The 57,671-nt window shown below is 64.1% G+C and carries 46 protein-coding genes (1 of these 46 running past the window's edge); 29 read left to right on the top strand and 17 right to left on the bottom strand.

The window, feature by feature from the left end:
• The 3 genes from H6955_15195 to H6955_15185 form a co-directional block, all read left to right on the top strand.
• Nucleotides 1-2,385 carry the 3' portion of an ATP-binding protein gene (locus H6955_15195; protein ID MCP5314902.1) on the top strand. The gene continues 348 nt to the left of window position 1, outside the view, so only the last 2,385 of its 2,733 coding nucleotides appear in the window; the start codon falls outside the window, past its left edge; its stop codon occupies nt 2,383-2,385.
• Nucleotides 2,386-2,397: 12 nt separating this feature from the next.
• Nucleotides 2,398-3,429 (top strand): trypsin-like peptidase domain-containing protein, encoded by a 1,032-nt coding sequence (locus tag H6955_15190; GenBank protein ID MCP5314901.1) that lies wholly within the window; start codon nt 2,398-2,400, stop codon nt 3,427-3,429.
• A 911-nt stretch (nt 3,430-4,340) separates the two neighbouring features.
• Complete coding sequence (locus H6955_15185; protein ID MCP5314900.1) at nt 4,341-5,342, top strand: cytochrome-c peroxidase; 1,002 nt, start codon at nt 4,341-4,343, stop codon at nt 5,340-5,342.
• A gap of 47 nt (nt 5,343-5,389) precedes the next feature.
• Here H6955_15185 and H6955_15180 read toward each other — a convergent pair whose 3' ends face one another.
• Both H6955_15180 and H6955_15175 read right to left on the bottom strand, forming a co-directional pair.
• A complete protein-coding gene (locus H6955_15180) occupies nt 5,390-5,770 on the bottom strand; it encodes a cytochrome c, class I (GenBank protein MCP5314899.1) in 381 nt (126 codons plus the stop codon).
• 767 nt (nt 5,771-6,537) lie between these two features.
• Complete coding sequence (locus tag H6955_15175) at nt 6,538-9,036, bottom strand: methyl-accepting chemotaxis protein (protein ID MCP5314898.1); 2,499 nt, start codon at nt 9,034-9,036, stop codon at nt 6,538-6,540.
• 282 nt (nt 9,037-9,318) lie between these two features.
• On the opposite strand from H6955_15175, the gene H6955_15170 reads away from it, so the two are divergent.
• Nucleotides 9,319-10,458 (top strand): c-type cytochrome, encoded by a 1,140-nt coding sequence (locus H6955_15170; GenBank protein ID MCP5314897.1) that lies wholly within the window; start codon nt 9,319-9,321, stop codon nt 10,456-10,458.
• Nucleotides 10,459-10,648: 190 nt separating this feature from the next.
• On the opposite strand, the gene H6955_15165 is transcribed toward H6955_15170, so the two are convergent.
• Together H6955_15165 and H6955_15160 are read right to left on the bottom strand one after the other, a co-directional pair.
• Nucleotides 10,649-11,476: an SDR family oxidoreductase gene (locus tag H6955_15165; GenBank protein MCP5314896.1), complete on the bottom strand. Its 828-nt coding sequence runs from the start codon at nt 11,474-11,476 to the stop codon at nt 10,649-10,651.
• Nucleotides 11,454-12,482: an alpha/beta hydrolase gene (locus H6955_15160; protein ID MCP5314895.1), complete on the bottom strand. Its 1,029-nt coding sequence runs from the start codon at nt 12,480-12,482 to the stop codon at nt 11,454-11,456. Before H6955_15160 ends, H6955_15165 begins: the two co-directional genes overlap by 23 nt.
• A gap of 101 nt (nt 12,483-12,583) precedes the next feature.
• Between H6955_15160 and H6955_15155 the strand changes: the two genes are divergently transcribed.
• Complete coding sequence (locus H6955_15155; protein MCP5314894.1) at nt 12,584-12,949, top strand: helix-turn-helix transcriptional regulator; 366 nt, start codon at nt 12,584-12,586, stop codon at nt 12,947-12,949.
• A 182-nt stretch (nt 12,950-13,131) separates the two neighbouring features.
• Here the strand turns inward: H6955_15155 and H6955_15150 are convergent, their stop codons facing one another.
• Together H6955_15150 and H6955_15145 are read right to left on the bottom strand one after the other, a co-directional pair.
• A complete protein-coding gene (locus H6955_15150) occupies nt 13,132-15,285 on the bottom strand; it encodes an alkaline phosphatase family protein (GenBank protein ID MCP5314893.1) in 2,154 nt (717 codons plus the stop codon).
• A 21-nt stretch (nt 15,286-15,306) separates the two neighbouring features.
• Entirely contained in the window at nt 15,307-16,314 is a 1,008-nt protein-coding gene (locus H6955_15145) for a deoxyribonuclease II family protein (protein ID MCP5314892.1), read from the bottom strand.
• 349 nt (nt 16,315-16,663) lie between these two features.
• On the opposite strand from H6955_15145, the gene H6955_15140 reads away from it, so the two are divergent.
• Genes H6955_15140 through H6955_15125 form a run of 4 tightly spaced genes read left to right on the top strand, consistent with a single transcriptional unit; the run spans nt 16,664 to nt 25,044 of the window.
• A complete protein-coding gene (locus tag H6955_15140) occupies nt 16,664-17,452 on the top strand; it encodes a gamma-glutamylcyclotransferase (GenBank protein ID MCP5314891.1) in 789 nt (262 codons plus the stop codon).
• Between the two features lie 17 nt (nt 17,453-17,469).
• Entirely contained in the window at nt 17,470-18,183 is a 714-nt protein-coding gene (locus H6955_15135) for a hypothetical protein (GenBank protein MCP5314890.1), read from the top strand.
• A 27-nt stretch (nt 18,184-18,210) separates the two neighbouring features.
• On the top strand, nt 18,211-23,283 hold the full coding sequence (locus H6955_15130; GenBank protein MCP5314889.1) for a diguanylate cyclase: 5,073 nt from the start codon (nt 18,211-18,213) through the stop codon (nt 23,281-23,283).
• A 33-nt stretch (nt 23,284-23,316) separates the two neighbouring features.
• Nucleotides 23,317-25,044 (top strand): hypothetical protein, encoded by a 1,728-nt coding sequence (locus H6955_15125; protein MCP5314888.1) that lies wholly within the window; start codon nt 23,317-23,319, stop codon nt 25,042-25,044.
• A gap of 208 nt (nt 25,045-25,252) precedes the next feature.
• Here H6955_15125 and H6955_15120 read toward each other — a convergent pair whose 3' ends face one another.
• On the bottom strand, nt 25,253-25,930 hold the full coding sequence (locus tag H6955_15120) for a metalloregulator ArsR/SmtB family transcription factor (protein ID MCP5314887.1): 678 nt from the start codon (nt 25,928-25,930) through the stop codon (nt 25,253-25,255).
• A 140-nt stretch (nt 25,931-26,070) separates the two neighbouring features.
• Here H6955_15120 and H6955_15115 point away from each other — a divergent pair, with 140 nt between their 5' ends.
• Complete coding sequence (locus tag H6955_15115; GenBank protein ID MCP5314886.1) at nt 26,071-26,895, top strand: sterol desaturase family protein; 825 nt, start codon at nt 26,071-26,073, stop codon at nt 26,893-26,895.
• Nucleotides 26,888-27,862: a VTT domain-containing protein gene (locus H6955_15110; protein ID MCP5314885.1), complete on the top strand. Its 975-nt coding sequence runs from the start codon at nt 26,888-26,890 to the stop codon at nt 27,860-27,862. Before H6955_15115 ends, H6955_15110 begins: the two co-directional genes overlap by 8 nt.
• Nucleotides 27,863-28,077: 215 nt before the next feature.
• Here the strand turns inward: H6955_15110 and H6955_15105 are convergent, their stop codons facing one another.
• A complete protein-coding gene (locus tag H6955_15105; GenBank protein ID MCP5314884.1) occupies nt 28,078-28,467 on the bottom strand; it encodes a hypothetical protein in 390 nt (129 codons plus the stop codon).
• A 389-nt stretch (nt 28,468-28,856) separates the two neighbouring features.
• Here H6955_15105 and H6955_15100 point away from each other — a divergent pair, with 389 nt between their 5' ends.
• The 5 genes from H6955_15100 to H6955_15080 all read left to right on the top strand — a co-directional run bounded on the left by H6955_15100 (nt 28,857) and on the right by H6955_15080 (nt 35,265).
• Entirely contained in the window at nt 28,857-30,026 is a 1,170-nt protein-coding gene (locus H6955_15100) for a hypothetical protein (protein MCP5314883.1), read from the top strand.
• Nucleotides 30,027-30,128: 102 nt separating this feature from the next.
• Nucleotides 30,129-32,945, top strand: coding sequence for a hypothetical protein (locus H6955_15095; protein ID MCP5314882.1), 2,817 nt, complete (start codon nt 30,129-30,131; stop codon nt 32,943-32,945).
• A 25-nt stretch (nt 32,946-32,970) separates the two neighbouring features.
• Complete coding sequence (locus H6955_15090) at nt 32,971-33,567, top strand: DNA-3-methyladenine glycosylase I (GenBank protein MCP5314881.1); 597 nt, start codon at nt 32,971-32,973, stop codon at nt 33,565-33,567.
• Nucleotides 33,568-33,754: 187 nt separating this feature from the next.
• Nucleotides 33,755-34,075, top strand: a complete 321-nt coding sequence (locus tag H6955_15085) for a hypothetical protein (GenBank protein ID MCP5314880.1) — start codon at nt 33,755-33,757, stop codon at nt 34,073-34,075.
• Nucleotides 34,076-34,386: 311 nt separating this feature from the next.
• Nucleotides 34,387-35,265, top strand: coding sequence for an aldo/keto reductase (locus H6955_15080; GenBank protein ID MCP5314879.1), 879 nt, complete (start codon nt 34,387-34,389; stop codon nt 35,263-35,265).
• Between the two features lie 40 nt (nt 35,266-35,305).
• Here the strand turns inward: H6955_15080 and H6955_15075 are convergent, their stop codons facing one another.
• On the bottom strand, nt 35,306-35,608 hold the full coding sequence (locus H6955_15075) for a hypothetical protein (GenBank protein ID MCP5314878.1): 303 nt from the start codon (nt 35,606-35,608) through the stop codon (nt 35,306-35,308).
• Nucleotides 35,609-35,959: 351 nt separating this feature from the next.
• Here H6955_15075 and H6955_15070 point away from each other — a divergent pair, with 351 nt between their 5' ends.
• The gene (locus H6955_15070; GenBank protein ID MCP5314877.1) at nt 35,960-37,090 is read left to right on the top strand and encodes a hypothetical protein; all 1,131 of its coding nucleotides are present in this window, start codon (nt 35,960-35,962) and stop codon (nt 37,088-37,090) included.
• Nucleotides 37,091-37,181: 91 nt separating this feature from the next.
• Here H6955_15070 and H6955_15065 read toward each other — a convergent pair whose 3' ends face one another.
• Nucleotides 37,182-37,793, bottom strand: a complete 612-nt coding sequence (locus H6955_15065; GenBank protein MCP5314876.1) for a hypothetical protein — start codon at nt 37,791-37,793, stop codon at nt 37,182-37,184.
• A gap of 359 nt (nt 37,794-38,152) precedes the next feature.
• Between H6955_15065 and H6955_15060 the strand changes: the two genes are divergently transcribed.
• From H6955_15060 to hldE, 5 genes are read left to right on the top strand one after another with little or no spacing between them, the layout of a single operon-like run.
• Nucleotides 38,153-39,211, top strand: coding sequence for a glycosyltransferase family 9 protein (locus H6955_15060; GenBank protein MCP5314875.1), 1,059 nt, complete (start codon nt 38,153-38,155; stop codon nt 39,209-39,211).
• Complete coding sequence (locus H6955_15055) at nt 39,208-40,296, top strand: glycosyltransferase family 4 protein (protein MCP5314874.1); 1,089 nt, start codon at nt 39,208-39,210, stop codon at nt 40,294-40,296. The genes H6955_15060 and H6955_15055 overlap by 4 nt, the downstream gene beginning before the upstream one ends.
• The gene (locus H6955_15050) at nt 40,293-41,369 is read left to right on the top strand and encodes a glycosyltransferase (protein ID MCP5314873.1); all 1,077 of its coding nucleotides are present in this window, start codon (nt 40,293-40,295) and stop codon (nt 41,367-41,369) included. Before H6955_15055 ends, H6955_15050 begins: the two co-directional genes overlap by 4 nt.
• Nucleotides 41,370-41,389: 20 nt before the next feature.
• Nucleotides 41,390-42,124, top strand: a complete 735-nt coding sequence (locus H6955_15045) for a polysaccharide deacetylase family protein (GenBank protein ID MCP5314872.1) — start codon at nt 41,390-41,392, stop codon at nt 42,122-42,124.
• Nucleotides 42,121-43,545, top strand: coding sequence for a bifunctional D-glycero-beta-D-manno-heptose-7-phosphate kinase/D-glycero-beta-D-manno-heptose 1-phosphate adenylyltransferase HldE (gene hldE, locus H6955_15040; GenBank protein MCP5314871.1), 1,425 nt, complete (start codon nt 42,121-42,123; stop codon nt 43,543-43,545). The genes H6955_15045 and hldE overlap by 4 nt, the downstream gene beginning before the upstream one ends.
• A 3-nt stretch (nt 43,546-43,548) precedes the next feature.
• Here the strand turns inward: hldE and H6955_15035 are convergent, their stop codons facing one another.
• Together H6955_15035 and H6955_15030 are read right to left on the bottom strand one after the other, a co-directional pair.
• Nucleotides 43,549-44,892 carry an O-antigen ligase family protein gene (locus H6955_15035; protein MCP5314870.1) on the bottom strand — a complete coding sequence of 448 codons (1,344 nt, stop codon included), beginning with the start codon at nt 44,890-44,892 and terminating at the stop codon, nt 43,549-43,551.
• Nucleotides 44,889-45,860 carry a glycosyltransferase gene (locus H6955_15030; protein MCP5314869.1) on the bottom strand — a complete coding sequence of 324 codons (972 nt, stop codon included), beginning with the start codon at nt 45,858-45,860 and terminating at the stop codon, nt 44,889-44,891. Before H6955_15030 ends, H6955_15035 begins: the two co-directional genes overlap by 4 nt.
• Nucleotides 45,861-46,177: 317 nt before the next feature.
• Between H6955_15030 and H6955_15025 the strand changes: the two genes are divergently transcribed.
• From H6955_15025 to H6955_15005, 5 genes are all read left to right on the top strand, one after another.
• A complete protein-coding gene (locus H6955_15025; GenBank protein MCP5314868.1) occupies nt 46,178-47,239 on the top strand; it encodes a glycosyltransferase in 1,062 nt (353 codons plus the stop codon).
• Nucleotides 47,236-48,369, top strand: a complete 1,134-nt coding sequence (locus tag H6955_15020; GenBank protein MCP5314867.1) for a glycosyltransferase — start codon at nt 47,236-47,238, stop codon at nt 48,367-48,369. Before H6955_15025 ends, H6955_15020 begins: the two co-directional genes overlap by 4 nt.
• A complete protein-coding gene (locus H6955_15015) occupies nt 48,359-49,474 on the top strand; it encodes a glycosyltransferase (protein ID MCP5314866.1) in 1,116 nt (371 codons plus the stop codon). Before H6955_15020 ends, H6955_15015 begins: the two co-directional genes overlap by 11 nt.
• Nucleotides 49,475-49,546: 72 nt before the next feature.
• Entirely contained in the window at nt 49,547-50,236 is a 690-nt protein-coding gene (locus H6955_15010; GenBank protein ID MCP5314865.1) for a sulfotransferase family 2 domain-containing protein, read from the top strand.
• A complete protein-coding gene (locus H6955_15005; GenBank protein ID MCP5314864.1) occupies nt 50,233-51,342 on the top strand; it encodes a glycosyltransferase in 1,110 nt (369 codons plus the stop codon). The genes H6955_15010 and H6955_15005 overlap by 4 nt, the downstream gene beginning before the upstream one ends.
• 10 nt (nt 51,343-51,352) lie before the next feature.
• Here H6955_15005 and arsJ read toward each other — a convergent pair whose 3' ends face one another.
• The 3 genes from arsJ to H6955_14990 are packed head-to-tail and all read right to left on the bottom strand — an operon-like array spanning nt 51,353 to nt 54,011.
• Nucleotides 51,353-52,570: an organoarsenical effux MFS transporter ArsJ gene (gene arsJ / locus H6955_15000; protein MCP5314863.1), complete on the bottom strand. Its 1,218-nt coding sequence runs from the start codon at nt 52,568-52,570 to the stop codon at nt 51,353-51,355.
• A 49-nt stretch (nt 52,571-52,619) separates the two neighbouring features.
• Entirely contained in the window at nt 52,620-53,621 is a 1,002-nt protein-coding gene (locus H6955_14995; protein ID MCP5314862.1) for an ArsJ-associated glyceraldehyde-3-phosphate dehydrogenase, read from the bottom strand.
• 42 nt (nt 53,622-53,663) lie between these two features.
• Entirely contained in the window at nt 53,664-54,011 is a 348-nt protein-coding gene (locus tag H6955_14990) for a metalloregulator ArsR/SmtB family transcription factor (GenBank protein ID MCP5314861.1), read from the bottom strand.
• Nucleotides 54,012-54,181: 170 nt separating this feature from the next.
• Here H6955_14990 and H6955_14985 point away from each other — a divergent pair, with 170 nt between their 5' ends.
• Nucleotides 54,182-54,526, top strand: coding sequence for a hypothetical protein (locus tag H6955_14985; GenBank protein MCP5314860.1), 345 nt, complete (start codon nt 54,182-54,184; stop codon nt 54,524-54,526).
• Between the two features lie 540 nt (nt 54,527-55,066).
• Nucleotides 55,067-56,434, top strand: a complete 1,368-nt coding sequence (locus H6955_14980) for a DUF3466 family protein (protein ID MCP5314859.1) — start codon at nt 55,067-55,069, stop codon at nt 56,432-56,434.
• 71 nt (nt 56,435-56,505) lie between these two features.
• Here the strand turns inward: H6955_14980 and H6955_14975 are convergent, their stop codons facing one another.
• Complete coding sequence (locus H6955_14975) at nt 56,506-56,916, bottom strand: zinc ribbon domain-containing protein (protein ID MCP5314858.1); 411 nt, start codon at nt 56,914-56,916, stop codon at nt 56,506-56,508.
• A 53-nt stretch (nt 56,917-56,969) separates the two neighbouring features.
• Complete coding sequence (locus H6955_14970) at nt 56,970-57,668, bottom strand: toll/interleukin-1 receptor domain-containing protein (GenBank protein MCP5314857.1); 699 nt, start codon at nt 57,666-57,668, stop codon at nt 56,970-56,972.
• Nucleotides 57,669-57,671: the final 3 nt, after the last annotated feature.

Raw genomic sequence — 57,671 nt, 5'->3', positions numbered from 1 at the left:
GCTGGCCAGGTGCCCGACACCAGCGCGATGGGCCGGGTTGACCTGATGGCGTTGGCCAGTGCCGCCACTTGGATCAAAGATCTGGACGGTGCGCCACAGATTGATCCCAATTTCATCGCCAAGCGCATCTCCGATCAGGCATTCGTCGAACGCATCGGCGGTCCAGACATCGACAATTTCGTCGGTCGCGAGAATCTTCTGAGCGCGCTGCAGCGGCTGTGGAGGGTCAAGCCCCGCCCGACCGTGCTCATCGAAGGTCCTGGCGGCATTGGCAAATCGATCGCGGTGGCGCGGTTCTTTCAACAGCTTCTGACCGACGGCGATACGCAGACTCGGCCCGACGCAATCCTGCACCTCGATTTTGACCTTCCAAAGATGCAGCGCGCCACGGCGCTCGATATGGCCATTGAGATCGTGCGCCAGTTGGCCCTGCATTGGTCGTCCGAGACCAACAGTCGGCTTGCCACGATGTTGCGGGCGTTGGGACGCTCGGACAGCACCCGCTTCAAGGTGCAGTCCGTTTCCAGTCGCGACTACCGCATGCGCTCGACCCCACAAGAGATCCTTGACGAGGCACTTGACTTGTTCAGCGAAGGCCGCCCGCGACGGCTGCGATTGATCCTTTTTGCCGACAGTTTCGAACGCGCCGAAATGCTCGACGAGACAACGGCGACTAACGTCACGCGCGTCGTCGACGCTCTGCGCGATACTGGTGCTGATCTGATGGTGATTTATGCCGCACGCGCCTTCGGACAACCTAGCCGGTTGGCTGAAGGCGCGCGCCTAGCGCATCAGAGCGTTTCGCGATTTTCGCAGGCCGAGGCGGTGGACTACCTGACCACCAAAGCCCGCCAGCGCGGCGTCAGGCTGACCCGAAAAATGGCAGCCCGTGCCAATCGCTCTATCAAGGGCTGGCCACTCTATCTGCGCATTGCTGTGTCCATGCTGCGCAGCTCACACGACAACTTCGACCCGACCGACTGGCTGGAGCAAATCGAACGCGGCGGACGCTCGGCGCAGGCGACACTCTACGAACGCCTGTTGGACCGACTACAGGACAAGAACCTGCGCCGGCTCGCCAAGCCGGGCCTGCTGGTGCGTCGAATCACCCGCGATGTGATTGAGCGCGTGCTGGCCGGGCCTTGTGATCTGCCCCCAGAGGTCGATGTAGACCAGCTAATGCAAAAGGCCGAACACGAAGGCCAGTTGTTCTCGCGTGACAGCTCCGACCCCGGTGCGTTGTGGCACCGTCAGGACCTGCGCGAGATCATGTTACCGGTCATGCGCCTTGAGGTTTCTGCGAACGTCGCCCGGGAGATCCACGATGCTGCGGTCGCTTACTATGCCCACGGCGACGACGACATCGCCCGCGCAGAAGAGCTTTATCACCGCTTGTGTCGGGGCGACGAACGTGAAACGGTGGCTAACCGCTGGCGCGCATCGGCCGGACAGCGCCTGGTAGGTTCGCTCGCTGAAATGCCTCCCCCCGCGGCCGCATCACTGCGCCTGCTCCTGGGCGGCGGGCGCAGTGACGCAGTCGGCGGCGGCATTGACGAATTGCGCGCGGTCGCCAAAAACCGCCTGTCAGAAGGCGTGACCGACCTGTCCGACATCTTCGAGCAAGCCAGAGCCCCGCAAAGCCTGCAATCGCTGCTAGGTGACGTCCATGCCGAGTTGCTAATTCGGAAGGGCCATTTTGACGAACTGTTAGCAGAGGCCGAACTGATTCCCGGCGCCAACGACCTCCCAGGGTCGATCAGGGCTCGTATCGCGATCTCTGCGGCCAGCGTGGCCGAAGGGATGGCCGAGCTAGATCGCGCACTGAGGTTCTGGCGCCTCGCCTATCGCTTTTCCGATCATCTCGCCGCACTGGAGCGGCTGACATTGCGCATCGCGTTGGCTCGTCTACCGCGTAGGCTCGGCAGCGGTGCTCGGGCCCGCCATGCCCATGTGCTGGCCGCCTGTGATCTGCTTGTCGCCGAGTATCAGGAGGTGGCGTCACACCACGTCACCAAGCTCGAATCGGTGGCCGAGCTATCCGAAGTTCTTCAGCCAGTCCGAGACTGGCAAAAACGTGTAAACCCCGCAGTGCGCAGCCACCTTCTCAATCTATTCCGCGACCTTCGCCCAATGTTCCCAAGTGCGATGGAAAACCATGCCCGGCGCGAGGAACTGGCAGGCATGCTCGGGCTGCAGGCAACCGATGTGCATGGGCCGGCCGACCTCGACAGTCGGATGTCTAGCGCTTTCAATAGTGCCGACCGCGACCTGCACGACCGCGCACTGGCCGCTCTTCGGAGCGAAGTCGATGTCGCCTTTGCAATTGCAGTCGGCCGCGGCCCCTCGGGCACCAGAAGCGTTGCCCCTCATCTCCTGAGATATTGACGGCCCCGCCCAATGGCCAACCGCCGAAAACTGCTGCGTGATCTCCTGCTGACTCTGTTCCGAAGCAATGACGACCTCTACGCTGCTATCGACTCACTCGATTATGCCCAGATGCCGATGCTTTTGGCCGGCCTGCCGGGGGCGAATTCCAGCCGAATCGCATTCACCATCACCGCCGTCGAGCAGCTCGAGGCTCACGGGCTCGTGACGGCGCCGTTCTTCCAGGCCTTGACTGTCCGCTACCCGGCGCGAGCCGCGTTGATCGATTCGGTGCACCGCTCCTGGACGGGTGCTGGCGTGGCTGAAGAGGGCGATTTTGCCCCTGCACCCGACGCCGATGCCACGGAAGTGAGCGCCGCACATGTCGCCACCCACGAAAAAATAATGGGCGAGCGGCCCACCTTTCTCGATGTGGCTTATCTCAAGCACGGATACGAGACCGCCCGGAGCGTAGTCAAACTGCGCATGCGATTCGCCGGAGGCTGGTACTCCGGAACCGGCTTCTTGATCTCTTCCACCCAACTGTTGACCGTGCATCACAACTTCCAACAGCCCTCTGGCGAGACGGCACAAGAAATCACTGCCTTGTTCGACTACGAGAGAGCCATCGATGGGCCCGAGGCCGAGGGCACGCCGGTGCCCTGCAAACTTGACAGCATCCACGGCGAGGCGGCTGACGATTGGGCAGTGATCGAGCTGGCCGAACCGCGCCCAGACCGCCCGCCTGCCCATTTGTCTGACGAGCCTGTTAGAGCCGAGGACCGAGTAGCGATCATCCAACACCCCAACGGCATGGCAAAACAGGTGGCGATGCACAACAACCTGGTAACCTTTGCCGACGACAAACGCGTGCAGTATCTGACCGATACCCTCCCTGGCTCGTCCGGTGCTCCTGTGTTCGATATGCGTTGGCGCGTGGTGGCCCTACACCATGCCGGAGGCGACTTACTGCTGCCGGGCACCAAGCAATTAGTCTACCGCAACCAGGGCAGCGCGATCGCCCGAGTACGGGCACGCATGGCCGCACATGGCATCGTAGTTTGACAATCCGAGACCGAGTCTGTGTGTTGGCCATCGATAAATGTGTGCGCAAGGATCTCAAGCGCACTTTGCCGCGGGGCTGTTTGCGCATCGTAAATTCTCGGCGCGTCTCGTGACGGACTTTCCCTCGATACTGTAGTTGAGAAAAATCAGTGGCTTACATGTATGGTTCGTGACGGACTTTATTCCCTCACAACACCGGTTGTTCTGAGGGAACAAAGTCCGTCGGGGATCGCGCGTCCCGATGGAAAGTCCGTTGGGGTCGTTGGGGCCACTTTGCGACCGAAGCGGCAACTCAGCTTACGCTCGGTCACCGCTTGGTGTTCGACCGAGGCCGCCATTGATCACTCCACGCGGTTTCGACTGCAGTGGGCTGGGTACTGGTAGTTGAGCGGGGACAGCTAAAGGAAAGTCTGCTTTGCCATCGTGCAAACGGCGGCAACTCGACCTGAACAGACCCTAGGGTCAGACATTCGACAGACTGCTTTGGATAAGGACCGAATACTCAATCCCCACACGTGACGTGGCTCGCTTCCAGCGAGTACGGCCAACCCGGGCACCGATGCGCGCGGACGCGCGCAGTTTCGGCAGCAGCTCTAGGCTTACCGGCGATTGGGGTGCATCCATCTCCCCAGCGGTAAATACCCTGAAATCATCGACACGGTCGTCCGCGTACGAAGTCGATCCAGCTGACCTGCTTTCCCCTGCGGAACTCTCTCGCCGCCACGGTGCAAAAAGCCCCGACGAATTGACGTATGTCAGTGATTTAGATTTAGACTTAGGCTAAAAATAACCCTGCTTTACATCCAGGAAATCGGTCGCGGCTTGTGAGCAGCGTGCCGCATGGACAACCCGCTCACCCACGGCGGGGTTGTACAGGCCGGAATACATGTTTTTCTACTCGAGGGAACTCTATGAATCCGTTGAAGCGTGCAATCTCGATTAGCCTGATCGGCGCTGCGACCCTGGGCGGCGGCGCTGCCTTGGCCGAAGAACCGATTACCCCGATCCGCCCGGCACAGGAAATCAACCTGGCCCAAGCGGAGCTGGGCAAAAAACTGTACTTCGACCCGCGGTTATCCAAATCCGGCTTCATCTCCTGCAACTCCTGTCACAACCTGAGCATGGGCGGTACCGACAACCTCAAAACCTCGATCGGTGACCACTGGCAGCAGGGCCCCATCAATGCCCCCACCGTCCTCAACTCCAGTCTCAACGTGGCGCAGTTCTGGGACGGCCGTGCGGCTGACTTGAAAGCACAGGCCGGTGGACCCATTGCCAATCCCGGCGAGATGGCTTTCACTCACACCTTGGCGGTGCAGCTGTTGAAGTCGATCCCGGGTTACGTGAACGAGTTCAAGCTGGTCTTCGGCAGTGATGACGTAGATATCGATATGGTCACCGATGCCATCGCAGAATTCGAGAAGACGCTGGTGACCCCGAACTCTCCCTTCGACAAATGGTTGCTGGGTGACAAGGATGCGCTGACCGCCGATGAGCAGGCCGGCTACAAGCTGTTCAAGGACAGCGGCTGCACCGCCTGCCACAACGGTTCTGCGGCGGGTGGAAATACCTTCCAGAAGATGGGTATCGTCGAGCCGTACAAGAGCACCAGCCCAGCTGAAGGCCTGGTGGCTGTGACCGGTAAAGATGCAGACCGCTTCAAGTTCAAGGTACCGACCTTGCGCAACGTGGAAATGACCTACCCCTACTTCCACGACGGTGAGGCCGAGACACTCACCGAGGCTGTCGACATCATGGGCCGCCTGCAGCTCGGCAAGAAGTTCACCGACCAGGAGAATGCCCAGATCGTGGCCTTCCTCAAGTCCATGACGGGCGATCAGCCGAGTTTTGCACTGCCGATACTGCCGCCGTCTTCCGAGAAGACCCCACTGCCGAATCCGTGGGCGAAATAATCTACAGGCAGTGGTGAAACAGAAAGGCCGGTGAAAACCGGCCTTTCTCATTTGCCGTCCGACGTACCGCCCGGTAGTGGATTGCTTGCATAGAACTCAGCCAAGGCCAGCAGATCACCGTCAGAAAGCTTTTCCAATCGCTCCTGCATGATGGGCGGCCTCGGCAGATCTTTCGAAGATCCCCGGTAGTCGATCATCTGGTAGTAGAGGTAGCCCTTCGCCTGCCCCGCTATCGGTGGCGTATCCCTGTCCTGAAAATGGCCGTTCTGTTCGTGGCACTTCTCGCAATACTTGTCATGCAGCACCTTTCCCTGCTTCGCCAGTTCCTCGTCGAATGCGCCCTGCACCCCGGTCCAAGGCGTACTGCCGAAGTGCAGCGCCATGCGCTGCAGTTGGCCGCTTCTGTAACCCTTGGCAATCCGCCCCATGATTGTCGAGGGGCGCCGATCTTTTCTGAAGGCCTGCATGGCGGCGTAGAAATATGCGAAATTCAGGCCCCGTATGCTGGGCATGTGTGTCGACTGACTGTTCCCATCAGTGCCATGACAACCGGCGCAGGAGGAATACAGAGAATCTGAATGCGAAGTCCCGGGTAGCAGCAAACCGACGCTCAACAGGATTTGAAACGCCTGCCTGTGTATCGCTCCGAGCAACGTGATTCTCCCCGTCTGCTTGAATGGCTTGGTGGATCCGGGTCGGCCGCGGATTGACCCAAGAATACTCCTTTTGTCCTCTCGTCATTAGATCGCATCGGCGCGCGTGTTCTCCATGGAGGCGGTGGGCAGGCCATCCGTTGGCAACCTGTCCGGCGAAAGTCTTTGTGAAGAATCCACCAAGCAGATATCGAGTAGATGGACGACCTTGGCCCGCTTGCAGCGGCTGGGTGGCAGTTTCTATCGCTTGTAGTCCAGGTCCGCCTTCGCAAGGCGTTTGGAGTGAGTGCCGAGCGCTGAAGTGTCAGGCCCGATCATGGCAAGCCGCCCAGTCACGACTCGCGCGTACTGACGCCGGTATGAGGCTGTGTGCAACCGCTTTCTTGTCCGCTGCGTGACGCTGAATATCCAGGAAACCCGGGAGGTTCAGGGGCGGCCTGAGTTTGACAGGACACGCGGACCAATGTCTCCGTGATCCGTGGGTAGCGATGGTATCGAACCCAACATGTGCTGACGACCACCTCGGACCCGAGAATACCCGGTCAACTGCCGCCTCCGCCGTGGTACACAGGATGTTGGTTGAAGTACTCGAAGCATGCTTCGAGGCAGCCGCGTTGATCCGCGCCGATCGAAAGAAACTCGACACCGTAGTAAATACCTTCCAGATCGACCGTGCGGCGCCAGACGATGCGTCCCTCAATCGCAATCGGTTTACCGCAGACGCGCTGGTGCTGATCGTCGAGCGGCGTCATTATCCTCATCGTCATTAGATCGCCTTCGCGGTACTGGAGCGGGATCGGCACTCGCAAGCGTATCCCTGTCAGACTCATATCGGCCGTCAATGCCTCGCGTTGCACGCCGTGGTCATCGACATGCACCAGGAGGTGGTTCGGGTAGCGTGGCACATGCCGATGCTCGTTGAGCTCGGCCATCGAGATCTGCGACTTGTCGAAGTGGAAGTGGTGGAGCAGTTTGCGTAGCCGTTCCGTGACCTGATAGAGGTCGTTGCTGATCGCTCCGGTGGTGTGCACTTTGAGCGCGTTTTTCCGCAAGACCTCGATCAACTCACCAATGCTGTTGTGTAGCGCCTGCACCTTTTCCTTCTGTTCTTCGCTGACCACGGATATCTGATGAGCCGCACTGGTATTTGCATCGATCACCCTGCCGATGTTGTCGATTGCGATACTGCTGTCCTGCGCACGTTCCACGCTTGCACGCGTTCGTTCCCCGACGCGTTGCATGGCGTGAATATTCTCCGCGACGAGGTTGTTCAGGTCTTCGATTATTCCCGATATTTCATTGGTCGCTGCAGCCGCGTGTGTCGCCAACTTGCGCACCTCGTCGGCGACAACGGCGAAGCCGCGGCCGGACTCACCGGCCCGTGCGGCCTCGATCGCAGCGTTGAGTGCCAGCATGCTGGTCTTGCCGGTGATCTCGGAAATCGTCTTGACGATGGCTTGAATCTGTTTATTGGCCAAGTCCAACTTGCCGATCTTCTCTTCCGCGACAACCACGTCTGCGAGCACAGTCTGCAACTCGGCAATATTGTTTTGCACAGCAGTGGTGCCTACTTTCGCCGTTTCATGGGCCTCGTCGGCACGCGTACGGACATTGTTGGATATTTCCTGTACCAGTTGCATCGTACTAGCGAGCGCCGACATGGCTTCGGCGACCACTTCGGAGTGCTGCTTCTCATGCTCCGAGACCTCGACGATCTCCTTTGATATGTCGCGGATCTGGTAGGACGACTGCGCGATCTGCTTGCTCTCGAATTCGATTGCCCGCATGTGCCCGGAGAGGTCATCGACCATCGCCTGCATGCTTCCCAAGACGCTCGACGGGGGATACCCGGAGCCGATGTCAAAATTGAGATCACCGCTACTCACGGCCTGAACGACCTTGGAAACCTGTTCGGTGCCTCCCCCGAGCCGGGTCCGTATCCGATTGAGGAGCGTCGATGCGACTGCCGCTGCGATCAGCGATGCGACGACGACGATGACGAGTATGAGGAATGTCAGGTCATGCTCGGCAAGCGCTTCAGTGATCATCGCATCTGGCAGGTAGTAGGTAAGCTCCCAGGGTGCATCGCTGGGGACTTCGACCCGAACCCGGAACACATTGCGGCCCTCGACGCCCTGCGCGATCAGATCGCGAAGATCTGTGTGCCGCCGATCGAATATCTCAATCCCATAATGCTCGTTGCTGAGGACGAAGCGAGCAGGTGCGGGCAACTGCCAGTCGGCCTTTCGCTGTTCCGCCAGGTCCTGTTGCGTGATCGGCACGAACGGGACACCCATCAACAGCGCCTCGAACACGTTGCCGCGCACTATCGCCGAGATCACTCCCCGAAATGCGCCGCCCTGGTCGTAGAAGGGTACTGAGTACAGGATGCCGTAACTGTCCTTGACGTTATCCCTGGACTCCGACCGGTACTGCGAATTGTCACAGGTGCGCATAAGTGGCGAGGCGAAGGCCGGTATGTCGTCGATCGCTTCAAAATCGAACCGCGGGTGGGCGGCACGGATCGCCGCGGTCTGACGTGGAAAGTAGTCGTATTCTTCCTCCTCCGCTTCCTCGGGAAAATCAGCGGGCTTGGGTGCTTCCGCCTCGTCGGAGACACCATCGCCGAAGACCAGGGTGTCGATCATGAAGAACGGAGTCTCGCCTTTGCTTGCATCGAGTCCGTCGATCACTGCATAGACCTCGGAAACATTTACTCGCGCGGCGAGGTTATTGTAGATCTGCTGCACAGTGGCCATCGCGTCGACGCTGAATCGGCCGCTGGCGATGATGTCCTCCTCTTCCCCTTGCCGGTTGCCTCCCGGGATCGCTTTGACGCTGGGTAGCAGCGTGACGGTTCGCAGGTTCTCGTAGACGCTGGTCAGAGCGGTCTCGACCCCTTCGCGCTTTTCGTTGACGACCACGAGCTGGTCATCGATGAAGCGTTGAGTGAGGGCCTCCCGCTCATGAACATGCCAATGCAGCAGATACGAAAACACGATACCGAACCCGGCGACGATGAGAAGCAGTTCTTTGTTCACTAGATTGCGCATCCAAGACATGGTTTGGTCTCACAGAAGTGTGTAGGGCGCGTGTTTGCTGCTGTGGGCGCCGGCCGCATGCACCTGCTTCATCGGCATGCATCCGATAGACCTAAGCTTTTGGGCGGGTTTGCGGTAGGGCGCCTCAAGCGGGCGCCGGACGTTGCAGTTTGCAGCCAGACGTGAGCCATCTTTTCTCAATATTGAGAATGCGTGCTGCCCTGGTTGCCAGTACCGAACGTCTACACTCGTCGAACACGACAATAACAAAGGAGCCACACCATGCGCCTTCCAGGTATGCCTTCGGTCGAGATCGTGTTTGCCGCACTACTGCTCTCTTCCGCGTCTATCGCTGCATCCGCGGCCAACCTCGCCAACGGTGAACGTATCAACGGTGTCTGTGCCTTCTGCCACGGCATGTTCGGACAGGGTACGCCCAGCATGCTGGCGCCCCGGTTGGCAGACCTGCCTGAATGGTATCTGCGTAAAGCAATTGGCGATTTCAAGAATCACGTTCGAATGGATCCGTTGATGATGCGCACCACCGGCATGGACAAGATGAGTGAGAGCGATATCGAAGACATCTCTGCGTACCTGTCAACGATAGGACTGAGCCAGGACCCGGCGTTCAACATCGAGATGCGAACGGGTTCCGTGGAGGCCGGTGAGGACCTCTTCATGGACGACTGCAAGACCTGTCACGGCAAGGACGGCTTTGGAATAGAGCGTAAGGACGCCCCTCCTCTGGCTGGCCAGCAACATGAATACCTTCAGTCGACGATCGAGCTTTTCAAGGAGAGAAAGCGTCATCACGACAATGATCCCGAAGATGAAACCTTCGACGACTACTCGCCGCAGGATCTGACGGATATCCTCGCCTTCGTCGCAACACTGGATAATCAGCGCTTCAAGCCCGGCTTCCGCTTTGAACCTGCGGTGGCGCGGAAAAAGCCCACTCCGGAAGCGGATCGCCCCACAGCGTTCGACAATTCGGTGATGCAGATCGTCGATATCCGCCAGACGATGGCGAAGATGCCGATCTCGTCAACCGTCACCGTCGACGAAGCAATCAGTGCCATGAGGTCTCGCGCTTACGATCTCAACCTGCGCGTTGTCGGGGAACAGCACATTTCCAGTGAGCAGCGGTCACGCGGAATCAACGCCCGTTACCTGACCGTGCTGCAGTTCTGCTCCCCTTCGGATTCGCATACGCTGATCAATGCGAACCCGATCTTTGCAGGATACATGCCGTGCCGCATCGCGATCGTCGAGGACGCCCAGAGCAAGCTGTGGCTGGTGATGTTCAATCTCGACATCATGGTCGACAGCTCGCTGCTACCACCGGACGTGGTCGAGACCGCAGTCAGAATCAACCGAAGCATGCTGTCTATCATGGCGTCCGGTGCCACAGGCGAGTTCTGACGATAACGCTTGAGGCCGGAGAGAGAAGGGAACAGAGACAGCGCCGGCATCGACACCAATCCAGATGGTGTCGGTTGCCTCGTTCGATCGACTTTGCAGGGTTCCGCCGTACGTGGAGAGCATCCGGACTCTGGCCATCACATCGAGCCATGCGATGGCTTGTTCTTGTATCAACCGGAGACGTCTCAGATCATCGGACAAGACTGGAACCGCGAGTCTTTTTCCTCGACAGAAACGCGAATACCTCGAAAGCAATGTGGCGAGGATGCAGTTCGCCAAGAAACGCCAGCAATCGGTTGAACATGCCCGGGATAGCCGATGCTTTTCCGCCCTGGCATGCCCGATAGGCCACTTCGGCAATCTGCTTGACGGACGGACCTTTGGAAGCCTGATAGGCCCGCATATCGGCGGTGTCTGCCGTTTGTACAAAATCCGTTGCCGTAGCGCCGGGCGAGACGACAGTCGCAGCAACTCCGGAACCCTTCAGTTCATGCGACAAACCTTTACTGAATGAACGCACAAAGTGTTTGCTGGCCACATAGGCCGACCAGTTGGGGGCACCGGCGAAATAGGCCACGATCGAGCCAATGTTCAGGATGCGTCCGCGCTTGCGTTCCAGCATCGGCTGCAGAAACAGATGGGTAAGTTGCGCCAATGCAAGCATGTTGAGCTTGAGCATCTTCGTCATGCGCCGATAGTCGCCCTTGGCGAAGTCCCCGCTCATGCCCACGCCTGCGTCGTTGACCAGGATATCGACGGAGGCACCGGACTGTGCCACCTGTTCGAACAACCTTTGAGGCGCATTGCCCTCGGCCAGGTCCATCGCGAAGACGGTGACCTTCACCTTGTTCTTGCGCTGGATGCCCCTGGCTGCGCGATCGAGTTCTTCCCGGCCGCGGGCCACCAGTATCAGGTCATGTCCATGGCTGGCGAACTCTTCCGCGATGGCGAGCCCTATACCCTTGGAACCGCCCGTAACCAGGACGGTTGCGTTATCAATCGACTGCATGGTGTTCACCTGTTTGTCGTGAAGGGATCTTTGCGGGTGGTGGAAAGTCCCGCAGCAGTGCTGCTACGGCCACGGGTTTGTCGACCTGTACAAAGTGCCCGGCATTGTCGAGCAGGTGCAGTTCGGACTGTGGGAACAACGCATGCAGGTCCTTTGCGACACCCGGGTTGAGATAAGGGTCGTCGTTTCCGAAGATGATGCGTACCGGTGTCTTCAGCGTGCCGAGCCGGGTCGCCATGAACCTCCGCCGCTCGATCTCGTCGCGCAGCACCCGATTCAATCCAAAAAAGGCGGGACGAATCTTCAGCGACTGATGGCCAAGCAGCTTCTGAAAAGGCTCCCGCAGTTCCTCGCTACTGATGAACCTGGCCATCTGCTCGTCGTAGCCGTGCAGCCACAAGGCATCGAAATGGCTGGTGGCCCACACACTGAGGTCGCGACGGATGCCCGGCGTGGAAAAACGGGCGATCGCTTCCGGGGCCTTCAGGGTCGGCGAAGGGCCGTAGTAGGTGTTCAACAGCACCAGCCCCGCAGTCTTTTCGGGATTGTCCAGCGACCAGTCGATTCCCGGTTGGCCGGATGCGTCATGTACGACGAGCACCACCTGCGTCAGTCCGAAATGGGCGATCACCGCCTCCAGGTCACGGCGCAGGCTGGCCACGTCGTAGCGGTGTCCCGAGGGCTTGTCCGAATCCCCCCAGCCGAGAAAATCGAACGTGATGACATGACGATCTGGTGCGAGCCACGGCACCAGCCGGTCATAGAGGTGCATGCTGTCCGGAAAGCCATGCAGCATCACCAACGTCGGTTTCCGGGTCTTCCCGCCGTATTCGCGGACGTGGAGCATGAAGCTGCCGCGCCGCACACTGTGGGTGGTGAAATCCACTTTTGCGCGGTACGCCTCGTCGTACGAATTGAAGAAGCCGCTGCGGTCGACCGTTGCACAACCCTGCAGCAGCAGTGCTGCGGCAAGCAGGCAGGCGACAATCCAGGCCCCGGGTGTCGTCCGGATCATATTCGTCTTCCTTGCCAGTCACTTGCGTATTGCAAGTGACCAGAGCATAGAGTGGTCACTTGTGAATAGCAAGTGACCAGGCGGCATGCTAGCCTCGAACCATGGCAAAAAACCGCGACAAGGCCTCTGAGTTCAACAGGTCGCCATGCCCGGTCGCATCGGGATTGGACATTTTCGGCGACAAGTGGACCCTGTTGGTGGTGAGGGACCTGTTTGCCGGCAAGAAGACCTACAGTGAGTTTCAGGAGTCGCCGGAGAAGATCCCCACCAATATCCTGGCAGATCGGCTGCGGCGGTTGGTCGAATACGAGATTGTCGAAAAGAGGCCCTACCAGATGCATCCCGTGCGCTTCGAGTACGCCCTTACCGCGAAGGGTAGAGACCTGGGGCCGGTGTTGAAAGCCATGGTCCACTGGGGTGAAAAACATCTACCCGGCAGCAGGGCGCTGATGAAGCCGGTCAGGTAGAGCTGAAACGCGGGAAGGATCGCCTCACGGGCGACTGGATGGACCTGTCGTCGTATCGGACCCCCTGAACCTGGACCGGACATGACGGTGGTGGTTGGGCGGCTTTTCGCCGAAACCGGCGGTCTTTGACCGGCTCCAGCCAGGCCGACCGGCAATGTGCCGGTCGCCTACATGCGTCGAAGCTACTCCCTGGGGAACGACTTGTCGTACGGCGGCGAAAAGGTCGGTGCATCCGTTCTCGGCGTCGTGGCCTGAAGGATCTTCTCGAAAGTTGGTGCGAGAGCTATGCGATCGCCGAGGCCCCAGAGGTTCTCGGGCACGCCAAACCAGCGAAGGAGTGTCGCGGCGAAGGAGGTCGAGTCGAAGGGCACGTCTCCTTCGGCACGGATGACAGTCTGTGCCTCGATCCAGGGCGAGACCATTACGGTCGGCACTCTGGGGCCCATCACGTCATAGGCGAATCCATCGTTCATATCATTCGGCCAGGGTTTCCTGGCATAGGGTGGTGCGACATGGTCGTAGAGGCCGTTGTTCTTGTCGAAGGTGACGACCAACAGCGTCTGCTCCCAGCCCGGCCCACTCTTGATTGCCTCGTAGATATCGTTCAACGCCCTCTCGGCGGGAACCAGGTCCGCGCCGGGATGGTACGACGTGGCTCCGGACGGCGCGATCCAGACAGGCTCCAGGAAACTGAAGGCCGGCAGGTTGCCGCTGCGGGCATCCTGCTTGAACTGTTCGAGGCCCGCGATGAACGACGTTGGGGCGGCATCGACCGAGGGGATCTGTCCCTTCAGGTAGAGTTGATAGGTGAAGACGAAATCTTCCCAGAGCACCGCGTTGTAGATCTTCCAGTCCGTGATGCCGTGGCTCCAGAGTACCTTCCAGAGGGATTGGCGATGAGGCGCATCGGGCCAGTATTTGTAGGCGTTGCCTCCCTCCCAGGTACCCAGCCGGTTGAACGCGGAACCCGTGACGGAGAATGCGCGGTTGACGTCGGTACCGCCGGGGACCGAGCAGAACCATCGGTCGGAGATCCCGAAACTGCGTGCCAGGCCATTGAGCACCGGCAGTTGCGCCGGGGTGAAAGACTCCATCACCTGGGGATTGGCGTTGTTGAGGATGAAACCGCCCATATCGGGCCTGGCGCGTCCCCAGTAGCCGGGCGGCTCGGCAAACATCTGTTGCAGATTGTCGGTGGTGTCGTGGAAGGGGTCCTGATTGACGGCCATCAGGTCCCAGTCCTCGCTCAGCACGCCGTCTTTGAACTGGCTGACGTGGACCTTGCGCGTTCCGTCCAGATTGAAATTGGCCGTGCTCGCGCCGTCGAAGGGTTCCTGTGAACCGAGGTAGCGGCAGCCCTGGTCTCCGTGTTCATATAACCAGCCGCAGACGTTGTCGAAGGAGCGGCTCTCCAGCATGTAATAAACGACATGCTTGATCTTCGTGCGCATGAACTCGATGGTGCCCGGCACCTCCGCGCCTTGTGCCTGCACGGGTATCCGCGGCTGAAAACCCGTCAGCGACGCATCGACGCCGATCTCGGACGGCAGCCTTCCCTCCCGCACTGGGCCGATAAGGACCTTGGCGTCATCGGGGTCAAAACCCCACAGCCGGAAGCTGCCATCCTCCGGGTTCCAGTCCAGTATGTGGTTGCCGATGGCCGTCAGCCGATGACGTCCGTCTACCTGTGTCCATCGACCCTCCCGGACTGCGGGCAATGAGAGTGGGGGATGCAGTTGGGGGTCGAAGCTCCACAGGCGAAAACGGCTGCCGCCGGGCAAGCGGTCCAGCACGTAATTGCCGATGGGGATCAAGGAGTGGCCTTCTTTGATCAATGCGAAGCCGCCCTGACCCGTATACGGGTGGGGGATGGGATCGGCCTGGCCAGGGTTGTTCGCTTGCGGGTCTAAGTTCCAGAGCTCGAACGTACCCCGGCCCTTGGCCGGGATCATGCTGAGGACGAAACCCGTCATCGGAATGAGGTCCAGTTGCCGGTCCTCGTCGGGATTGGCGCTGTAATAGGCCCGGTAACCCCAGAACTTCTTCTTCTCCCAGAAGCCTTGTTGGAGTGCCTGTCCGTTCAGCGGATCCGAGGCGGTGGCGTCGAACGCCAGGAGCCTGTAGTGATAGCCCGGTTCACCGTCTTGCTGGCAAAGCGGACTCCATTGCAACAGATACCCGCCGATCTGCGCCATGCGATAGCTCGGGTCGAAAGAGGCTTTGGCGCCCGTCTCAACCCGCGTGAGCACGGCTTCCGCGTCCGGATCGACCCGAAAGACACAGTAAGCATCGGTTGTGCGATCTCGGCAGATCAGGAAGTCATTCACACACGTCATATTCGAATGCGCTGTCATGCATCATCTCGATAAAGTGGATTCCGGTTGGACACGCTCTGTATGCAGCTTTGCTTCGGCATCCTTCAAGGCTTCCCATAGGCGGGGTTCCTGAAAACACAGGCTGCCGCCGCCGCGTTTCTCTTGCGATACCATGCGATTGAGATCGGCAACGCACACCCAGGGTTGGGTACTCAACGCGTTCTTCAGGGAAACCGCCCACTTCGCATGATCCTTGGTGTAGGGCCATTCGTAGGTCGACGAAGCGCCCAGTTTGAAACACAGCGTCAGCGTATCTTCGTCAAAATCCGATGAGCGACTGTCATGCAGTGGCGTAACCATGCCACGCCGCCAGGTTTCAACCACCAGATCGGCGTTCAATGCCGGCGAGACCAGATCGAGCCAGAAGTCCTCGCCCCACTTTCTGCTCTTGGCGATGAGCAAGAAATCCAGGCCTCCCCTGGACTTGATGCGAAGCGTCGATGGTTGCTTCGACTCGTCGATTGCAGTGCCGTGAAACAAGCTGGCGAGCGGTTCATCGTTCTGGAGGGTCGACGGCATGCGTGAACTCTCTGTAAGGATCTGCGGGTTCTGCTGACACAACATCTGCCCGGCGATCAGATTCGCCGTTTGATAGTCCGGCAGGGTTACGCAGATGAAGGACTGACCGTAGATGGCCTCGTCTGTGGGCAAGGTGACGTCGCCGAGAGCGGGAAACCGTGGCGTCGAGTGGAGCAGGAAGAGCCCGGAGTCACTACGCCTGTCGAAAGCCAGAATGCCTTTGCAATGACCTTTCTCGGAACTGTTTTCCCGGCTGTCGACGTGCTCGTCGTTGAAGACGATAAACCCCGCGCTGTCCGGCGCATTGAAGACCCCTTTCAGGGTGTGACTCAAGGCCTGGTCGTCCTGGTCCAATCCGACGGGGGATAGAGCCAGGACACCGGAAACGGGATCGAAGTACAGGAAATCGAACCCCTTGTTCGCGGCGGTTCCGGCGTGCTCGGGGGTCTTGTAGATGAACCACCAATCCACGGGTTCGCCCTGCTGATTCCTGGCCCCTATCATTCGGGTCAATCCTTGATACTGAAAATTACTAAGGGGGTCCCGGAGAATCTGTCGATTGGACCCGAGGTGTGCAAGCGCCCCATTTCTTGACTGTCTCGAATGGCCTCAGACCATTCAAATTAGCAAGGCGACACGGCAATTCAAGGGTACATGGCGCACTGCGCACCCCTCGACCGTCGCAGCAAGACAGTCAACCCGGCCGCTGGCTTCGAATGGGCTCCCGACGGAGCCGGTCTACCGTCGACAGCGGGATCAAAGAATGCACCGCTTGGCCGCTAGCTTCCCGGGGACCCACGAAACGGCGGTTGATAGCGGCGTGTTCCGTTACTTTGGCTACGGCTCGAACATGAGCCTCACTGCACTTCGAGCCAAGGGCGTAGAGCCCTTGGCGTCACGGCGTGCCGAGCTGTACGGGTGGCGTCTGCGTTTCAATGTGCAGCATTTCTTTCGCCACGAGGGCGGAGTCGGCAATATCGAACGTTCCGAGGTTCCCGGTGACCGCGTGCTCGGTGTCCTTCATGAATGTCCCGACGATGCGCTTTCGCCCCTCGATGCGATGGAGGCCCTTGGCCACGGCTATGACCGCATCACCGTCGACGTGGAGACGGACGGCGGGCGGGTGTCTGCGTTGACCTACGTCGGTATGCCTGAATTCATCGACGATCGTTGTCTGCCCAGTCGACGGTACCTCAACATTGTTGTCGACGGTGCGCGTCAGGCGGGTCTCGATACTGGCTACCTAGGCGACCTCATGGCTCAAGCAGTCCATCGGACCGACCCATACCCACCGTTCGTGCCGCCGTCGGGAGACCATCCCGTTTTCGACACCGCCGCTCTGGCGCAGTTTCCGGCGTACACCTCGCTCTACGGCGCGGTTTTCGACATGTCCGATGCGCGCCCCCTGCACGAGTACCTGAAAGGTTTCTTCGGCGGCCGCGACATGACGCTGTTCCATCTCAAGCGGTTGGACACGAGTGACGGCACAGAATCGATGGATGACATCCTGCATGGACGCCTCAGCGAGGCCCAGCGAGACTACCTCAATGGCTATCTCAACGAGTACGCCAGGGAGTATCGCTACGTGGGTCGCATCGACTACAGATAAGAACTGAGGATTGAACAATGGATCAATTTCCCCCGGCACTGCCCCACGGAAACCTCGAGGAGGTCTTTCCCGACGTGTATTTCGTCAGCGGTGCGATGGAAACCGTCCTTCACGATCTGGACTGGAAGTTCAGCCGCAACATGACCGTGGTGCGCGATGGCGAACGCCTGGTCGTTATCAACAGCGTGCGCCTGGACGAAGCCGGGTTGGCCGACCTCGATCGCCTCGGCAGGGTGACAGACGTGGTGCGTCTGGGTTCGCTGCACGGCCGGGACGACCCGTTCTATGTGGATCGATACGATGCCGAATATTGGGCAATGCCGGGTATGGAGCATGAGTCCGGGCTCGAAGCGACGCGAACCCTGGCGCCGGATTCGCTGCCCATCCCGAACGCTTCCCTGTTCGAATTCCGCACCACCCAGATCCCCGAGGGCATATTGCGTCTGGACACGGAAGACGGCATTTTGATCGCCTGTGATGCCCTACAGAACTGGCTGGCACCCGACGAATTTTTCTCCGATTCATCCCGGGCGTTGATGCAGCAGATGGGTTTTTTCACGCCGGCCAACCTCGGTCCGGTCTGGGTCCAACGGGCGGCGCCAGACGGAGAAGATTTCATTCGTCTCAAGGCGTTGCCGTTCAAGCATGTGTTGTGCGGCCATGGCGCACCGTTGCGCGACACGGCGCGCGAGGATTTCGCCGCGACGTTCGACCGTATGTTCGGCATCTGACAGCCGTCCACTGCAGAGATCCTGAGTGTGAACGCCTCCAGCCTCCAGCTGCCGGGGTACGAGATCGACGCCGTTCTGCATCGGGAAGGTGGTCGCGTCGTATATCGCGGCATGCGCCTGACGGACCGCGCCCCGGTGCACGTGGTGACGTTGGATGCAGCGTATCCTCATCCCAAGCAGCTTGCCGAACTGAGACGCGATGGCGCCATTGCCGGGAAGCTGAACGACGTCGACGGTGTGCTGAAGGTCGATGGCTTGCTGCCTCACGGTGGAGGCAACCTGGCCATGGTCTGCGAGCCCATGCCTGGTTCGCTGTTGCAGCGCATGGCCGCATCGAAGGGTCGGGGTCTACCTTTGGGAGAGGTGCTCGATATTGCCTGGCGCCTGGCAAGGACCCTTGGCGCCATCCATTCCCGAGACATCGTGCACAAGGCGCTGACGCCCGATCACGTGTTGTTCGATCCCGATTCCGGCGAGATCCGTCTGGCCGGATTCGGCATCGCCTCGGAACTGGAACAGGAGCGCCAGGGAAGCGAGGCGTCCACGTACCCGGAAGGGCCCCTGCCGTACATTTCCCCCGAGCAGACCGGCCGCATGAGCCGCGATCTCGACTACCGTTCCGACTACTATTCCCTTGGCGTCATGCTGTTCGAACTGCTCACCGGGCGGCGGCCATTCGATGCCGAGACCGTATTGGAGTGGGTCTACTGCCATATCTGCCGTCTGCCGCAGCCACCCCACGAACTGTCTCCCGAGGTGCCAGAGGCGGTATCGGGCATCGTGCTGAAACTCTTGTCGAAGAGTCCGGAGGCGCGGTATCAGACCGCCGAGGGGCTGATGCACGATCTGGCACGCTGTGCGGACGAGCTGGCGACGAAGGGGGAGATCGAGCCCTTCGCGCTGGGGGAACTCGACCTCGCCAAGCGGTTTATTCTGCCGCAGAGCCTTTATGGCCGCCGGCACGAACTGGAGCATCTGTTTCACCTGTTTGAATCGGTGGTGCGCGGGCGGGTCGAATTCTGCCTGGTGCATGGCTCACCGGGCGTGGGCAAATCGGCCCTGGTCAACGAGATCGACAAACCCTCGGTGCGTGAGCGTGGATTCCTGGTCCAGGGAAAGTTCCAGCAGTTCCAACACGGCGATACCTATACGGTGCTGGCGACCGCCCTGCGTGGTCTGGTTCAACAAATACTGGCCGAACCCGAAGAGCGACTGGCGGACTGGCGCAAGCGGTTACAGAAAGCGCTCAAGTCCAACGCACGTCTGGTCGTGGATCTGGTGCCGGAGCTGGAGTTGGTCATAGGGCAGCAGCCGGAAGTGATTGAACTGCCGCCCGTCGAGGCGCGCAATCGATTGCATATCGTCTTGACGAACTTTCTGAGCGTGTTCGCCGCCGAAGGGCATCCCGTGGTGCTCTTCCTCGACGATCTGCAATGGTGTGATGCCCCGACGCTGGAACTGTTGCACCGATTGGTTACCTCCCGGGAGCTCAGCCACCTGTTGATAATCGGTGCCTATCGGAGCAACGAGGTGGGACCCGGGCATCCCTTGCGACTGCTGCTCGACGATCTGGAGGGACAGCCCAATGTGAGTCATCAAGGCGTCGGGCCGCTCGACCTAAGCTCGGTGACCAGTCTGGTGGCTGATGCATTGAACCGCGAGCCCAGTGAGGTCGCTCCGCTCAGCGAGATGCTCTACGACAAGGCGCATGGCAATCCGTTTTTCACCAACGAACTTTTGCGCCAACTACACAAAGAGGGCGCGATCACCCGCGACCCCGACGATGGGACGTGGAACTGGGACCTGGATGCGGCGCGCTGGTCGGGCGTCAGCAGCGACGTTGTCGAGTTCATGGTCGAAAACCTCCGTCGGCTGGAACCGGCGACCCAGCGCGTACTGCAGCTGGCTGCCTGCATCGGGAACACTTTCGATCTGAAGACGCTTTCCGCCGTCTACCAGCAGCCCGTTGCCGAAACCGCAGCGGTACTGCTGCCGGCGCTCAAGCAGCAAACCGTCATACCCCTGCATGGCGACTACCGACTGGTGGTCGACGCCGCAGCGCCCTTGGGGTTCAACCCCAGCTACCGGTTTCAGCACGACCGCGTTCAGCAGGCAGCCTACGCGCTGATTGCGGTCCAGCGGACGAACGAGGTGCATCTTTTCGTCGGGCGCCTGATGTTGCAGCACGTTGGCGACACGGTACCGGACGACCGGCTGATCGACATCGTGGGTCACCTGAACGCGGGCCGCCCACTGATTGAATCCGACGAAGAACGACTAAAGCTTGCGAAACTCAACATAAGGGCGGGCGTACGCGCCAAGCGATCCGCGGACTACGAGGCGGCCTCGGACTACCTCAGGACCGCACAGTCGATGTTACCCACTGATCCCTGGCGGGAGATGCCGGCGATGATGTGGACGCTGGCGAAAGAGTCCCAGCAGTGCGCCTACCTCACCGGGCGTACCGACGAAGCCGAACGGTGGACCGAGGAGATGCTGGAGCGCTCCCGATCGGATCTGGAGCGTAGCGACATCCTCGCCACGCGCACCCGGCAGTACGTCACTCTGGGCAGGATGGAGGCCTCCATTCAATCTGCCATCCAGGGTCTCTCGCTGCTTGGTATCGAGCTCACCGACTATCCCTCGGCGGAGGATATCGCCGAGGAACGGCGCCGCGTCGAGGAGAATCTCGGCGGTCGTCGCATCGCGGATCTCGTGGGCGCACCACCGGTCGAAAATGCCGAGACGCTCATGGCAATGCGACTGTTCATGGAAATCTTCGCTGCCGCTTTCCTGTCCGGGAGCGGAAATCTGTTTCCCTACCTGGTACTGAAGGCGGTGAATCTGTCGCTGCGTCATGGCAACTGTCCCGAGTCCGCCTTCGCCTACGCAGCCTACGGAATGCTGTTGTGCGGTGAGCTCAACGAGCCGGCCGTTGGCTATCAGTATGGCAGGGTGGGTCTTGCGATCAACGAGCGCCTCGATGATATCGCCCTGCGGGCGCGGGTGATCTATGTCTACGCCATGTTCGTGCATCACTGGAGCAATCCCTGGTCCAGCCTTGCGCCGTGGTTTCGCAAGGGCATCGAGGCGGGTTACCAGACGGGTGACCTGCTGTATCTGGCCTACAGCGCCCAGGACTGTGTCATCTGGGATCCGACCCTGGACCTCGAAACGGCACACCAGCTGCACGTAAAGAACATGGAGATCGTGCGCGAATGCGCCTATCAGGATTCCCAGGACTCCGGCACGCTGTTCCTGCAGCTACAGCGCAACCTGCTCGGCCTCACGGATTCACCCTTTGGCTTGAGCGACGACGGTTTCGATGAACAGGCGTGTCTGGCGGGGATGCGGCAGCGTCGATTCATGACCGGGATTGCGAATTACCATATCTACAGTGCCGAGATCTGTCTGCTGTACAACGACTACAACCGCGCCCTGGAACATGTGCGTCTCCAGGACTCACTGATCAAGTCGGCGATGTCGTTACCCCAACTCGTTCGATTCTACATCGTCGCATTTCTGACCCTGGCTTCCTGCTACCCAAGAATGTCCGTGGACGACAAGGCCGCAACGCGTGAACGGTTGCAGCGGGATCTCGCGCAAATGACGCGCTGGGCCGACAACTGCGAGGAAAATTTTCGCCATCTCCAGTACTTGATGACAGCTGAGCTTGAACGGCTGGACGGCGCAGGCGAGAGCGCATTGGAGCGCTACGATGCAGCGATCAACGCGGCGCAGAGTAGCGGTTTTCTGCATGACGAGGCTGCCGCCAGTGAGCGGGCGGCCCGGCATCTGATTGCACTCGGCCGCGACAGGGCGGCGGAAGGCTATCTGCGCGGTGCGCATCATCTGTACAACCGCTGGGGCGCGCGTCGCAAGGTCACCCTGATGGAGCAGGAGTTTCCGGTGTTGCGGGAACTCGTCCAGGGCGCACCTGCCCCGCTGCATGGTGGTGGCGAAACCCTGAACCTGGATCTGGCCTCTGTGATGAAGGCGTCGAGGGCGATCTCCGGCGAGATCGTGCTGTCGCGCCTGTTGAAGATCACGATGGAGATTCTGCTCGAGAACGCAGGGGGCGAGTGGGGCTGCCTGGTCGTGCGTCGGCAGGGCGTGCTGACCGTGGAAGCGGGAGTGGCTCCCCCGAAAAAAAATCGGCGGCACGAAAACGTACCGCGCAGTGCCTGGGTAACGGTAATCGAAGGCGGTGAAGTCGCCCTGCCGGTGACCCTGATATGCCAGGTGTTGCGAACGGGCGAGGCGCTGGTGCTGCACGACGCCGCTCAAGAGGGTTCCTACACGCGCGACCCTTATGTCCTGGAGTGCCAACCCGCATCGGTCCTGTGTGTGCCGCTGCGGCGGGAGCGCTTCGAAGGGGCTTTGTACATGGAGAACAACCTGACCGCCGGTGTGTTCACCGAGGAGCGTGTGGAAATCATACGTCTCCTGGCGGCCCAGGCTTCTGTGGCAATCGAAAATGCGCGTCTTTACGAACAGGTGCAGGAACACTCCCGGACGCTTGAGCAGAAAGTGGTCGAGCGGACTGCGCGACTGGAACAGCTCAACCGGGCGCTGCAGGGATTGGCCGAGCGTGACGGTCTCACCGGCGTCGCCAACCGGCATAGAGGGGACACCTATCTGGACGAGGTGTGGGCGCGCCTGCGGCGCGAGGAACAGGCACTGTCGATCATCATGCTCGATGTGGACCACTTCAAGGCATTCAATGACAACTATGGTCACCAGGCAGGGGACAACTGCCTCAAGGTGGTGGCCGAAGCCTTGCAGACCCAGATGCGGCGTCCCGCCGACATGGCCGTGCGTTTCGGTGGTGAGGAGTTCATGTTGATTCTGCCCGACACGGATCCGGAAGGGGCGGGCCACGTAGGTGAGAAGGTTCGCCTTGCGGTCGAAGGGTTGGCGATTCCCCATGCACATTCTTCTGCAGCCACTGTGGTGACGATCAGCGTCGGTAGCGCCACCATCGTGCCCGGGTCGGAAGAGGGCCCGGAGCAATTGATCCGCAGAGCGGACACCGCCCTGTATCAGGCCAAGCGAATGGGGCGCAACAGGTTGGAGCAGGCACCAGCTGTTGGGGCCTAGCCCATCAGCAGCGGATCAATATTGGAGAAACAGATGACGACATCGAGTTGGAACCCTCAGCCGTCGACCGGTGAATGGAACAGCGCCGACAACTGGAATCCCGCCGGGGTGCCGAAGGGGACGGCCGCATTCGCCGTCACAACTCAGACCATGGTCAGCTTTTCGCCAGTATCCGACGCGGCGGTGGACGGTATCGAGTTTGCCGAGAGCGCGCCCGCCTACACCTTCGAATTCGGACCTTCCGCTACCCCGGCTTTGACGATCACGGGCAAGGGCATCGACAACCGTTCCGGAAGGCTACAGAGCTTCATCGTTGCGGCAACAAGCAGCGGATTCAGGAACCCGCAGCTGGTGTTCAGCAACGCCGCGACAGCGGGCGGGGACGACGTCTTCTACTGCGCCGGCCCCATCACGGAACAGGACTATGGTGGCGGTGTGATCCGCTTTCAGGACACGGCGACCGCCGGCTCGGCGTCGTTCAAGGCGTGGACCGGTGCCGCCGCACCTCCCGAGCACAATACTGTCGGCGGCGAGATCAGTTTCTGCGATGCATCATCGGCGGATACCGCCCGCTTCATGATCTACGGCAGCCTCGGCGCCGATGGCGATACCTTCGGCAATGTGGTCTTCCACGACACCGCATCGGCGGCCAACGCCACCTTCACGAATGTCGGTGGAACGGTCTCCGGCGGCGATGGCGGCAATACCCAGTTCTACGGCGACTCAACGGCCGCCCATGGCGTCTTCTACAACGAGGGTGCAACCCACCCCAAGGCGAACGGCGGGGACGTCGCGTTCGATGGCACGGCGGTCGGCGGTAACGGACGCTTCCACAATTACGCCGCCAAGGCCCCCGGTGCATACGGTGGGGTGACCAGCTTCAACAACAATCCGCCCAGGATGGAGGCAACCCAGGGGGCGTCTGCCGGTCAGGGTGCTTACTTCAACTATGGCGCACTGGAGGGTGAGCAAGGTGGCGGTGGACACCTCACGTTCAGTGCCAAGTACGCGTCTCCGAGCGCCGCAAACGCCAGCATCGTCAACTGCGGCAGCAGCATCGAGAACAAGTCCAGCGCCGGCCATACGATCTTTTCAGTCAACCTGCCCACCGAATATTTTCCAACGGCGGGCAATGCGACCCTATGGAACCACCCGGCGGTTCGCGAAGGGGCGGCTGCGGGTTACACCGAATTTTCCGTGTACGGAGAGGGCGCAGCGGATGGCAATGTGCCCACCGCGGGCAGTGCGACGATCGTCAATCTGGGCGGCAACGTGTCGCAGGCGGCCGGCGGTTATACGGTTTTCTCCGGCACGTCGAGCGCGGGCAATGCCAGTCTGATTGCCCATGGCGGGACCGGGGGCGGTTGTGGTGGCCGCATCGCGTTCTACGACGATTCTTCCGGTGGCGCGGCCAAGATCCAGCTTTCCGGCAACGGAGAGTTGGACATCGGCGGTCACTCGAAGGGCGTAACCATCGGCGCGCTCGATGCGAATGAGGGAATCATTTCGATCCGGATCGGTGCCGACGCGACGTTGCTTCGGGTATCCGACGCGTTGACGCTCAACTCGAGCCGCCTCACCTTCTCTTTCTGGAAAAAGGATGCGGACGATGTCGCATTCAGCACGGCCTTCACGATCCTTTCCAGCGCCCATCTTTCGGACTACGGACCGGACCGGTTCCACGGCAACAGCGTGGACGGTGTGGCCCCCACTTTCGCGATTGTTGGCGATGAGCTTCAGGTGACCTTTGTGCGGCGATGAGCCCAACGACACCAGGACGGCTTTCCCCCTGATCTCTCAATTCATTCCCTGGGGACAGTCCGCGCCGAACGGGGGCGATTGCGAAGGCTTCTTCGTGCCGTGGCCGCCGGCCAACGACCGACCGTTCCCGACCAGCGATGATCGACCGCAGCTGTGCCACCGGTCCCACTGTTGAGGGCCTGGGGTATCCCGACCCCCTTCCGCCGGATTAGCGGGGATGTGAAACCGTCGCGACCGGATGGCCGGCATGGCGCCATTCGGGCATCCCCTCCTCCAGCCGCCGGGCCTTGAAACCGGCCGCACGCAGCTGTCTGACGGCCTCGAACGACAGGACGCACCAGGGACCGCGGCAATACGCGATGATCTCCCGGTTGTCCGGCAAGGTACGCAGCCGCGATCTGAGATGGTCGAGTGGCACGTTCAGTGCCCCCGGGATATGCCCCTGGGCAAACTCCCCCGGCGGTCGCACGTCGAGGACGGTGACCAGCCCGCTGTCGGCACGCTGCAACAGCTCGCTTGCCGGCAGCGGTTCGAAGTCGTCGCGTGCGTGCAGGTAGCTGTCGATCAGACTGCGGACTTCGGCGGTATGCGATTCGGCCAGCGTGCGCAACGCGGCAATCGCATCCAATGCGCGGTCGTCGGCCAGTGCGTAGAACACCTGCTTGCCGTCGCGCCGTGGTGTGACCAGGCCCACCCCTTTGAGTTGCTGCAGGTGCTTGGAGGCGTTTGCAATGGAAAGCCCTGCCGCCTGAGCAAGCTCATCGACGTTGCGCTCACCCTGCGCCAGATAGTCGAGCAGCTCCAGGCGGGCATCGCTCGCCAGCGCCTGGGCGACGCGGGCGAGCTGTCCGAACAGCCGTTGTTTGGGCCCCTTGGTTCTTGACATGGGCCACGACCCCCACTAATCCTTCAACCGATCGGTTGAATATCGTACCGTGCCGCCAGTATAGATCAGCTGCGGGATGGACCACCCAGTCTCCGGGAGAGCACTTGGACTCGTTGCAAGCCCACGAAGCCGCGATCCGGCTGACCTTTTTTCTCGCCATCTTTGCCGCGGTGGCCGCCTGGGAGCTGGTTGCCCCGCGGCGCCGGCTCGGGGTCTCGAAGACGTTGCGGTGGGTCAACAACCTGGGCCTGGTGATGCTCAATACCGTGGTGCTACGCCTGTTGTTCCCGACCGCGGCGGTCGGCGTGGCGGCGTTCGCGGCAACCCGGGGCTGGGGGCTTTTCAACTATGTGCAGCTGCCGGCCTGGGTCGAGATGCCGGGCGCCGTCGTCGCGCTCGACTTCGCCATCTGGCTACAGCACGTGATGGTCCATGCGATCCCGCTGCTGTGGCGCCTGCACCGCGTCCACCATGCCGACCTCGACTACGACCTCACCACCGGTGCACGTTTCCACCCGCTCGAGATCATCCTGTCGATGCTGATCAAGTTTGCGGTGATCCTGCTGCTCGGCCCGGCGGTCGCCGCAGTGATCGTGTTCGAGGTGGTGCTGAACGGCATGGCGATGTTCAACCACGGCAACGTCCGCCTGCCGGCGCCGCTCGACCGTGTGCTGCGCTGGCTGGTGGTAACCCCCGACATGCATCGCGTGCACCATTCGGTCGAGGACGATGAGACCAACTCCAACTTCGGTTTCAACCTGTCGATCTGGGATCGCCTGTTCGGTACCTATCGCGACCAGCCCCGCGGCGGACATGATGGCATGACCATCGGCATCCGTGGCTACCGCGAAGTCCGGCAGGTGGCCTGGTTGCCGGGAATGCTCGCACTGCCGTTCCACGGCCGCATCACCGGGTATGCGATCAATCGGCGGCAATGGACCGGCGACGGGCATGACGATGCCTGAAACCTGGCGCCGGGGGTTGCTGGTCGCAATGCTGCTGTGCGCGGGCGGCGTGCTCTTTTTCTACCGCGACCGACTGGACGCCGCGGTACTGCAGGACTGGGTGGCGGCCGCGGGCATTGCCGGACCCCTGTTGTTCGTGGCCTCGTACGCGACGGGTGCCGTGCTGTTTCTGCCGGGCGCCCTGTTGACGCTGGCCGGCGGCGTTCTGTTCGGCCCGGTACTCGGTACCCTGTACAACCTGAGCGGCGCCACGCTCGGTGCGGCAGCCGCCTTCCTGATTGCACGTTTCGTCGCAGGCGACTGGGTGCAGCGGCGCTCCGGCGGTTTCTTCGGGCGCCTGCTGCAGGGGGTCGAGGCGGAGGGTTGGCGATTCGTCGCGTTCACCCGCCTCGTGCCCCTGTTTCCCTTCAATCTGTTGAACTATGCGCTGGGACTGACCCGCATACCGTTCTGGCAGTACCTGCTGACGAGCGCGATCTGCATGCTGCCCGGCGCCATTGCCTACACTTACCTCGGTTACGCCGGCCGAGAGGCCGTTGCCGGCAGCCAAGGCATGTTGCAGAAAGGTCTGATCGCACTCGCGCTGCTGGCGGCTGTCGCGTTTCTGCCGCGGCTGATCGGGCGGCTGCGTCAACGCCCGATGCTGGAGGTCACCGAACTCAAGCAACGCCTGGCAGGCGACAGGGGCCTGCTGGTGCTGGATGTACGGACGCCCGAAGACTTTGTCGGCGAACAGGGTCACATCGCCGGTGCCCTGAATCTGCCGCTCGAGGACCTGGCGTCGCAGTTGGATCGACTGAATGCCTATCAGGAACGGCCGATCGCGATCGTCTGTCGTACCGACCGCCGTTCTGCGAAGGCCGGTGCATTGCTGACGCGGCACGGCTTTGCCGATGTACAGGTGGTGCACGACGGTATGACCGCCTGGAACGCGCAGGGCTGGCCGGTGGAACACGAGGCCCGCTGAGCCCCGACGAGGTGGTCGTGCGCGGTGCGTGCGACCCGGAGGGAGACAAGCCGCCCGAAGCGGTTGGAGTCGGCGTCTTTGCCCCGCTGTCTCTGCGTTGCCGCACCGGGAGGCAGCTGTACCGGGTGCGGTCCCAGCGACCAGGTGCCACAGGGCCTTGCGCATCGAGCTACCCGCAGGGCGCAGGCGTACCGGACCCTGCGGGTGCACGTCCGTCAGGATTCACCGGCACGCTCTTTGTGCGACTCGCGAGCGATCCTCGCCCAGTCGGTTCCCACAGGATAGCGCTCGTAGTAATCGCGATAGGCGGTAGCCTCAGGGCTGCCGCGCTGGACCTCGTAGAGACTGATGCGCGTGGGCCCACTCGCTTCGATCGACCCGGCAAACGGGAAATCGCCCGCCCCGTCGATGTCGTGCGAGGCGTACAGCACCTCGAGCGAAGAGCGCGTCCCGCTCGGCGTTACGGTCGGGAATGTCATCGCCGGGCCATCCCAGATGCTTGGATCAAGCTCCGAAGACCCGATCTGAGTCTGGAAGGCAAAGGGTGCTGCGCCGACCACGCTGGAAGCCATTGCCAGTACGCCGGCAATCAATGTCTTTTTCATCGTCCTGTCTCCTTGTACGCATGGCCCAGTGGTTGCCGCCGGGCTTCGTTGTAGGAGACCCGGGCGAATACGGTTTTCTTTCGGTCGCCCACCACACCGATCCGCATGGCCCCGTCGAGGTCTTGCGTCCCAGCCCGGGTTCGCCCACCCTGGCCGCCTCATTGCCGGGGGCCGATGCCAGTGTCGGGCAGCGGAGTGCGGGCCGTAGCGCCGGCGCCGGTCTGCGGACGATGCTTTCCGGCTGATGTCCGCTGAGAGCCGCCGCCGGTTCCAGGTTCCATGACCGCCCGATTGGCACTATCTTCATGGTGTCGTGCGACCGTCGAACGGCCGGGTTGGCGCCGTATCAGCAGGGTCGGAATCGCTCACTGGATCCGAAGGAGGCCGGGATGGCAAAAACCGTTTTCGAAGACGACTTCGTCGTGGGTGGGTCGGCCAACAACCGCCTGACGCCAAATTTCAAGATCAAGGAATTCACCGACCCGCAGGGCAAGATCCACATCCACCGCGAGCTGGTCGCTGCATTGCAGATCCTGCGCGACACCCTGGGTACACCCATCGCCGTCAAACAGCTGCATCCGGGTGCCGCACTCGAACCGTCGGCGAAGGGCACCTGCATCGTGGTTGGCAACGCCGATCCCGAGGGTCTCGCCAAGGCTGCGGGAAAACTCAGGCGCGAGAAGTATTTTGCGCGTGTGGACGCGGTCGGGAACGATGTCTACCTGGAGATGCCGGATCCGGCGAAGATGCCGGAGATCAAGCCAGAGACGGCCTTCGACTGCGGAATGCAGGTCACGGCGGCGTTCGAAACCAGTGGCGACCCCTATCAACAGGTGACCGGCAATTTCGATGGCGCTGGGCTTTCGTTCGGTCCCATCCAATGCAATCTCGGCACCGGTACCCTGCAGGAGCTGTTTCGCCGTTTTCGCGGTGAGAACGAGCCCTTGCTGAGGTCCTGCTTCGGCAGCAACGAGGCCGACTATGCGGCGTTCTGGAAGGTCCTGGACGGTTCGCGAGCCAGCGCGGTCCGCTGGGCCGATGGACAGAGTACCGGCAAAACCAAGCATGGATTTTCCCAACCCTGGAAAGGCTACCTCGAGGCGGTCGGCCGCGAGGAGGTCTTTCGACGGGCGATGCTGCGCTACGCCTACGACAAGTACGGCAAGGTGCTGCTGTCGACGATTTCGTTCATGCGCGGCATCTCGCCGGTCCAGGTGACCAATCTACGTTGCCTCTCGGCCCTCTACGACATGGGTGTCCAGCAGGGTGGGTTCGAAAAGGCGCGCAGCGAGATCATCACCCGTGTCTTTCACGAACAGCCGACGGACGAGTTTGCCCTGACGCGCATCGTTGTCGAGGAACGCGCAAAAAAGGCGAGCAAACGCTGGCGCGCGGACTGTCTCAGTCGGCGATTGGGCATTCTCGACCGTGAACCCGTGCGCGTCAGTCTGGACGGCGAGGTCGCCGTACGCACCAATCCCCGGGTCTACCTGCTGCGCAATGGCCCGGTCGGCGAGATCGATGCCTATCTCGGCGAATCCAGTGACAAGGTCGGGTAGCGAATCTGCACGGCGTGGTCGGGGTCGTTCGCCCCGCGCGCTGGTCAAGGGGTTTGCGCTCGGGGTAAGCGGTTGTGCCGCATGCATGGGAGGGACGGTTCGATGAACTGGATTTCGCGCATCATCGAAGGCTTTTCGGCGATCTCCCGCGCCGGGGACCTGCTGCTGCTCAGCCAGTTGCAGGACCGATTGGCCGGGGCGCACCTGCCGGACGGCGCGGACGACATCCTGGCATTGCTCCGGCGTTTTCGCAGCGGCGGGCTGCCGACCGGCGCCGAGTTGGAGGCGTTGCTGGCGGTCCTCGAGATCGACCAGAGCGAACTGGAGCGTCTGGTCGCGTTTCAGCGGACGCTCGACCAGCGGCTGGGCGAGGGACCGGCGCGCCTGCTGAGCCTGAACCTGCGCGACGTGGCGGCGAGTGACACCCCGCCACTGCGCCTGCCGATCACTGCCCCGCTGCCGGTGCCGATCCCGGACGTCGAGGGTTTCACCCTGCTGCTCGGCGCACAGGCGGAAGCGGCGTTGGTCGTGGATGCGAGCCCTGAGCCGGAGCCCTGGTTTGCGTCCTTCGCCCTGGACCGGTGTCCGGTGCTGGTGCATTTCTCCGGCACGCTGAAAGGCGAGGTCAAGGCCGGACTGCCGCTCCATCCGATCACCCTGAGCGGCCGCTCCGCGGCCGCGCTGAATACCGGCCTGCGGTACTGGTTCCTGAACCGCAGCGAACGTCGCTGGGGGCGCGTCCTGGTGGACAACGCCGCGCGCCTCGGGGACGCGCTGCCATTGGACCTGGCGCGCATCCACGACCTGCTCGACAGTCAGGAGCTGTTGGCGATGCGGCTCGATGTCGAAGGTCAGCTGGACGTAGGTGGCGAGATAGCGGTCAGCCTGCCGATGGAGCTGCTCGCGAACACCGAAGCGGCACTCGGGGTGGCGGTGGGTTTTTCCGCCCACCGGGCCGGTTCGCACAGCTTTGTCGCGCGTCAGGATGCGGTGCGTCCAGGCAATGTCCTGCTGTCGATCGTGAGCGGTAGGACCGAATCATCGTCGGTCGCGCTGCGCCTGGGTATCCAGGTCGACTTCAGCGAGTACTACCAGGCCATCAAGCCGCAGCTGGCCCGGTATCTCGGATCGGCGGCGACCATCGTCGAAGAGCTGAAGGCATTCACCGAACCCTCCGAGATGATCCGCGAGCGGGCCACCGCGTGGTTGAACCGGCGCGCCGGCGAGGCCTGGTTCCGCGACCTCGCGCTGGCGGGTTTCGGGATCGATGCGGCCAGGCCACCCGCCGAGGTGATCGCCGGCCTGATCAGTCATCGTATCGAGACCACGGCGTTGAAGTGGGAGAAGCGTGCCGAGGCGGTGGTCGGCCCCCTCGCCGAGTTGTTGTTGGCCGATCTGGACCTGTCGACGGAGTTGCGGCCACGCATCGAGGCGATGGTGCTGGACGCCATCGACGAGTTCATCGAAAAGGCCGGGGAGGCCATCGCCGCTTATGTGAAATCGAGCACCCGCTACAAGCAGGTCGCGAAGGCGCTCGACGAGATCGGCGAAGGGTCGAACGATCGCTTGCGAAGCGTGGATGCGCGGGCCGACGAACTGCGCAGGCTGCTCAGCCGTTACCAGCAACGTATCGGCGAGATCGGTCGTCGGGTGGAAGAGGCGACCGAGGTGAGACTCTCTGCACGCATCGCCGCCGATGCCAGTGCATCGCAGGGGACGGGCAGCGAGCTCGAACTGTCGTTCCGGCCGGATGACGCGCAGGCGCGCACGGCCTGGCGACAGGTGCTGACCGGGGATCTGCGCTCGGTGGTCAAGACATGGGGTGGGACCTCGGACGGGCCGGTGCAGGTGCTCGACGGGCGATTGTCGCGCTTCGCCCGACGGACGCGAGGGCGCGGGTTCGACGTCGTGTTGCTCGATCTTCAGCTGAGTGGCCGATCGATTCTCGATACCGCCGTGCGTGTCGAGGCGGATGCCCGCGGCAACGTGCTCGCGGTCGTGTCGCGGGCCTCGGTGGAACAGGAGCGTTCGTTGCTCGCCGAACGCCGGACCCTGCGCTTCGTCGAATCGTCGCGACTGGCGCTCGCATCACTGACCAGCGATCTCGACCTCGACCTGACGTTGAGCCACGGCGGCAACCGACTGGACCCCGACGAGGCGCAGAGCATCCTGCGCTGTTTCGCCGAGCGCGATCTGCTCAGCCAGGCGAGCGCGGCGTTCGCCGCGGGCTATCTGCAGACGCATCCGCAGGAGGCCAAGGAGGCCGAGCTGATCGTCCGCATGCGTCTCACGGACGAGGAGGTGCGCCGTCTGCTCGGTGTCGGCATGACCGCGGCGGATCTGGCGGACCGCACCAAGGCGCTCGCGGCGGAAGAGATCGGCTGGGCGATCGATCAATACGGTGTCCACAACCCGCGCGCGCTGCTGGCGTTTTGCACCAGCAACGGTCTGCCGGGGACCTGGGCGCAGATCATTCGCAGCCGGCAAAAGAGCGATCTGACCGCACTGTCGGCCGGGATCAACGATCAATCCGCGCTGCCCTCAGGGTTCAACACGGTGTTCGATTTCCAGAACGCGCTCGATCACGCAGCGGCGATGATCGATCTGCGCGACCACTTGGTCGGATTGCTGTTGACCATGCAGGAGGTGCACGGCCTTGCCGCGACCGAGCCGGACTGGGATCCACCGCGGTGGCAAGAGGAACTCGACGCGCGCCAACGCATTATCGCCGAACACGTGGCCCCGTGGGTCGAGGTCAGCCTGTTCCGGATGATCCGGGACAAGGCGAGGCCGCTGACGATCGCACTGTTCCGCTGCGTGCTGCGCCTCGCGGGACGCGTCCCGGTGGCCGGCAGTAACATCGTCCGTGCAGAGATCAAGGTGGCGGGGAGGCCACCGCGGTCATTGACCGAACTGTGAGCGGCGGGCTTTCGGCGGGAGATCGATCTTGACCCTACATCGTTGCGCATGGGCGAGCGGCGTGACGCCGGAATATATCGCCTACCACGATCGGGAATGGGGCGTGCCCAACCTCGACGACCGCCATCTGTTCGAGATGCTGATCCTCGAAGGTGCGCAGGCCGGCCTTTCGTGGGCGACCATTCTGAAGAAGCGCGAGGGTTACCGACGCGCCTTCGACGGTTTCGATGCGCGGAAGATCGCGCGCTACGACCCGGCACGCAAGGCCCTTCTGCTGGCAGATCCCGGCATCGTCCGCAATCGCCTGAAAGTCGATGCGGCCATCGGCAACGCCCGCGCCTATCTCGATCTGCTCGCCGGCGGCGAACGGCTGTCCGATTTTCTCTGGCAGTTCGTAGACGGCAAACCGATACAGAATCGCTGGAAGAACGCCAGGCAGGTACCGGTTACGACCCCGCAATCGGACGCGATGAGCCGCGCCTTGAAACAGCGGGGGTTCAAGTTCGTCGGTAGCACCATCTGTTACGCCTTCATGCAGGCGGTGGGCATGGTCAACGATCACACCACCGATTGTTTCCGGCATGCCGAGCTCAGTGCCGTGCGGCGTCCGCCACGGCGCTGAGTAGTCCGCGGGACCCACTCGAGCCCGGCAGGTGCCGAGGCAGTGCCGCTGTGAAAAAAGTCACACCAGCGGTGCGCCCTGGCGCAAAGCCTTTTGTCCCGTCGAACGGCATCATGGATCTCGAGTTGTCAGTAAAGCGGGCTGCGAAACCCCGGCCCGGAGCCAAAAGCCGAACGAGACGAAGAACATGATCTACCAAACAACACGATCCGCCCTGGTCATGCTGATGCTGGCAGGCGCGACGCATGCCGGCGTCCATCTCGACGCGGAAAGATTGATCGAAGAGGCCGTGGCCCGGGAGTACGCCGAAGCGGCCGCCGAAACGCAACTGAGATCAGCATCCGCGCGCATAAGGCAGATGAAGCGGACCCAGACAGGCGTGCACAACCGGCAGGAACTGCACGTCGGTGGTCAGCACGGTTCCGTGGTCGTCGATCGCCTGATGCAGAAGCAGTCGGGCGTCGGCAACCACCAATCGATGAGTCTCGGGGCGGTCAACGACCGTTGATGCTGACCGATCTTCGAACGCACACGACAAGGCGCCTTACGCCGCCCGCGAAGCGTCGGCGCGTTCATGCCACACCGCTGTCGCAAACGACACCCCACGAATGCTTCGGAGGTGGGCCAAGATCGCGTGTGCATCCTGGTCTGGCGGCCGCGCGCATCCTGGCCACGGCATCACTGGCGAGGGCATGCGACCGGATTCCGCGCGCCGGCCGTGACGACGGGTCAGCGCAATCGTGCCTTGCCTATACTCTGTTCCGCGGCCAGGCAAAGTCCTGCGTCGCCCGATCTCACGCATGGCAAGAGGTATTGTGTATGGAAGTGCAGCTCCACAACGGCGTTGCGATGCCCTCCCCCGGGTTCGGCACCGGCGCCATTCGTGGCTGGCAGGTCGACAACGACGAAGTTGTCGAAGTCGTCGGTGCGGCCATCGCTGCCGGGTACCGGCATCTCGACACCGCCTCGATGTACGGGAACGAGCGCAGCGTCGGACGGGCGATCAAGGGCAGCGGCGTCGCGCGTGACGCCCTGTTCGTCGTCACCAAGGCATGGAACACCGAGTGCGGCTATGAACAGATCCTGCGTGCCTTCGACAACAGCCAGTGTCGCCTGGATCTGGAGTACCTGGATCTGTACCTGCTGCACTGGCCGGTGCCGGACCTGATTGCCGAGAGCTGGCGCGCGATGGAGCGCCTGCACGACGAGGGTCGGGTACGGGCGATCGGCGTGTCGAACTTCCGCATTAGCGACCTGGAGCTGGTCCTTGCGACGGCCGAGGTCACGCCGGTGTGCAACCAGGTCGAGATCCACCCTTATTTCTCGCAGCCGGAACTGGCCGCATTCTGCCGCGCACGGGATATCCAGGTGGTCAGCTATTCGCCGCTGGGAACCGGCGCCTGGAGCGGCATTCCGAATGCCAGCAAGCCGGTAGCCGACCCGGTGATCGCCGAGATCGCCGAGCGACACGCGGTGACCCCGGCCCAGGTGATACTGCGCTGGAACCTGCAACACGGCTGGGTGCCGATACCGAAATCGGAGGACCCTGTGCGCATGCGGCAGAACATCGAGCTGCAAGGTTTCGTTCTCAGTAACGGGGAGATGCACCGTATCGATGCGCTGGACACCGGGCAGCGGTTCAATGTCGATCCCGGAGCGGCGATCGCAGCCAACATGCAGATGGCGGTGCCGGACTGACCGCCCCGGTCCGCTGCGGCCGGGATGTCCTACCCATCCCTCAGTCGCAGTCCGAGTCGGCGATGAAACCACCGCTCTCCACCGGCCGCTTGGTGCGTACGAACATCATCGAATCGATGCGATCGAACTGCTGGTCCATGGCCCGATCGACCTCGCTGACCATCAGGCCGTCGTAGATGGTTACCCGCCCGGCATCCTCGGCACGCAGCAGTGACGTCGACGGGTGGTGCAGCTGTTTCAGTTCCCAGCTGCTGCCGTCGGCCGCTGCCGCCGGCTGCAGCAACAGGTTCGCGGCGATCGCCGCGAGGATCAGGATCAACAGGATCAGGTCTTTCAGTGTCATGGTGTCGCTCCCCTCGTATCTGTGCCTTGTCGTCTTTCTGTTGCGAAGCCCTGCGATGCAACGGGCCTGCAATCGATACTAGGGGGCGCCCGCCTGCGGAACCCGGTAGGAATGATTGTCGGCAATGTGGAATATTCACGCTCCCGGTTGCACGGCGCGCCGACGTCCGGATGCCTTGCCGTCGCCGTGCCATGAATTAGACTCTTGCCAGTAGGCAGCGAACATCGCCGCAACGGTGGTTCGGTTCTTTTTCAGCGTCGCGCCAGGGGACGGCGGAGGTGGTCGCTTCGGCGCGGGCCGCAGTGCCTTGCACTGCCCCTTCCATCATCGGTTCAGATAACGGAGGAAAGCATGGCGACCAGAAAGAAGACCAGGCGCGCTACACCGACGGCGCCCGCAAGCAGTTACCGCAAGGAAAAGGCCGGCAGCAAATTCTGCGACATGCCCGAGATGGCGCCGCGCGTCCTGCCCGCGGACGTCGACCCGCGGCGCGCCGCTTTCGTGCTGCGTGTCAGCGACATGTGGGTCAATGGCACCGTGATCCACTATTGTTTCTTCGAGCACGGCAAGCACGGCTCGCCCGAGCATTGGACGGGCAATACCGCGGACAAACGCGAGGTGCGCAAGGCGTTCCAGGCGTGGAAGGACCTCGGCATCGGACTCGAGTTCAAAGAGGTCGGCGATCTCGATGAGGCGCATATCCGGATCGGATTCGATCAGAACGACGGTTCATGGTCGTACCTCGGTACCTACCCAATCGACCGGATCCCGCGTGCCGACCGCACGATGAACTTCGGCTGGTCGCTGACCACCGCGCATGGCAAGGACACCGCGTTGCACGAGATCGGCCATGCCCTCGGCGCGAAACACGAACACCAGAATCCGTTCTCCGGTATCCAGTGGAACCGGCCGGCGGTGTACCAGTATTTCAGCGGCCCTCCAAACAGCTGGAGCCACGCCAAGATCGATCGCAACATCCTCGATGCGGTCGCCGAGAGCGAGGTCGAGGGCTCGGTGTGGGACGGTGACTCGATCATGCATTACGAATTCGACGCGCCGTTGATCGATGGTCCCCCACCCTACGATGCCAACGGCATCCATCCTTCGGGCGGGCTGTCGGCCAAGGACCAGGCCTGGGTCAAGCATTTCTACCCGCCTCTGGCGAAGAGGGACTACATCGACCTGCTGCCATTTCAGTCGCAGGTGATCAGCCTGCAGCCCGGCGAACAGGTCAATCTGCTGATCAAACCCGATGCGACGCGCAAGTACACGATGCAGACCTTCGGTGAGGCCGACACCCTGATGGTGCTGTTCGAGGATGACGGGAGTGCCGACCCCAAGTACCTGCAGGCGGATGACGACAGCGGTACCGACTACAACGCGAAGATCGAGCAGCGCCTGATGAAGGGCAAGTCCTATATCCTGCGTATCCGGCTGTACTACGCGCAGGCGAGCGGCGAGGCCGCGGTCATGCTCTGGTAACGCTGTCCGGCATCCGGATCGGTGGCAGACAAAAAAGAGGGCCGCGGACGGGAGCGACCGCGGCCCAAGCACAGCTTTCTTTGTTTTTGGATCAGTCGACCGAACCGGCGCTGAGTTTCTGGCTGTTGAGCAGGCCGGACTGCGACTGGCTCATGCGGTTGACGGTGGCGTGTGCGTTGACCGAGCCGATCACGTTGGAACCCTCGACCGAAGCGATGTTGGCCTTCTGCTTGTTGAGCAGGCCGCTCTGGGTCTGGGTAGCCGAGTTGACGCGTGCATGCGTCTCGACCGAGCCGATCACGTTCGAGCCCTTGACCGAGCCGGCGTTGAACTCCTGCTTGTTGAGCAGGCCGCTCTGACGCTGCGAGACACGGTTGATGGTGCTGTGGGTCTCGACCGAGCCGATGACGTTGGAATCCTTGACCGAGCCGGCGTTGAGCTCCTGCTTGTTGAGCAGGCCGGACTGACGCTGGTCAGCGCGGTTGATGCGGGCGTGGGTCTCGACCGAGCCGATGACGTTGGAATCGCTGACCGAGGCGAAGTTGGCCTCCTGCTTGTTGAGCAGGCCGGACTGGGTCTGGCTGGCGCTGTTGATGCGGGCGTCGGTCTGCACGCTGCCGATCACGTTGGAAGCCGAGTGAGCGGCGCCAGCGGCGATGAACAGGGTGGCGAAAGCGGCGGCGAAGGTGGTTTTCTTGAACATGGTCTCTCTCCTGGTAACAGATGGTTGGTTAGTTCAGGTCGGTGTCAGTGCCGGCCTGTTGGAGAGAATCTTAGGGGCCGCCCGCAAAACCCCCATTGAACCAGGACGCACCCCCCATGTGACTTATTCACAGCGGCAACGAACGCATAGAACGGCCTCCGCCGGGATGCCTGGACCACGCCGCTACGCTGCACGGCATTGACTCGTGCAGGGCGTTCGGTCGACCCTTGCCTCTCGTCCATCGATACGCTGGCACGGCCAGCCCAGGGGTGAAACCTTCGTGCACCGATCGCGCCCGAATCCCGGCCTGCCCGGCGCTGGAACGACCTGTGACCGCCCGGCGTCCAACGAAACACCGCATGTCTTCTGAACCGGCGATCCTGATCGTCCGCCTGAGCGCGATCGGCGACATCGTGATGGCGTCGCCGCTGGTGCATGCGTTGCGCCGCCGTTATCCGGGCGCGCATATCGCCTGGCTGGTGCAGCCCGAGTCCGCGGCACTGCTGCGCGACCATCCCGAGCTCGATGAGGTCATTGTCTGGCCACGTGCCCAGTGGCGCGACCTGTGGAGGCGACGGCAATGGGCCGCGCTGTGGCGCGAGATGAAGGCCTTCCGGCAGCGCCTGCGCCGACAGCATTTCGCGCTCGCGCTCGATCTCCAGGGACTGCTGAAGAGTGGCCTGCCGACTTGGATCTCGGGTGCCGCAAGGCGCGTCGGCCTAGGGTCGCGCGAGGGCAGCCAGTGGCTGATGACCGAGGTGCTGCCGCGCGGCGGCGAGGCGGCGATGATCGGTTCCGAGTACCGCTACCTCGCCGAGCACCTTCGGCTGCCGGTCGACGATTTCAGGATGCAGATCGGGATCGGCGCCGAAGCGGCCGCCGCGGCCGCTGCGCTGCGCCGCGAGGCCCTGCCGCCGGATCGGCCCTATGCGGTGATCTGCCCCTTCACGACGCGCCCGCAGAAACATTGGTTCGTCGACCACTGGCAGGTGCTGATCCCGCGCCTGCGCGACGAGTTGGGCATGCAGGTCGTGATGCTCGGCGGACCGGGTGACGTCGCCGCGGCGCGCGAGATCGCCACCGCGGCTGATACGGTCGACCTGGTCGGCAAGACCGAGCTGCAGACCGCCGCCGCATTGATCCGTGACTGCGCCCTGCTGGTCGGCGTCGATACCGGCCTGACCCACATGGGCATAGCGTTCGACCGCCCGACGCTGTGCCTGTTCGGCTCGACCCGGCCCTACCTGCGCAGTGGTTCGCCGCGCACCCGGGTCCTCTACCATGCACTGCCCTGCTCGCCCTGCCGGCGCAACCCGACCTGCGACGGTGCCTTCACCTGCCTGCGCGAGATCACCCCGGACGAGGTGCTGCAGACCGCGCAGCGGTTGTTGGGCGATACGCAGGACGCGGTGGTATGAAGATCCTGCACGTCGAGGCGGGCAGGCACCTGTACGGCGGTGCACGCCAGGTGTTGTACCTGCTCGAGGGCCTGCAGGCCCGGGGGGTCGACAACATTCTGGTGTGTACGAACGGCAGCGAGATCGCGGCCCGCGCGGCGCCGTTCGCCGAGGTCGTCGAGCAGCCGATGCGCGGCGACCTGGACCTCGGCCTGATCGGCCGCCTGCGACGACTGATCGGCGCGCGCCGGCCGGACCTGGTCCATCTGCACAGTCGACGCGGCGCGGACCTGCTCGGTGGCATCGCGGCGCGCCTCGCCGGCGTGCCGAGCGTACTGTCGCGTCGGGTCGACAATCCCGAGTCCCGCCTCGCGGTGGCGCTCAAATATCGCCTGTACGCGCACGTGGTGACGATCTCCGACGGCATCCGCGATGTGTTGCTCGGCGAGGGACTGGCACCGCATCGGGTGACCTGCGTGCACAGCGCGATCGACCCGGCACCCTGGCGGCAGGGGTGTGACCGCGAGGCGTTCGCGCGTGAGTTCGAGTTGTCGCCGGATGCGCCGGTCGCGGGCATGGTCGCGCAGTTCATCCCGCGCAAGGGTCACCAGCACCTGCTCGATGCCTTGCCCCCGGTGATCGCGCGGCATCCCGGGCTGCAGGTCGTGCTGTTCGGCCAGGGCCCGCTGCTCGAACGGATGCGCGCTGCGGTCAGGGCGCAGGGACTCGCCGACCGTGTGCGGCTGGCCGGGTTTCGCACCGACCTCGAACGCTGGCTCGGCTGTCTCGACCTGCTGGTCCACCCGGCCGAGATGGAGGGTCTCGGCGTGTCGCTGCTGCAGGCCGCGGCGGCCGGCGTGCCGATCATCGCGTCGCGTGCCGGGGGCATGCCGGAGGTCGTCGTCGATGGACGCAACGGCCTGCTGATCGACCCCGGCGACGTCGCCGCGCTGACCGCGGCGATCGACCGCCTGCTCGGCGATGCCGATCTGCGTCGCAGGATGGGAGAGGCCGGGCGCGCACTGGTCGACGAGCGCTTCGCAGTGCCGGTGATGGTCGCCGGTAACCTCGCGGTCTATCGACGGGTACTCGGAGTCGCCGCATGAAGACCCTGCAGATCGTCGGCAGCAAGCAGATCGCCGGCGCCGAGCGCTGGTTCCTGCGCTTCGTGCGCACCCTGCAGGCGCGTGGCGATGAGCCGGTGGCGGTGGTGCGCCGTGGCAGCGAACTTGATGGCGAGGCGCTCGCCGGCGTGCGCCACGCGGCATTGCCGCTGCGCACAGTCTGGGACCCGCTGTCGCGCTGGGAGGTCAGCCGCCTGATCGCCCGCGAGCGCCCGGCACTGGTGCAGACCTACATGGGGCGTGCGACCCGGCTGACCCACCTGGACCCGCGCCGCGGCATCGTGCACGTCGCGCGCCTCGGTGGCTACTACAAGCTGGATGGTTACCGGCACGCGCATGCCTGGATCGGTAACACCCGTGGCCTGTGCGACTACCTGGTCGGTGCCGGCTTCCCCGCGGCGCGCGTCTTTCACATCTATAACTTCGCCGAGCCGGTACGCGCGGTCGATGCGGGTGAACTGCACGCATTGCGCGAGCGCCTCGCCGTCGAACCGGATGACCTGCTGCTGCTGACCGCCGGACGCTTCGTCACGGTCAAGGGGCAGCGTTATCTGCTCGAGGCCCTTGCCCGGCTGCCGGACACGCTGGGCGGACGGCGATTGCGCCTGGTGATGCTCGGGGACGGCCCGCTGGCGGACGATCTGCACCGCCAGGCGCGTGACAGCGGGATCGCGCAGCGTATCGTCTGGGCCGGCTGGCAGACGGATACCGCGCCCTGGTACGCCCTGGCCGACCTGGTGGTGTTCCCGTCGCGCGACGCCGAGACGCTGGGCAACGTCGTGCTCGAGGCCTGGGCGCATCGCAAACCCCTGGTCACGACGCTGTTTCGTGGTGCGCGCGAGATCACGAGCCATGGCACAGACGCCTGGTGTGTGCCGTGCGACGATCCGCCCGCGCTCGCAGAGGCATTGCGTACCGTGATCGCCGATCCGGCTCTGCAGCGGCAGCTGGTGGATGGCGGCAGTGACAGCCTGGCGCGAAATTTCAGCGAGGCGGCGGTCATGTCACAATACGACGCACTGTATCAACAGCTGACGACGGCCGGTCCGGTTTGAACAAGGGTATCTCGATCCTGATGTATCACCAGGTCGGCGAATTCGCGCCGATGTCGTCGCACCGCTCGACCTACTGCCACGTCAAACGCTTTCGGGCACAGATGGCCTGGCTGCACGCGCTGCGCTTCCATGTGCTGCGCATGGACGAGGTGCTCGCCGCGTTGCGCGGCGAGCGGCCGATCCCGCCGCGTGCGGTCGCGCTGACCTTTGACGACGGCTACGAGAATTTCTACGAGTACGCCTACCCGGTGCTGCGCCGCTATGGCTTCCCGGCGATGGTCTACCTGATCAGCGAGCGGATAGGCCAGCCCAGCGAGTGGTTTGCCGCCGACGGGCGCGACACGCCACCGCTGATGTCGGCCGAGCGGGTCCGCACCTTGCGTCGGGCCGGGATCGATTTCGGCTCGCACGGGGCGCGCCATCTCAAACTGGCCGAGGTCGATCCGGCGACCGCGAACACGGATATCGTCGAGAGCCGAGCACAACTCGAGGCGCTGCTGGACGAGGACGTGCGGCATTTCTGTTACCCCTACGGCAGCCACAACGCGGCGACCGTGCAGATGGTACGCGAGGCGGGATACGCAACCGCGGTCAGTTGCCAGCGCGGCGCCGCGACCCCGGCGTTCGATGCGCTGGCGCTGCCGCGCAAGGCGATCTCCTATGGTGACAACCTGGCCGGGTTCTTCTGGAAACTGTCGATGAAAGACAAACCCAAGGGTGAGGCGGTGATCCTGACGCCGATCCGCGACGCATGAGTCTGCAGCTCCCCGACTTCGCCGCCGCGCACGTCCTGGTGATCGGAGACGTGATGCTGGACCGTTACTGGTACGGCGACACCGGGCGCATCTCGCCGGAGGCCCCGGTCCCGGTCGTGCACGTGCAGCGTCGCGAGGAGCGTGCCGGGGGCGCCGGCAACGTCGCAATGAACATCGCGGCCCTCGGCGGGGTCGTCGAACTGCTGGGCCTCGTGGGCAACGACGAGGCCGCCGCGAGCCTGCAGTCGCTGTTGCGCGCCGGCGGCTGTCGCAACACCTTGCTGGCGAGCGATGCCCAGCCGACGATCACCAAGCTGCGCATTGTCAGCCGCCATCAACAATTGATTCGTCTCGATTTCGAAGAAGACCTCGCGGTGCAGGATCCCGAGCGCCTGCTCGAACCCTTCGGCGCGGCGCTGGAGGCGTGCGGCTGCGTGGTGCTGTCCGACTATGGCAAGGGCACGCTGCGCGACCCTGTGCCCTTTATCGGCGCGGCACGCCGGGCCGGCAGGCCGGTGATCGTCGACCCGAAGCGCCGCGACTTCCACGCCTACCGCGGCGCGACCCTGGTCACGCCGAACATGAGCGAGTTTCAGACGGCGGTCGGCACCTGCCGCAGCGAACACGAGATCGTCGATCGCGGTCAGCAGCTGCTGGCCGAGACCGGCATCGAGGGCCTGCTGCTGACGCGCAGCGAACGCGGCATGACGCTGTTGCGAAGGCAACACGAGCCGCTCGACCTCGCGGCGCGCGCGCGCGAGGTGTTCGATGTGACCGGCGCCGGCGATACCGTCGTCGCGGTGCTCGCCGCGGCGCTCGCCGCCGGTCTGCCGGTCGACCAGGCGGCGGTGCTCGCGAATCTCGCGGCCGGGGTCGTGGTCGGCAAGCTCGGTACCGCGACGGTCAGCCGCGACGAACTCGACCAGGCATTACGTCCGGAGCACCTGCAGCAACGCGGCGCTGTCGATGAGGAGACCCTGATGCGCCTGGTGAGCGAGGCCCGGCAGCGCGGCGAACGCGTGGTGATGACCAACGGCTGTTTCGACCTGCTGCACCCGGGGCATGTCGGGTATCTCGAGCAGGCCGCCGAACTGGGGGATCGCCTGATCGTCGCGGTCAATGACGATGCCTCGGTGGCCCGCCTGAAGGGCGCCGGTCGGCCGGTCAACCCGCTCGCCGGTCGCATGGCGGTCCTCGCCGGCCTGCGATCGGTGGACTGGGTCGTGGCGTTTTCCGAGGACACCCCGCAGCGCCTGATCTGCCGCACGCAGCCGGATGTGCTGGTCAAGGGCGGCGACTATCGGCCCGAGCAGATCGCCGGTGGCGACTGTGTGCGCGAGGCCGGTGGCGAGGTCGTCGTGCTCGGCTATGTCGACGGCTGCTCGACCTCGTCGCTGATCGAGACCATCCGCAGGCAATAGGCCTCAGTCGACGGCCGGTCGCGCGAGCAGCGACCGATAGTGCGCCCGGTGCGCGATCGCGCCGAACAGCACCACCAGGTATCCGCCGTTCGAACTCTGCAGCGGCTCGTTGACCAGCGCCGCGATCAGGAAGATCAGCAGGCCGCCGAGGATGCACTGCGTGACCTCGGGCGACAGTTGCCCGGACGCGCGACTCTGCAGCGTGCGCTGCACGATCAGCCAGAACATGCCGCCGACCAGCAGTGCGCCGACGATGCCAAACTGGAACAGCACGTCGAAGTAGCTGCTGTGGAAGTGTGTGAAGCGCTCTTCGGTCATCGCGTTGACCCCGGCCCGGTCGAGTGCCCGCTCCATCAGTCCCGGACCCCAGCCGAACCAGGGCCGTTCGCGCCAGTCGTCCCAGAACGCGCGGTACATCGCCAGACGCAGGCCGACCGAATCGGCCGGCAGCGCGTCGAAGTCGCCGCTCAGCACCTGCTCGATGGTCTGCCGCTCGTACGCGACGCGCTGTTCGATCAGGTCGAGCTCGGCGACCTGTGCGAGTGCGAACGCACCGCCGATCACCAGCACGAGCGCGCCGGCGACAAAGTGGCGCGGCGAACGCGTCGCCCGGTGCAGCGTGAACAGGGCGAACAGCGGCAACACCAGGAGTGCGGTGATCCACGCCGAGCGCGCCTGCGAGAACACCAGGGCCGCCCCGCAGACCCCGATACAGGCGAGCCACAGTGCCGCAGTGGCGACGCGCGCCGCCGGCTGGCGGCGTCGGCGCAGAAAAGATCGCCAGCACACCAGCAGGCCGAGCAGCGCGATCGCCGACCAGATGCCGAGGTTGACCGCCGAGTAGCCGAAGGTCGCACGCGTCGGGCCTTCGACGAAGCCCTGGAGTTGCGCACCGATCCGGCTCCAGTCGAGCCGCGTCAGGATGCGGCCGATGAAACCGGCCAGTGCCAGGCCGAGCAACCACTCGACGCGCACTCGGGTGCGGGTCAGCCAGAAGGCGGTCACGACCAGTCCGAGAAAGCCGGTGATCGCCCAGTTGTTCGCGGCATCGACGATCTGCGCCGCCTGTTCCGGAAACGCACGGGTCGCGAGCCAGGCGCGTACGACCAGATAGACCAGGAACAGCAGGGTCAGCCGCAGCATGCGTTCGCCGCGCAGCGCCCACAGTTCGCGCGGGTAGCGCAGCACCGCGATCAGTGCCATCAACAGCAGTCCCTGGTTCGCGCGGGCGACGTCATGGAACGCGAACAGCGCGAAATACAGCAGCGCAAACACGCCGACACCGTCCCAGATGCGGGTCCGCCGGTCGGCCTCGGGGTTGCCGACGGAGGCGTGGTCGCGCGTCATGCGGCGGGAGCCCCCGAAAGCAATAGCTGCAGGTAGCGGTCACCGGCCGCTGCCTGCGCGAAGGGCCGCGCCCCGGCGATCAGGCTCGCACGGTCCGGGGGGTGATCCAGGGTTGCCGCGATCGCCACGCCCAGCGCCTCGGCATCGCCAACCGGCACCAGTGCGCCGAGGCGGCCATCCTGCAGGATCTCGCGCGGACCGTGCGGGCAGTCGGTCGACACCACGGGTACACCGAGGCTCAGCGCCTCGGCCAGCACGTTGCCGAATCCCTCCCAGGCCGACGACAGCACAAACACCGCGGCGTGCCGCATGTACCGCCACGGGTTGCTCTGGAACCCGAGGAACGCGACGTCCGCGGTGATGCCGAGCTCGTCGACGAGTTGCTGCAGCGCGCCCTGCAGTTCGCCTTCGCCGAGGATCATCAGGCGGCACGGGCGTTGGGCGCGAAGGCCGGCGAAGGCGCGCAGCAGGGTCGGGTAGTCCTTCTGCGCGGTCAGCCGGCCGGCGGCGACGATCAGCGGCGGTCGGTCGCTACCGATCCAGGGGTGTTCGAGCGGTTCGGCGGCACGCTGCGCGAGCTCCGGGGGGACCGCCGGGTTGTGGATCACGTGGACCCTGGACGGATCATGACCGGTCAGCGCGACGAACTGTCGGGCCAGGCCGTGCGAGATCGCGATCACCCCGTCGCTGCGCGCGGCCGCACGGCGCAGCGTCGCGCGCTGCCGATCGTTGAGTGCATTGCGCAGGCTCAGCCAGATCGCGGGACCCGGTCCGGGGATCCAGCGCAGCCAGGAGGCGATCTGGTTCGCGCGGGTGTCGAACGCGAGCAGTGCGTCGGGCCGGGTGCGGCGGACGACGCCGAGCAGCTCGGCGAAGATCCCGAGGCGGCCGCCGTGCCCGGTGAAGCGGTATTCCACCGACGCCGGCAGATCGGCGAACGGCAGGCGCCCGTCCGCGGGACGGCGCATCACGATAACCACCGCATGACCCCGGGCGGCGAAGTGGGTCGCCAGGCGCGCCAGGCTGATGCCGGCGCCGCCGCGGTTGCGTCCCGGGTGTTTGCTGATCAGGCCGAACAGGCAGATTCTCGCCAAGGTGTTGATCCGTGAATGACCCGCCGATCGTGCGCGGCCGCGCTCGGCGTGTGGCCGGAACCCTATCACAGAGCACCGCGCCGCAAGGGTGCGCATCGCCGCTTTGTTATACTGGCCGCCCTTTGACGGGAGGCTGGCTGTTGCGCCTGGCGATCTATCTACCCTCCTTCGGTGATGGCGGTGTCGAGCGTATGTTGGTCAACCTCGCCGCGGGGCTCGCCCGGCGCGACCTGCAGGTCGATTTCGTCACCCGCAGCCGCGCAGCCCCGTATCTCGACCGCCTGCCTGATCGGGTCAACCTGGTGGAACTGGGTGCCGGCGGTACCTTCGCGGTGTTGCCGCCGACGATCCGCTATCTGCGCGCCGCGCGCCCGGACTTCGTGTTGTGCGGCAAGGATCGCGCGGCCCGCAACGTGCTGCGTGCGCGCCGGCTGTCGGGGGTCGATTTCCAGCTGGTGATGCGTCCCGGGACCACGGTCTCCGAGCGCCTCGCGCGGCGCGGTCCCTACAAGCGCTGGCGTGCCTACCGCCTGATCCGCGGCGTCTACCGGCAGGCGGTCGCCGTGGTCGGCAATTCCGCCGGGGTGGTCGACGACATCGCGGCGATCGCCGGGCTGCCGGCGCAACGCATGCATCTGATCCGCAACCCGGTGGTGACCCCGGATCTGGCGGCGCAGGCCGCCGAGCCGTTCGAGCATCCCTGGTTCGTCCCGGGTGCGCCGCCGGTGATCGTCGGTGTCGGCGGGCTGCGCCGGCAGAAGGGTTTCGACAGCCTGGTCCGGGCCTTCGCGCAGGTGCATGCGCAGCGACCGTGCCGGCTGATGATCCTCGGTGACGGCCACCTGCGCGAGTCGCTGCTACAGCTCGCCGACGAACTCGGCGTGGCCGACGACCTGGCGTTGCCCGGATTCGACCCGCGGCCCTACCGGATCGTCGCGCGCGCGGCGCTGTTCGTGCTGGCCTCGCGTTGGGAGGGGTCGCCGAACGCCTTGACCGAGGCGCTCGCACTCGGCACCCCGGTGGTCGCGACCGACTGCCCCTCGGGGCCGCGCGAGATCCTCGCCGGGGGCGAGGTCGCGCCGCTGGTCGCGGTCGACGACGTCGATGCGATGGGTGCGGCGATACGGCGAACGCTCGATGATCCCGGCGATCGCGCACGGCGCATCGCCGCGGTCGCTGAGTACACCGTCGAGACCTGCGCGGCGCGCTATCACGCGCTGTTCGACGCCTTGCTCGCGGACCGCGCGGCATGACCGACCTCGCGGTGTTCGCGGCGACCTCGGGGCACAGCGGCGTCGACCGGGTGTTGCGCAACCTGGTACCGGCGATCGCCGCGCAGGGCCTGCGCGTCGACGTGCTCGGCATCGCCGGCCATGGCCCCTATTGGCCGGAACCCCTGCCGCAGGGCGTGCGCCATGTCGCGCTCGGTGCGCGGCACGTCAACAGCGCGCTGCCGGCGCTGGTGCGCTACCTGCGCAAGACCCGTCCGCAGGCGATGCTCAGCGACAAGGACCGGGTCAACCGCGCGGTGATCATCGCCCGCGCGTTCGCCGGGCGGCACGATGGCCGGCGCACCCGGCTCGGCGTGCGCCTCGGCACCACGGTGTCGGTCAACCTGGCCAGTCGCGGCCCGGTCGAGCGCCTGCTGCAGACTTGGTCGATGCGTACCCTGTACCGGTACGCCGATGCGGTCCTGGTGCCGTCGCATGGCGCGGCCGACGACCTCGCCCGACATGCCGGACTAGCGCGCGAACGGATCCGGGTCGTGCCGAGCCCGATCCTCGGCCCGGATATGGCCGGGCGCGCCGCGGCGCCCTTGGCGCATCCCTGGTTCCACGACCCGGCGATACCGGTGGTCCTCGGCGTCGGTGAGCTGTCCGAGCGCAAGGACTTCGCGACCCTGGTGCGCGCGCATGCGCAGCTGGTTCGGCGCCGTCCCTGCCGCCTGGTGATCCTCGGCGAGGGCCGGCGCCGCGCGGAGCTGCAGCAGCTGGCGGCATCGCTGGGTACCGCCGAGCACGTCGAGCTACCCGGATTCGTTGCGAACCCCTACCCCTACATGGCCGCCGCTTCGGTGTTCGCGCTCAGTTCGCGCTGGGAGGGGATGCCGGTGGTGCTGATCGAGGCGCTGGCGCTCGGGACCCCGGTCGTCGCGACCGATTGTCCGAGCGGACCGCGCGAACTGCTCGACGCAGGCCGGCTCGGTGAACTGGTGCCGGTCGGCGATGCAACGGCGCTGGCCACCGCGCTTGCACGCACGTTGGATGCGCCGCCGGCGCGCGATGCGCTGATCGCGGCGGCCCAGCCGTACCGGGTCGAGCGCAGCGCAAGCGCCTACCTCGCCGCGCTCGGCTTCGAACGCGGAGACGACGATGCGCAGTGAGCCCTGCCGTCTCGCGGTATTGATCTCGTTCTCCGGCGCCGGCGGGGTCGAACGCATGGTGTTGAATCTGGTCGAGGGACTGGCCGCACGCGGTCTGCGCGTCGATCTGCTGGCGATCCGCGCCGACAGCGCCCACCTCGGCCCGCTGCCGGACGGTGTCCGCCTGATCGACCTCGGTGTGCGCCACAGTGCGCTCGCGGTCTGGCCGGTAGCCCGTTATCTGCGCGCGCAGCGCCCCGACGCGCTGCTCGCGGCGAAGGACCGCGCGATCCGTGCGGCAGTGGTCGCGCGCCGCCTGTCGGGTTGGCACGGATCCCTCGCCGGACGCCTGGGTACCAATCTGTCGGCCGCGCTGGAGGGGCGGTCGGCGCTGGCGCGTTGGCTGCGCACCGCGCCGATGAGACTCCTGTACTGTGGTGTCGACCGGATCGTCGCGGTCTCTGCCGGGGTCGCCGAAGACACCCGGCGCATCACCGGTCTGCCGCCCGCGCGGATCGGCGTGGTGCGCAACCCGGTGGTGACGCCGCACCTTGCCGAGTTGGCCGCCGCGCCCTGCCCGCACGCCTGGCTGGCCGGGTCCGAGGTCCCGGTGATTCTCGGCGCCGGCCGACTGACCGAGCAGAAGGACTTCGCGACCCTGGTGCGCGCGTTCGCGCGCGTCCGTGCCGAGCGCCCCGCCCGCCTGGTGATCCTCGGCGAGGGGCGGCTGCGGGGGCCGCTGCAGGCATTGGCCGAACAACTCGGTGTCGCCGGGGACATCGCGCTGCCCGGTTTCGCCGCCAATCCCTATGCCTGGATGGCGCGCGCGACCCTGTTCGTGTTGTCGTCGGCCTGGGAGGGCTCGCCGAACGTGTTGACCGAGGCGCTCGCGCTCGGCGTCCCGGCGGTCGCGACCGACTGCCCCTCGGGCCCGCGGGAGCTACTGCAGGATGGCCGTTTCGGTCCGCTGGTTGCGGTCGGCGACGCTGCCGCACTCGGTGCCGCGATCCTGGCCACGCTGGACGCACCCCTGCCCGCGGCTTCGCTGCGCGACGCGGTCGCCGACTACACGGTCGAGGCAGCGACCCGGGGGTACCGGCAGGCGCTCGGGCTCTCCGATTGCTGACTGCGGCGAGATGCGAATCGTGAATGCCCCGTCGTCGCGCAGGACCGAACCAGAAACGGCCAGAGGTACACCATGCTGCTGTCGTTGAGATACAACTTTCTGTTCGTGCATACCGCCAAGACCGGCGGCACTTCGGTGCGCGACGCACTCCAGCCGCTGCGCTACCGCGATCCGCACTACCCGGTGCAGTGGCTGTGCTCGCGCCTCAGCGGACTGAGCGGGCACCGACTCGGGATCAAGTTTCCGCGCCACGCGAAGATCGTCGCGGCGAAGGAGATGCTGCCGCACGAGCTGTTCGCGCAGCTGTTCAAGTTCGTGTTCGTGCGCAATCCCTGGGACCTGCAGGTCAGTTCCTTCCACCATATCCGTCGCGAGCGTCCGCACCTGATGACGCACATCGAGACCTTCGACGAGTTCATGCGCTGGAAGCTCGACCCGGAACGTCCCTACCAGTACCACGTCGACACCTCGATCGAGCTGCAGTCCGACTATGCGGTCGATCTCCACGGCCAGCTGCTGGTCGACTTCATCGGCCGCTACGAGACCCTGCACGACGATTTCGCCGAGGCCTGCCGTCGCATCGGCATCGCGCCGCGCAGGCTGCCGCACAAGCGCCAGGCGACCGACCGCAGGAAGGACTACCGCAGCTATTACAGCGACCCGCTGGCCGAGCTGGTCGCGCAGCACTTCGAGCCGGATATCCGCCTGCTCGGTTACCAGTTCGATCCGCCGTCGGGCGGCGACGCGGTAGCGGGCGGATGAAGATCGCCTATGTCGCGTCGGCACCGGTCCCGTCCCGGGTCGCGCGCAGCGTCAACATCGTCAAGTCGTGTGCCGCGCTCGCGGCGCTCGGCCACCAGGTCGTGCTGTTGCTGACAGAGGCGCATGCCGACGAGGTCGAACCCGGAGTCGACGATGTGTTCGCGTTCTACGATGTGCCGCGCAGCTTCGAGATCCGCTGGCTGCCGACGCCGCGGCGCTTCGGCGGGCGCACCCTGTTCTCGCTGGCGGTCGCGGGTTTCGCGCTGCGCTGGCGGCCGGACCTGGTCTACGGACGCTACCTCCGCGCCTGCCTGCTGACCTGCCGGCTCGGTTTCGATACCGTCGTCGAACTGCACAGCCCGGTTCGCGGTCGCCGGTCCAGCAAGGCGAAACGCCTGATCGCGCTCGCCCGGCTGCGCCATTTCCGCGCCTTTGTGACCCTGACCGACGCCATGCGCCGCCACTTCGTCATGCTCGGCCTGCCGGGTATCGGTGAACACAACGTGCTGCACGCCCCGACCGGTGCCGCGGCGCCGCCGGCGACGACCGAACCGCAGCCGCTGCCGCGGGCGACCTCGGGCTGGCAGATCGGTTATGCCGGTGGGCTCGACGAACACAAGGGTGCAATGATCGCGGTGCAGCTCGCAAAGGCGCTGCCCGGTCATGATTTCCACCTGATGGGCGGCAGCGAGGAACAGCTCGCGACCTGGCGGGCGCAGCACCGCCTGCCGAACCTGCACCTGCACGGCTATGTGCCGCAGGCGGTGCTGTTGCGCTATATCGCGGCGCTCGACCTGTGCCTGCTGCCGAACCAGCCGAACCCGGCGAATCCGGGTGCGGAGCCCTATACCTCGCCGCTGAAGCTGTTCAACTACATGGCGCTTGGCCGGCCGGTACTGGCATCGGACTACCCGGAACTGCGCGAGATCCTGAATCCGGACAATGCGGTGCTGGTCGACGACCCCACCCGTGTCGGGTCCTGGGTCGCGGCGATCGAGGGGTTGGCGCCGGACCGCCTGGCACGGATCGGCGCACAGGCACGGCATGATTTCATTGCGCACTACACGCTGGAGGCGCGCTACCGCGACATCCTGCAACGTATCTGAAGCCGGCCGCTCAGTCGGCGGGCGACGCGGCGCGTCGTGGCTCGGGCAGGCGGTAGGAAAGCAGTCCGGCCGCGCAGACGAACAGCATCGACCACCACAGGCAGCCCTCGAGGCCGCGTGTCTGGTAGACCCAGCCGGACAGCACGGTGCCGGCCAGTCGTCCGGCGGCGTTCGCCATGTAGTAGAAGCCGACGTTCATCGACACTTTGTCGAAGTCCGAATAGGCCAGGATCAGGTACGAGTGGATCGCCGAATTGATCGCGAACACCACGCCGAACACGACCAGTCCGACCACCAGCACCGGCGCCGCGTCCCAGCCCTGTTGCAGCGCGGTTGCGATCCCCGCCGGGACCAGCGCGAGCACGAAGGCCCACAACCGTGCCGAACCGCCGCCCGGCCCCCGACCGTGGTGGCTGCGCCGGATCAGGCGCGGGGCCGCGGCCTGCACGACGCCGTAACCGATCACCCACAGCGCGAGAAAACCGCCGACCTGCATGAAGCTCCAGCCCAGCACCTCGTACAGGAACACCGGCAGGCCCACGACGAACCAGACGTCGCGCGAGCCGAACAGGAACAGCCGCGCCGCGGACAGCCAGTTGATCTCGGGTCGGTTGGCGAACACCTGGGTGAACTTCGGCTTGGATGCCATCCGACCGACGCCGGATGGCAGCAGCACCAGGGTCACCAGCAACACGACCAGCAACATGCCGGCGAGCACATACAGGGCGCCGCGAAAACCGAGCCACTCGAGCAGCGCCGCACCGATGAAGAAGCCGGCACCCTTGAGGGCGTTCTTCGAACCGGTCAACCACGCGACCCAGCGGAACAGCCGCGAATCGCCGCCATCGCCGGCCAGGGTCTTGACGCTGGCCTTGGCCGACATCTTGTTCAGGTCCTTGGCGATCCCGGAGAGTGCCTGTGCGGCCATCACGTATGCGACCGTGAGCCAGGCATCGGGCACCGTGAGCATGCCGAGCGCGACCACCTGCAAGGCCATGCCGATATGCATCGTCAGGTTCAGGCCGATGCGCGCACCCAGCCAACCGCCGACCAGGTTGGTGACGATGCCGAAGAACTCGTAAAACAGGAACAGCATCGCCACCTCGAACGGCGAGTAGCCGAGCAGGTGGAAATACAACACGACCAGCATGCGGATCGCGCCGTCGGTGACCGTGAAGGCCCAGTAGCCGGCGGTCACGACCAGGTAGTGACGCAGGCCGTCGCTCATCGTTGCGGTGCCACGTGTCGTGGTCGCGGGTCCGGATGCGGCCGCGGGTTCACAGCCCCTCCGCGACCAGGCCGACGATGTCCATCATCCGGTTCACATAGCCCCATTCGTTGTCGTACCACGCATAGATCTTGACCTGGGTGCCGTCGATCACCAGCGTCGACGGCGCATCGATGATCGCCGATCGCGGGTCGTTGACATAGTCGACCGAGACCAGCGGCCGCTCCTCGTAACCGAGGATGCCGGCGAGCTCGCCCGCGGCCGCGGCGCGCAACAGTGCATTCACCTCGTCGGCACTCACCGCGCGCGCGGCCTCGAACACGAAATCCGTCAGCGAGGCGTTCAGCAGGGGTACGCGCACCGCATGGCCGTTCAGCCGACCGGCGAGTTCCGGGAAGATCCTGGTGATCGCGCGCGCGGAGCCGGTCGTGGTCGGGATCAGCGACTGGCCACAGGCGCGCGCCCGGCGCAGGTCCTTGTGTCCCTTGTCGACGATCGTCTGGGTGTTGGTGATGTCGTGGATGGTCGTCATGCAGCCGTGCACGATGCCGATCTGCTCGTGCATCACCTTGACCACCGGGGCCAGGCAGTTCGTCGTGCACGAGGCCGCGGTGACCAGGTGATCGCGCGCCGGGTCGTAGTCGGCGTGATTGATGCCGTACACGATGTTCAAGGCGCCCTCGGTGGGCGCCGCGACGACGACCTTCTTCACGCCCTGGTCGAAGTAGGCCTGCAGGGTATCGGGTCGTTTGTGATGCCGCCCGGTCGCCTCGATCACGATGTCGCAGCCCGACCAGTCGGCATCGTCGATCGCCGCATGGCAGCTGTATGCGATCCGCTGGCCGTCGACTGTCACGGCATTCTCGTCCGCCGCGCAGGGCACCGGCCAGGTGCCGTGCACCGAATCGAACTGCAGCAGGTGCGCCGAGCCGCGGGCGTCGGTCGCGATCTCGTTGATGCGCGTGAACCCGAGCCGCTCCCTGCCCCAGCCCGCACGCAGGCCGAGCCGCCCCATGCGACCGAAACCGTTGATACCAATACGAATCGTCATAGTGGGCAGTTCCCGTAAATGGATGGCTGTTGGCTCTGCTGGTCAGGCGCAGCGCGGCGCTTCCGGCCGGTCGGGCATCGCGTGCAACAGGCGGCGGTCGGCGGCGAACGGATCCTGGTCGGACAGGCCGGTACACAGTTCGTCGAGCACCGCGCCCGCCCACGCCGGGAGCACCGGGTTCACGCGGTAGTAGACCCAGTGACCCGCGCGGCGATCGGTCACCAGCCCCTGTTCGCGCAATTGCGCGAGGTGGCGCGAGACCTGCGGTTGCGACACACCCAGGGCATGGGTCAGTTCGCACACGCACAGCTCGCCCTGGTTGCAGAGCAGGATGATGCAGCGCAGACGGGTCGCGTTGGCGAGGCTGGCGAACAGGCTCTCGGGTTGCATCGGGCGGAATATACGTCACGCCATATATATGGCAATTGAAATATTTGTGACGGTCGCGTGCGGGGTGTCGTGCGGCGAAGCGCTGGCCACGTCAAGGGTGCCGAGGCGAATACCATTATCTGTTGTATGGTTATAGAGGCCGATGAACCAGGAAGGGAGGTGTTTGGGAGATGCGAGGCAAGCGTTACTACGGTGGAGCTGTGTTTGTTTCCGCCTTTATGTGGTTCGGTTCTGTACTGGCCGGGGGCGCAAACGCCGGTGACAACCCGTTCAGTATCCAACAGATCAGCCCCGAGCTATCGATGACTGCGGCCGGTGATCGACTGCCGGGCGGAGAAAAGAAATGCGAAGGCTACAGGAACCCCACGATAGGCGGCACGACCAAGTGCGGGGAGGGCAAATGCGGCGGCGACAAACCCAAGCCCGGAAAAAAGTGTGGCTCCAACAAATGCCAGGCCGGCAAGAGCCCGGTCCGCAAATGCCAGGCGGGCAAGTGCAAAGGCGCCGGGGAATAGCGGCCGGTCCGCAAGTCGATGATTCGCCCCCGTCCGGGTCGATCGATCCGTGTCGCGCACCTTGGCGGGCCGCCCACGCAATGGTGCCCGACACGTTGCGCGTCGCGCAGTAGGCACCCCTCGTTGTGCGCCGCAGCCGACAACCGCTTGCGCCCTGCACGCGGTGTCGGTGGCCTGAGCGTCGGGATGTGCACGCCATCACAAAAATGCGCCGTCGCCCGGCCTGGGTCTGCACCCGGACGGGTCCTCGGCTGTGCCCCCTAAGTTGTTGAAGATTGGATGAATTGGCGTATCGCTGATCATTCTTGGACCGGTCCTGGACGCGACCTCGCGTTAAGCGCCCTTTAAGCCGCCTGCCGCACCGTGCGACCGGCGTTGCGGCATCCCACTCCGGAGTCTCGTCCCACCTTGGGGTGACGCTCGCGGACGCCCGCCGCGATGCCGAACTGTCGCCGTTTGTCGATGATCCGGGCGCTGCATGCCGGCGACGATCGATAGAAACGCTTTCTGCCCGGAGCATTCACTGCAGAGGAAACAGTTGTGACCAAGGAAATGTCTTTTAGGCCGACACCAGGTATCCGGTCCCTACCGGCCGCGATGATCGCACTCGTCGGTCTGCTGAGCGGCGTCGAAGTGGCCGCGCAGGACTATCAGCTCATCGACCTCGGTGTCGACGTGTCACCCACCGATATCAGCAACCAGGGGACCGTTGTCGGCTCGCGCAAGACGGACGCGGGCAACGTCGGGGTGCGTTGGACGGCCGCAGACGGTCTGCAGGACATTGCAGGGACAACCGTCGCCAACGCGGTGAATGAGATCGACCAGATCACCGGCAATACGCTGACGGGCGCCTTCCGTCTGGACGGCGCGGTCGTCGAATGGGACGGCTACGGTGGTTTCGGCATCAACGAGTCGGGCGAGATCTCGGGCAACAAGGAACTGGCGAACCCGTACCGGCCATCGCCGCTACCGCTCGACCCCGCGGTCTACCGGCCCAACAAGTGGTACAACCTCAACGTGGCCACGGTGTATTCGCGTGGCACGCGCCAGGGCGTCTATGCCGACCTGTACGTATTGGACGACATCAACGACGGCGGGTTTGCGGTCGGTAGCCGCCGCCGTTACGGGCTGGTCGGGTCGTCGTCGATCCTCACCACGCCGGCGTTCGACGCGGTCAGCTATCTGCCGATTCCCTATGGTGGCTACGCGAAGGCGATCAATAACCTGGAGATGATCGTGGGCGCGACCGGAAGCAGTTCGACGACCGGCGAATACGCCCATGCCTATCTCTACGACTACCACGCCGATACGTTGCACGACCTCGGTACCCTGAACGGTGGATTGACCAGCAGCGCGGCCGATATCAACGATTCCAACCAGGTGGTCGGGACCTCCTGGCTGGTCACCCAGCTCACCAGCCTCTCCGACCCGACCCAGTACCATGCGTTCCTCTGGGAAGACGGCCAGATGACCGACCTCAACGACCGCGTCACCGCGGACTCCGGTTGGATCCTGACTGCCGCGACGGCGATCAACGATGCCGGGGACGTGGTTGGCACCGGGCTGCTCAACGGCCAGGTCCACGGGTTCCTGCTGACCGCTGCGGGTACGCCGCCGCCGGTGACCAACGCGCCGCCGGTTGCGGTGGCCGCTGCAGATATCACCGTCGGCAGGGCCCCATTGAGCGTGAATTTCACTGCCGCAGGATCGTACGACCCCGAAGGCGACGCGTTGAGCTATGCGTGGGACTTCGGAGATGGCGTCGGGTCATCGGGCGAGGCCGACCCCAGCTATGTCTACACCGAAGCTGGTCGATACATCGCGGTGTTGAGTGTGACCGATGCGCAGGGACTGACATCCACCGCACAGGTCGAGGTCAGGGTCCGTCGCTCGCGCGGTAATCGATAGCTGACGGGCGGTCCGACCGCGGGGCGGCTGCCCCGTGGTCGACGGTTCCAAAGGGGTCGGTGGGTCGATCGTCAGAGGCCCGCCCACAGTGTCGTTGCCTGGCGTACGAACTGGCCGAATCCCCGGTCGATGTAGATCCCGAACTGCGCGATGCACGAATAGGCGAGCGCAAACTGGGCCACCGCAAAGCCGGCAATAGTGAACTGGCTGAGGCTCACGACCCCGATGCCGAACTGCGAGATGTTGATGATGCCGGCGCCGAACTGACCGATGGCGATGACGCCGGCAGCGACCACCGGGGTGCGATTCGGGCGGTACTTGAAAGAGACGTGCAACAACGGCAAGCCGAGCAGCCGCGTCTTGGTCTTGTACTCGTACCCCCAGCCGGTCCATTCCGCCTTCGCCGGGTAGGGTGCACCGCATGCCGGGCAGGCGATCGCGTCCTCACTGACCCGGTGTTGGCATACACGACAGGGTTGCATCGCATCTCTCTCCGAACCGCGTTTTGTGCGTGGGTCGACCAGACTGCCGCCGGTCAATGTCGCCAACGGCGTATCCAGAACGGCAACAGTGCGCCGATGCCGAGCGTCGTGAGGATCACCAGCCAGACCAGCCCGCGGCTCCCCAGCGTCTCCTCCAGGGCCCGCCCTTCGGTGATCGCAGAGTGCAGTGCACCGACCGCAATCAGCAAAGCCGCAGCGCTCAGCATACCGCCCAATGCCTTGAACACGACCCCGAGCAACGGGTTGCGGCGCAACCAGCGACGCAGGGATCCGCCCGGCCGGCGCTCGAACAACGCGTCGACCAGCACACTCAGGTCCTGATTGAAGGAGACGTGGCGCAGCGCGACCGCCTGTTTGCTGCACAGCGGGCGGATGTCTTCGGGCAGGCTGTCGGGGTCCGGCATCGGCGCACCGTTCAGCAGCAGCGGGATCACGCGGCCGCAGTGCCGCAGCGCGGAACGGACTTCGCGGCGCACGAAGTCCTCTGCCTGGTGGATGCGCGGTTCACCGGTGTCCGGGTCGACCCCGACCCAGTCGCTGCCGATCAGGATCAGGCAGGCATCGCTCTGCGTGACTGCACTGTCGATCGCCTGTTCGAAATCGGCGCCCGCTTCGATGTCCTCGACGTCGATGAACACATCGCGAATGCCGGAGGTGTCGATCAGGCGATCGGCCAGGCGTGCAGCGACATCCTGGCTATCGCTGCGCCGATAGCTGATGAAGATCTTCATCGT

The sequence above is a fragment of the Chromatiaceae bacterium genome, assembly GCA_024235395.1.
Classification (GTDB): Bacteria; Pseudomonadota; Gammaproteobacteria; order Chromatiales; family Chromatiaceae; genus Thiosocius.
Note: the sequence above shows the minus strand (reverse complement) of the source record. Positions and strands in the feature narration are given on the sequence as shown.

What these genes read in the sequence shown, in the direction of transcription:
- H6955_15155 (MCP5314894.1), top strand. Translation starts at nt 12,584, where the DNA reads ATGGCAAAAAACCGCGACAAGGCCTCTGAGTTCAACAGGTCGCCATGC.
- H6955_15170 (MCP5314897.1), top strand. Translation starts at nt 9,319, where the DNA reads ATGCGCCTTCCAGGTATGCCTTCGGTCGAGATCGTGTTTGCCGCACTA.
- H6955_15050 (MCP5314873.1), top strand. Translation starts at nt 40,293, where the DNA reads ATGAAGACCCTGCAGATCGTCGGCAGCAAGCAGATCGCCGGCGCCGAG.
- H6955_15135 (MCP5314890.1), top strand. Translation starts at nt 17,470, where the DNA reads ATGGATCAATTTCCCCCGGCACTGCCCCACGGAAACCTCGAGGAGGTC.
- H6955_15100 (MCP5314883.1), top strand. Translation starts at nt 28,857, where the DNA reads ATGGCAAAAACCGTTTTCGAAGACGACTTCGTCGTGGGTGGGTCGGCC.
- H6955_15095 (MCP5314882.1), top strand. Translation starts at nt 30,129, where the DNA reads ATGAACTGGATTTCGCGCATCATCGAAGGCTTTTCGGCGATCTCCCGC.
- H6955_15010 (MCP5314865.1), top strand. Translation starts at nt 49,547, where the DNA reads ATGCTGCTGTCGTTGAGATACAACTTTCTGTTCGTGCATACCGCCAAG.
- H6955_15005 (MCP5314864.1), top strand. Translation starts at nt 50,233, where the DNA reads ATGAAGATCGCCTATGTCGCGTCGGCACCGGTCCCGTCCCGGGTCGCG.
- H6955_15030 (MCP5314869.1), bottom strand. Translation starts at nt 45,860, where the DNA reads ATGCGCCGTCCCGCGGACGGGCGCCTGCCGTTCGCCGATCTGCCGGCG.
- H6955_15105 (MCP5314884.1), bottom strand. Translation starts at nt 28,467, where the DNA reads ATGAAAAAGACATTGATTGCCGGCGTACTGGCAATGGCTTCCAGCGTG.
- H6955_14975 (MCP5314858.1), bottom strand. Translation starts at nt 56,916, where the DNA reads ATGCAACCCTGTCGTGTATGCCAACACCGGGTCAGTGAGGACGCGATC.
- H6955_15160 (MCP5314895.1), bottom strand. Translation starts at nt 12,482, where the DNA reads ATGATCCGGACGACACCCGGGGCCTGGATTGTCGCCTGCCTGCTTGCC.
- H6955_15120 (MCP5314887.1), bottom strand. Translation starts at nt 25,930, where the DNA reads ATGTCAAGAACCAAGGGGCCCAAACAACGGCTGTTCGGACAGCTCGCC.
- H6955_15025 (MCP5314868.1), top strand. Translation starts at nt 46,178, where the DNA reads ATGTTGGTCAACCTCGCCGCGGGGCTCGCCCGGCGCGACCTGCAGGTC.
- H6955_15110 (MCP5314885.1), top strand. Translation starts at nt 26,888, where the DNA reads ATGCCTGAAACCTGGCGCCGGGGGTTGCTGGTCGCAATGCTGCTGTGC.
- H6955_15185 (MCP5314900.1), top strand. Translation starts at nt 4,341, where the DNA reads ATGAATCCGTTGAAGCGTGCAATCTCGATTAGCCTGATCGGCGCTGCG.
- H6955_15055 (MCP5314874.1), top strand. Translation starts at nt 39,208, where the DNA reads ATGAAGATCCTGCACGTCGAGGCGGGCAGGCACCTGTACGGCGGTGCA.
- H6955_15075 (MCP5314878.1), bottom strand. Translation starts at nt 35,608, where the DNA reads ATGACACTGAAAGACCTGATCCTGTTGATCCTGATCCTCGCGGCGATC.
- H6955_15070 (MCP5314877.1), top strand. Translation starts at nt 35,960, where the DNA reads ATGGCGACCAGAAAGAAGACCAGGCGCGCTACACCGACGGCGCCCGCA.
- H6955_14985 (MCP5314860.1), top strand. Translation starts at nt 54,182, where the DNA reads ATGCGAGGCAAGCGTTACTACGGTGGAGCTGTGTTTGTTTCCGCCTTT.
- H6955_15015 (MCP5314866.1), top strand. Translation starts at nt 48,359, where the DNA reads ATGCGCAGTGAGCCCTGCCGTCTCGCGGTATTGATCTCGTTCTCCGGC.
- H6955_15035 (MCP5314870.1), bottom strand. Translation starts at nt 44,892, where the DNA reads ATGACGCGCGACCACGCCTCCGTCGGCAACCCCGAGGCCGACCGGCGG.
- H6955_15080 (MCP5314879.1), top strand. Translation starts at nt 34,387, where the DNA reads ATGGAAGTGCAGCTCCACAACGGCGTTGCGATGCCCTCCCCCGGGTTC.
- H6955_15125 (MCP5314888.1), top strand. Translation starts at nt 23,317, where the DNA reads ATGACGACATCGAGTTGGAACCCTCAGCCGTCGACCGGTGAATGGAAC.
- H6955_14995 (MCP5314862.1), bottom strand. Translation starts at nt 53,621, where the DNA reads ATGACGATTCGTATTGGTATCAACGGTTTCGGTCGCATGGGGCGGCTC.
- hldE (MCP5314871.1), top strand. Translation starts at nt 42,121, where the DNA reads ATGAGTCTGCAGCTCCCCGACTTCGCCGCCGCGCACGTCCTGGTGATC.
- H6955_15150 (MCP5314893.1), bottom strand. Translation starts at nt 15,285, where the DNA reads ATGACGTGTGTGAATGACTTCCTGATCTGCCGAGATCGCACAACCGAT.
- H6955_15180 (MCP5314899.1), bottom strand. Translation starts at nt 5,770, where the DNA reads ATGGGGCGGATTGCCAAGGGTTACAGAAGCGGCCAACTGCAGCGCATG.
- H6955_15065 (MCP5314876.1), bottom strand. Translation starts at nt 37,793, where the DNA reads ATGTTCAAGAAAACCACCTTCGCCGCCGCTTTCGCCACCCTGTTCATC.
- H6955_15045 (MCP5314872.1), top strand. Translation starts at nt 41,390, where the DNA reads ATGTATCACCAGGTCGGCGAATTCGCGCCGATGTCGTCGCACCGCTCG.
- H6955_15060 (MCP5314875.1), top strand. Translation starts at nt 38,153, where the DNA reads ATGTCTTCTGAACCGGCGATCCTGATCGTCCGCCTGAGCGCGATCGGC.
- arsJ (MCP5314863.1), bottom strand. Translation starts at nt 52,570, where the DNA reads ATGAGCGACGGCCTGCGTCACTACCTGGTCGTGACCGCCGGCTACTGG.
- H6955_15190 (MCP5314901.1), top strand. Translation starts at nt 2,398, where the DNA reads ATGGCCAACCGCCGAAAACTGCTGCGTGATCTCCTGCTGACTCTGTTC.
- H6955_15085 (MCP5314880.1), top strand. Translation starts at nt 33,755, where the DNA reads ATGATCTACCAAACAACACGATCCGCCCTGGTCATGCTGATGCTGGCA.
- H6955_14970 (MCP5314857.1), bottom strand. Translation starts at nt 57,668, where the DNA reads ATGAAGATCTTCATCAGCTATCGGCGCAGCGATAGCCAGGATGTCGCT.
- H6955_14990 (MCP5314861.1), bottom strand. Translation starts at nt 54,011, where the DNA reads ATGCAACCCGAGAGCCTGTTCGCCAGCCTCGCCAACGCGACCCGTCTG.
- H6955_15020 (MCP5314867.1), top strand. Translation starts at nt 47,236, where the DNA reads ATGACCGACCTCGCGGTGTTCGCGGCGACCTCGGGGCACAGCGGCGTC.